50 protein-coding genes (1 of these 50 only partly in view) are annotated in these 56,460 nt (G+C 62.2%); 33 read left to right on the forward strand and 17 right to left on the reverse strand.

From position 1 onward, the window contains the following. Positions 1-183 precede the first annotated feature (183 nt). Positions 184-732, forward strand: a complete 549-nt coding sequence (locus tag ACLEJQ_RS21630; protein ID WP_440798271.1) for a DUF4174 domain-containing protein — start codon at positions 184-186, stop codon at positions 730-732. A 185-nt stretch (positions 733-917) separates the two neighbouring features. Here ACLEJQ_RS21630 and ampC read toward each other — a convergent pair whose 3' ends face one another. After that, positions 918-2,066 (reverse strand): class C beta-lactamase, encoded by a 1,149-nt coding sequence (gene ampC, locus ACLEJQ_RS21635; protein WP_440798273.1) that lies wholly within the window; start codon positions 2,064-2,066, stop codon positions 918-920. Between the two features lie 251 nt (positions 2,067-2,317). Between ampC and ACLEJQ_RS21640 the strand changes: the two genes are divergently transcribed. Together ACLEJQ_RS21640 and ACLEJQ_RS21645 are read left to right on the forward strand one after the other, a co-directional pair. Continuing rightward, positions 2,318-3,196, forward strand: a complete 879-nt coding sequence (locus ACLEJQ_RS21640; protein ID WP_440798275.1) for a Dyp-type peroxidase — start codon at positions 2,318-2,320, stop codon at positions 3,194-3,196. A gap of 159 nt (positions 3,197-3,355) precedes the next feature. Further along, a complete protein-coding gene (locus tag ACLEJQ_RS21645) occupies positions 3,356-4,102 on the forward strand; it encodes an SDR family oxidoreductase (RefSeq protein WP_440798277.1) in 747 nt (248 codons plus the stop codon). A 117-nt stretch (positions 4,103-4,219) separates the two neighbouring features. Here ACLEJQ_RS21645 and mapR read toward each other — a convergent pair whose 3' ends face one another. The 3 genes from mapR to ACLEJQ_RS21660 all read right to left on the reverse strand — a co-directional run bounded on the left by mapR (position 4,220) and on the right by ACLEJQ_RS21660 (position 7,784). After that, positions 4,220-5,629, reverse strand: coding sequence for a GntR family transcriptional regulator MpaR (gene mapR, locus ACLEJQ_RS21650; RefSeq protein ID WP_440798279.1), 1,410 nt, complete (start codon positions 5,627-5,629; stop codon positions 4,220-4,222). Between the two features lie 155 nt (positions 5,630-5,784). Further along, positions 5,785-7,194 carry a cytochrome c oxidase accessory protein CcoG gene (gene ccoG, locus ACLEJQ_RS21655; RefSeq protein WP_440798281.1) on the reverse strand — a complete coding sequence of 470 codons (1,410 nt, stop codon included), beginning with the start codon at positions 7,192-7,194 and terminating at the stop codon, positions 5,785-5,787. A 353-nt stretch (positions 7,195-7,547) separates the two neighbouring features. After that, positions 7,548-7,784, reverse strand: a complete 237-nt coding sequence (locus ACLEJQ_RS21660; RefSeq protein ID WP_440798283.1) for a DUF3203 family protein — start codon at positions 7,782-7,784, stop codon at positions 7,548-7,550. A gap of 136 nt (positions 7,785-7,920) precedes the next feature. Here ACLEJQ_RS21660 and ACLEJQ_RS21665 point away from each other — a divergent pair, with 136 nt between their 5' ends. Beyond that, positions 7,921-8,421, forward strand: coding sequence for an MgtC/SapB family protein (locus ACLEJQ_RS21665; RefSeq protein ID WP_440798285.1), 501 nt, complete (start codon positions 7,921-7,923; stop codon positions 8,419-8,421). Between the two features lie 130 nt (positions 8,422-8,551). Here ACLEJQ_RS21665 and ACLEJQ_RS21670 read toward each other — a convergent pair whose 3' ends face one another. Beyond that, complete coding sequence (locus ACLEJQ_RS21670; protein ID WP_440798287.1) at positions 8,552-8,716, reverse strand: hypothetical protein; 165 nt, start codon at positions 8,714-8,716, stop codon at positions 8,552-8,554. Between the two features lie 205 nt (positions 8,717-8,921). Here ACLEJQ_RS21670 and ACLEJQ_RS21675 point away from each other — a divergent pair, with 205 nt between their 5' ends. The 3 genes from ACLEJQ_RS21675 to glgB all read left to right on the forward strand — a co-directional run bounded on the left by ACLEJQ_RS21675 (position 8,922) and on the right by glgB (position 16,721). Next, positions 8,922-10,919, forward strand: coding sequence for an alpha-1,4-glucan--maltose-1-phosphate maltosyltransferase (locus ACLEJQ_RS21675; RefSeq protein WP_440798289.1), 1,998 nt, complete (start codon positions 8,922-8,924; stop codon positions 10,917-10,919). A 211-nt stretch (positions 10,920-11,130) separates the two neighbouring features. Beyond that, complete coding sequence (gene treS / locus ACLEJQ_RS21680; RefSeq protein WP_440798291.1) at positions 11,131-14,475, forward strand: maltose alpha-D-glucosyltransferase; 3,345 nt, start codon at positions 11,131-11,133, stop codon at positions 14,473-14,475. Between the two features lie 11 nt (positions 14,476-14,486). Beyond that, a complete protein-coding gene (gene glgB, locus ACLEJQ_RS21685; protein ID WP_440798292.1) occupies positions 14,487-16,721 on the forward strand; it encodes a 1,4-alpha-glucan branching protein GlgB in 2,235 nt (744 codons plus the stop codon). A gap of 857 nt (positions 16,722-17,578) precedes the next feature. On the opposite strand, the gene gudD is transcribed toward glgB, so the two are convergent. Continuing rightward, positions 17,579-18,922 carry a glucarate dehydratase gene (gene gudD / locus ACLEJQ_RS21690; protein WP_440798294.1) on the reverse strand — a complete coding sequence of 448 codons (1,344 nt, stop codon included), beginning with the start codon at positions 18,920-18,922 and terminating at the stop codon, positions 17,579-17,581. A gap of 28 nt (positions 18,923-18,950) precedes the next feature. Next, on the reverse strand, positions 18,951-20,297 hold the full coding sequence (locus ACLEJQ_RS21695; protein ID WP_440798295.1) for an MFS transporter: 1,347 nt from the start codon (positions 20,295-20,297) through the stop codon (positions 18,951-18,953). Between the two features lie 325 nt (positions 20,298-20,622). Between ACLEJQ_RS21695 and ACLEJQ_RS21700 the strand changes: the two genes are divergently transcribed. After that, positions 20,623-21,333, forward strand: coding sequence for a FadR/GntR family transcriptional regulator (locus tag ACLEJQ_RS21700; RefSeq protein WP_440798297.1), 711 nt, complete (start codon positions 20,623-20,625; stop codon positions 21,331-21,333). A gap of 173 nt (positions 21,334-21,506) precedes the next feature. Here ACLEJQ_RS21700 and ACLEJQ_RS21705 read toward each other — a convergent pair whose 3' ends face one another. The 3 genes from ACLEJQ_RS21705 to ACLEJQ_RS21715 are packed head-to-tail and all read right to left on the reverse strand — an operon-like array spanning position 21,507 to position 24,099. Then, positions 21,507-22,688 (reverse strand): acetyl-CoA C-acetyltransferase, encoded by a 1,182-nt coding sequence (locus tag ACLEJQ_RS21705; RefSeq protein ID WP_440798299.1) that lies wholly within the window; start codon positions 22,686-22,688, stop codon positions 21,507-21,509. 11 nt (positions 22,689-22,699) lie between these two features. Next, positions 22,700-23,365 (reverse strand): CoA transferase subunit B, encoded by a 666-nt coding sequence (locus ACLEJQ_RS21710; protein WP_092327245.1) that lies wholly within the window; start codon positions 23,363-23,365, stop codon positions 22,700-22,702. 35 nt (positions 23,366-23,400) lie between these two features. Next, positions 23,401-24,099 carry a CoA transferase subunit A gene (locus tag ACLEJQ_RS21715; protein ID WP_440798301.1) on the reverse strand — a complete coding sequence of 233 codons (699 nt, stop codon included), beginning with the start codon at positions 24,097-24,099 and terminating at the stop codon, positions 23,401-23,403. Between the two features lie 168 nt (positions 24,100-24,267). Between ACLEJQ_RS21715 and ACLEJQ_RS21720 the strand changes: the two genes are divergently transcribed. Then, positions 24,268-25,170, forward strand: a complete 903-nt coding sequence (locus tag ACLEJQ_RS21720) for a LysR family transcriptional regulator (protein WP_440798303.1) — start codon at positions 24,268-24,270, stop codon at positions 25,168-25,170. 115 nt (positions 25,171-25,285) lie between these two features. Here ACLEJQ_RS21720 and ACLEJQ_RS21725 read toward each other — a convergent pair whose 3' ends face one another. Then, positions 25,286-26,128, reverse strand: a complete 843-nt coding sequence (locus ACLEJQ_RS21725) for an NAD-dependent protein deacetylase (protein ID WP_440798305.1) — start codon at positions 26,126-26,128, stop codon at positions 25,286-25,288. Positions 26,129-26,320: 192 nt separating this feature from the next. Here ACLEJQ_RS21725 and ACLEJQ_RS21730 point away from each other — a divergent pair, with 192 nt between their 5' ends. The 10 genes from ACLEJQ_RS21730 (at position 26,321) to ACLEJQ_RS21775 (ending at position 33,989) form a co-directional block, all read left to right on the forward strand. Further along, positions 26,321-26,830, forward strand: a complete 510-nt coding sequence (locus ACLEJQ_RS21730; RefSeq protein WP_440798306.1) for a ferritin-like domain-containing protein — start codon at positions 26,321-26,323, stop codon at positions 26,828-26,830. Between the two features lie 8 nt (positions 26,831-26,838). After that, entirely contained in the window at positions 26,839-27,108 is a 270-nt protein-coding gene (locus ACLEJQ_RS21735; RefSeq protein ID WP_440798308.1) for a hypothetical protein, read from the forward strand. A 27-nt stretch (positions 27,109-27,135) separates the two neighbouring features. Then, on the forward strand, positions 27,136-27,384 hold the full coding sequence (locus ACLEJQ_RS21740; protein ID WP_440798310.1) for a metallothionein: 249 nt from the start codon (positions 27,136-27,138) through the stop codon (positions 27,382-27,384). Positions 27,385-27,880: 496 nt separating this feature from the next. Further along, a complete protein-coding gene (locus tag ACLEJQ_RS21745) occupies positions 27,881-28,258 on the forward strand; it encodes a general stress protein (protein WP_440798403.1) in 378 nt (125 codons plus the stop codon). A 266-nt stretch (positions 28,259-28,524) separates the two neighbouring features. Continuing rightward, positions 28,525-29,406, forward strand: coding sequence for a manganese catalase family protein (locus ACLEJQ_RS21750; protein ID WP_440798312.1), 882 nt, complete (start codon positions 28,525-28,527; stop codon positions 29,404-29,406). A 112-nt stretch (positions 29,407-29,518) separates the two neighbouring features. Then, the gene (locus ACLEJQ_RS21755) at positions 29,519-30,448 is read left to right on the forward strand and encodes a ZIP family metal transporter (protein ID WP_440798314.1); all 930 of its coding nucleotides are present in this window, start codon (positions 29,519-29,521) and stop codon (positions 30,446-30,448) included. Positions 30,449-30,862: 414 nt separating this feature from the next. Further along, on the forward strand, positions 30,863-31,516 hold the full coding sequence (locus ACLEJQ_RS21760) for a hypothetical protein (protein ID WP_440798315.1): 654 nt from the start codon (positions 30,863-30,865) through the stop codon (positions 31,514-31,516). After that, positions 31,516-31,947 carry a phage holin family protein gene (locus tag ACLEJQ_RS21765; protein ID WP_440798317.1) on the forward strand — a complete coding sequence of 144 codons (432 nt, stop codon included), beginning with the start codon at positions 31,516-31,518 and terminating at the stop codon, positions 31,945-31,947. The genes ACLEJQ_RS21760 and ACLEJQ_RS21765 overlap by 1 nt, the downstream gene beginning before the upstream one ends. After that, entirely contained in the window at positions 31,944-32,744 is an 801-nt protein-coding gene (locus ACLEJQ_RS21770; protein ID WP_440798319.1) for a DUF3618 domain-containing protein, read from the forward strand. Before ACLEJQ_RS21765 ends, ACLEJQ_RS21770 begins: the two co-directional genes overlap by 4 nt. Positions 32,745-32,969: 225 nt before the next feature. Next, entirely contained in the window at positions 32,970-33,989 is a 1,020-nt protein-coding gene (locus ACLEJQ_RS21775) for a hypothetical protein (protein WP_440798320.1), read from the forward strand. A 9-nt stretch (positions 33,990-33,998) separates the two neighbouring features. Here ACLEJQ_RS21775 and ACLEJQ_RS21780 read toward each other — a convergent pair whose 3' ends face one another. Further along, positions 33,999-34,193, reverse strand: a complete 195-nt coding sequence (locus ACLEJQ_RS21780) for a hypothetical protein (protein ID WP_440798322.1) — start codon at positions 34,191-34,193, stop codon at positions 33,999-34,001. A 290-nt stretch (positions 34,194-34,483) separates the two neighbouring features. Here ACLEJQ_RS21780 and glsB point away from each other — a divergent pair, with 290 nt between their 5' ends. After that, on the forward strand, positions 34,484-35,392 hold the full coding sequence (gene glsB / locus ACLEJQ_RS21785; RefSeq protein WP_440798324.1) for a glutaminase B: 909 nt from the start codon (positions 34,484-34,486) through the stop codon (positions 35,390-35,392). Between the two features lie 69 nt (positions 35,393-35,461). On the opposite strand, the gene ACLEJQ_RS21790 is transcribed toward glsB, so the two are convergent. Then, on the reverse strand, positions 35,462-35,791 hold the full coding sequence (locus ACLEJQ_RS21790) for a hypothetical protein (RefSeq protein ID WP_440798325.1): 330 nt from the start codon (positions 35,789-35,791) through the stop codon (positions 35,462-35,464). A 677-nt stretch (positions 35,792-36,468) separates the two neighbouring features. After that, positions 36,469-38,415, reverse strand: coding sequence for a DNA topoisomerase III (locus ACLEJQ_RS21795; RefSeq protein WP_440798327.1), 1,947 nt, complete (start codon positions 38,413-38,415; stop codon positions 36,469-36,471). A 224-nt stretch (positions 38,416-38,639) separates the two neighbouring features. On the opposite strand from ACLEJQ_RS21795, the gene ACLEJQ_RS21800 reads away from it, so the two are divergent. Beyond that, on the forward strand, positions 38,640-39,047 hold the full coding sequence (locus tag ACLEJQ_RS21800) for a response regulator (protein ID WP_440798329.1): 408 nt from the start codon (positions 38,640-38,642) through the stop codon (positions 39,045-39,047). A gap of 170 nt (positions 39,048-39,217) precedes the next feature. Here the strand turns inward: ACLEJQ_RS21800 and ACLEJQ_RS21805 are convergent, their stop codons facing one another. Both ACLEJQ_RS21805 and ACLEJQ_RS21810 read right to left on the reverse strand, forming a co-directional pair. After that, positions 39,218-40,840 (reverse strand): MFS transporter, encoded by a 1,623-nt coding sequence (locus ACLEJQ_RS21805; protein WP_440798331.1) that lies wholly within the window; start codon positions 40,838-40,840, stop codon positions 39,218-39,220. A 206-nt stretch (positions 40,841-41,046) separates the two neighbouring features. After that, on the reverse strand, positions 41,047-42,690 hold the full coding sequence (locus ACLEJQ_RS21810) for a GMC family oxidoreductase (RefSeq protein WP_440798333.1): 1,644 nt from the start codon (positions 42,688-42,690) through the stop codon (positions 41,047-41,049). Positions 42,691-42,807: 117 nt separating this feature from the next. Here ACLEJQ_RS21810 and ACLEJQ_RS21815 point away from each other — a divergent pair, with 117 nt between their 5' ends. From ACLEJQ_RS21815 to ACLEJQ_RS21830, 4 genes are all read left to right on the forward strand, one after another. Continuing rightward, positions 42,808-43,692: a LysR family transcriptional regulator gene (locus tag ACLEJQ_RS21815; RefSeq protein WP_440798335.1), complete on the forward strand. Its 885-nt coding sequence runs from the start codon at positions 42,808-42,810 to the stop codon at positions 43,690-43,692. A 289-nt stretch (positions 43,693-43,981) separates the two neighbouring features. Further along, positions 43,982-44,353, forward strand: a complete 372-nt coding sequence (locus ACLEJQ_RS21820; RefSeq protein WP_440798337.1) for a c-type cytochrome — start codon at positions 43,982-43,984, stop codon at positions 44,351-44,353. Between the two features lie 115 nt (positions 44,354-44,468). Further along, the gene (locus ACLEJQ_RS21825; protein ID WP_440798405.1) at positions 44,469-45,767 is read left to right on the forward strand and encodes a D-arabinono-1,4-lactone oxidase; all 1,299 of its coding nucleotides are present in this window, start codon (positions 44,469-44,471) and stop codon (positions 45,765-45,767) included. After that, positions 45,767-47,050: a DSD1 family PLP-dependent enzyme gene (locus ACLEJQ_RS21830; RefSeq protein WP_440798339.1), complete on the forward strand. Its 1,284-nt coding sequence runs from the start codon at positions 45,767-45,769 to the stop codon at positions 47,048-47,050. The genes ACLEJQ_RS21825 and ACLEJQ_RS21830 overlap by 1 nt, the downstream gene beginning before the upstream one ends. 188 nt (positions 47,051-47,238) lie before the next feature. On the opposite strand, the gene ACLEJQ_RS21835 is transcribed toward ACLEJQ_RS21830, so the two are convergent. Beyond that, positions 47,239-48,183: a SphA family protein gene (locus ACLEJQ_RS21835; RefSeq protein WP_440798341.1), complete on the reverse strand. Its 945-nt coding sequence runs from the start codon at positions 48,181-48,183 to the stop codon at positions 47,239-47,241. 204 nt (positions 48,184-48,387) lie between these two features. Between ACLEJQ_RS21835 and ACLEJQ_RS21840 the strand changes: the two genes are divergently transcribed. The 8 genes from ACLEJQ_RS21840 to ACLEJQ_RS21875 form a co-directional block, all read left to right on the forward strand. After that, entirely contained in the window at positions 48,388-49,431 is a 1,044-nt protein-coding gene (locus ACLEJQ_RS21840; RefSeq protein ID WP_440798343.1) for an AraC family transcriptional regulator, read from the forward strand. An 85-nt stretch (positions 49,432-49,516) separates the two neighbouring features. Further along, entirely contained in the window at positions 49,517-50,269 is a 753-nt protein-coding gene (locus ACLEJQ_RS21845) for a GntR family transcriptional regulator (protein ID WP_440798345.1), read from the forward strand. Next, positions 50,266-51,996, forward strand: a complete 1,731-nt coding sequence (locus ACLEJQ_RS21850; RefSeq protein ID WP_440798347.1) for a fumarate reductase/succinate dehydrogenase flavoprotein subunit — start codon at positions 50,266-50,268, stop codon at positions 51,994-51,996. The genes ACLEJQ_RS21845 and ACLEJQ_RS21850 overlap by 4 nt, the downstream gene beginning before the upstream one ends. 24 nt (positions 51,997-52,020) lie before the next feature. Further along, positions 52,021-52,266: a 4Fe-4S dicluster domain-containing protein gene (locus ACLEJQ_RS21855; RefSeq protein WP_110950700.1), complete on the forward strand. Its 246-nt coding sequence runs from the start codon at positions 52,021-52,023 to the stop codon at positions 52,264-52,266. 236 nt (positions 52,267-52,502) lie between these two features. Then, positions 52,503-53,909: an ABC transporter substrate-binding protein gene (locus tag ACLEJQ_RS21860; RefSeq protein WP_440798349.1), complete on the forward strand. Its 1,407-nt coding sequence runs from the start codon at positions 52,503-52,505 to the stop codon at positions 53,907-53,909. Between the two features lie 137 nt (positions 53,910-54,046). Beyond that, positions 54,047-54,829 carry an ABC transporter permease gene (locus tag ACLEJQ_RS21865; RefSeq protein WP_440798351.1) on the forward strand — a complete coding sequence of 261 codons (783 nt, stop codon included), beginning with the start codon at positions 54,047-54,049 and terminating at the stop codon, positions 54,827-54,829. After that, a complete protein-coding gene (locus ACLEJQ_RS21870; protein WP_440798353.1) occupies positions 54,829-55,674 on the forward strand; it encodes an ABC transporter ATP-binding protein in 846 nt (281 codons plus the stop codon). The genes ACLEJQ_RS21865 and ACLEJQ_RS21870 overlap by 1 nt, the downstream gene beginning before the upstream one ends. Beyond that, positions 55,671-56,460: the 5' portion of a HEAT repeat domain-containing protein gene (locus ACLEJQ_RS21875; protein ID WP_440798355.1), read on the forward strand. 173 nt of this gene lie beyond the right edge of the window; 790 of the gene's 963 nt are visible here — the first part of the coding sequence; the start codon lies at positions 55,671-55,673; its stop codon lies beyond the right edge, outside the window. Before ACLEJQ_RS21870 ends, ACLEJQ_RS21875 begins: the two co-directional genes overlap by 4 nt.

A 56,460-nucleotide genomic window follows, 5' to 3' on the forward strand; every position in this document is an offset into this window, starting at 1 on the left:
ACAAGGGGTCTGCTCTGGATGACATGCCTGTGTTGCAGCGCTTTCGGTACTGTGTGCCTACGGTTGCGCAATGAATCCACTGGCCTAAGCTTCAAGGCAGGCAAGTGCGGTATCGGGCGACTCTCGCGGAACAATTGCCGCCATGTGCAATCAGTACAGCGTGAATATCAGAAGGAGAGGCGCATGCTCATTCGGTCGTTGACCTTTGCTACCTTGCTGGCCTTTGTCGGTCCCCTGTTCGCTGCGGATGGCGACTCACCACTGGTGGCGGAGATGGGCAAGGCACGCCCCTTGATCGTCATCGCGCCCAGCACAGTCGACCCGGCCTGGGTCAGCCTGAAAAAAGCCCTGGAAGAGCCGGCCGGCAAGCAGGGCTTTTCCGAGCGCAACATGGTGCTCTATACCGTGCTCAACACCATTGGCCAGCGCGACGGCAAAGATCTCGACCCGCAGAGCACCATGGCGTTGATTCGCTCTCTCAAGCTCGGTGCCGGCGCCCAGACCAAGATCATCCTGGTGGGCAAGGACGGTGAAAAGAAACTCGAACATTCCGGCGCGATTGAATTGAAAGAGCTGTTCGACACCGTTGACAAGCTGCCTGCGACGGAAAAGGAAGCGGCGGCGCCAACTCCGCCTCCGGCACCGGAAGCGGCGCCGGCGAAGGAAGCGAAGGGCGCCAAGCCGGGTAAGCCGGGCAAGGCACCGGCGGCGCCGAAGCCGTTGGATGATTGACCTTGAATGCGGATGAATTCCGTCCGTGGCTTTGGCGCGACTTCACCGGAGGTTCTTGTGGCGAGGGAGCTTGCTCCCGCTGGGCTGCGTAGCAGCCCCCTGTGTTATCCCTGCATGCATTTTGGGGTCGCTTCGCGACCCAGCGGGAGCAAGCTCCCTCGCCACAGGGGGGATCCACTCAGCTGTCAGTTCTGATCCAGCGCTGAGAGAATCCTGTAGGCGGCCTTCACTCGCTCTTCATTCGGGTAGTTCTTGTTCGCCAACAATACGATCCCGATGTTCTTGCCGGGCACGAACGCCGCGTAGGCGCCAAAGCCGCCGGTCGAGCCGGTCTTGTTGATCCAGGCTCCGTCGGGTGCCGGGCGCGGTGGGGTGACGGGCTCCACTGGATGCGGTTCGAAGGCCATTTTTGCGCTGTTACCGGCCAGCAACGCTTCGAGGCTGACCGGGCCCGGGTAAAACTCCCAGCCCAGCCCCTGGTTCATACCGTCTACCGTGTAGAACCCGGTCTGGGTCGTAGCAATGGCCTGGCGCAGGTCGGCGTCGAGCCTTTGCGGTTGCAGGTTTGCTTCGATGAAGCGAATCAGGTCCGATGAACTGGTCTTCACCCCATACGCCTCTGAATCCAGGGCGCCAGGTCCAACCCGGACCGGTTTTCCATCCTTCGCATAACCCTGGGCATATTGGCTCAACTGCTCCTTGGGTACCCGCACATAGCTGTGCTTGAGGCCCAGTCCTGGCATCAGCGTCTGCTCCATCAGGTCATCGAAGGGGCGCTCCAGGCTGCGGGCCGCCAGATAGCCGAACAGGCCGATGCTCGGGTTTGAATACAGCCGCTGGGTGCCGGTCGGGTAGAGCGGTTTCCAGGTTTTGTAGTAACCGAACATACGATCGGCATGGTCGGCGTCCCCGGGAAACTGCAGCGGCAACCCACCGGCGCTGTAGGTGGCGAGGTTGAGCAGGCTGACGCCCTCGAAGGCGCTGCCGCGCAGTTCGGGGGCAAAGCGACTGGCCGGGTCCGCCAGGGACAGTTTGCCCAAGGCCTGGGCATAGGCGCCGAGCGTCGCAGTGAAGGTCTTGCTGATCGAGCCGATCTCGAACAGAGTCTGGTCGGTGACGGGTTTCTTCGTATCCCTGGAAGCCACTCCGTAGTTGAAGTAGTGGCGTTGCCCGTTGTAGGTGATCGCCACGGCCATTCCGGCGATGTCTTGTTGCTCCATCAACGGCTGGATGACGGCATTGACCGTGTCTTGGATGGGGGCCTGGGCGAAGCCCGGTGTCGTCCCGCAGGCCAGGATAAAGGCGCCTGCGAGTATCGATTTGGCGAGGTGCATGTCGGACCGTCTCCTTGAAGTGCGCGAATCGGGTATCCAGCTTCCGTCGCCTGGATCCACCTTGGGGCGGTCAATCTAGGAGGTTTTCGATGACTCGGCAATGATGCATCCGGCGGCTCAAATCACGTTCGGAGCGATCCGACGCGGGCGCAGTAGAAGTCCTACGCAAAGATCCAGGCTCGTCCAGGCTGGCGACCCACACAAATCCCCGGCCGCCGGGTAGACTTGCGCTTCATTCTGAAGGAGTTCCCATGAGTTACTACCAGCCCGGCATTCTCGCCACCCCTGTTCCGCCTCAGGCCCGCCACATGTTTTTCGCCCTGGAATCGGTCGAGGCGCTGCCGGCTGCGATAGACAGACTCCTGCTCCAACTGGACGGTCGAGCGGTGGTGGGCTTTGGCGAATCGCTGGTCCAGGCCCTCGGCGCCCGGATCGACGGGCTGCGGGCGTTCCCGGCGTTGACCGGCGTGGGCGTGGACAACCCCTCGACCCAGCATGCTTTGTGGTGCTGGTTGCACGGCGAGGACCGCGGCGAGTTGCTGCACCGCAGTCGCGCTATCGAAGCGGCGCTGGCCCCGGCGTTGCGCCTGGTGCAGATGAATGAAACCTTCCGCCACATGACCGGCCACGACCTGACGGGTTATGAGGACGGCACCGAAAACCCCCACGACGAAGCCGCCATCGCCGCAGCCCTGGCCCAAGGCGCCGACGGCTTGCGCGGCGGCAGTTTTGCCGCGATTCAGCAGTGGCAACATGATTTCGACGGTTTCGCCGCGATGTCCCCCCATGAGCGCGACAACATCATGGGGCGGCGCCTGAGTGACAATGAGGAAATCGACGATGCGCCGGAATCGGCCCATGTCAAACGCACGGCCCAGGAAAGCTATACACCGCAGGCGTTCCTCGTACGCCGCTCCATGCCCTGGATCGAGGGTGATCGTGCGGGGTTGATGTTCCTCGCGTTTGGTTTTTCCCTCGACGCCTTTGAAGCGCAACTGCGGCGCATGAGCGGCCTGGAGGATGGCATTACCGACGGCTTGTATCGCATGAGCCGGCCGATCACTGGCGGCTACTACTGGTGCCCGCCGCAGGTGGACGGGCGCCTGGACCTGCGTGTTCTGCTCGGTTAAAGCGGTTCAAGCCAGCGTGACGAGGAATACGGCGCCTTATTGAGAAGGGGCTGCTTTGCAGCCCAGCGGGAGCAAGCTCCCTCGCCACGGTTGTGCAAAAGCGTAACGTGAGCGCTATCCTTGGGGCCGACGTCTGTCCGTGGAACGGGAGAAGCAAAGGTGGATAAAGTCATCGTCATCACCGGTGGCGGCCGCGGAATCGGGGCGTCTACGGCGCTGTTGGCCGCCGACTTGGGGTATCGGATCTGCATCAACTACCAGACCGATGAAAGTGCCGCTCAGGAGGTGCTCGAACAGGTCCGGGCCAAGGGCGCGCAGGCGATTGCCGTGCGGGCCGACGTGAGCATCGAGGACGAAGTCGTTGGCCTGTTCGGCCGGGTGGATGCCGAGTTGGGCCGGGTCACTGCCTTGGTGAACAACGCCGGCACGGTCGCGCACAAGTCCCGGCTCGACGAAATGTCCGAGTTCCGCATTCTCAAGATCATGAAGACCAACGTGCTCGGGCCGATGCTCTGCGCCAAGCACGCCGTGTTGCGTATGTCGCCCAGGCACGGAGGGCAGGGCGGCAGTATCGTCAATGTTTCTTCGGTTGCCGCGCGCCTGGGCTCGCCGAACGAATACGTCGACTATGCCGCGTCCAAGGGCGCCCTGGACACGTTCACTGTCGGCCTGTCCAAGGAAGTGGCCGGTGAGGGCATCCGCGTCAATGCGGTTCGCCCCGGCTACATCTACACCGATTTCCATGCCCTGAGTGGTGACCCGGACCGCGTCAGCAAGCTGGAATCGGCGATTCCCATGGCCCGCGGTGGGCGTCCGGATGAAGTGGCCGAAGCGATCATCTGGTTGCTGTCGGACAAGGCTTCGTATGCCACCGGGACGTTTGTGGACCTGGGGGGCGGGCGCTGAGTTTTATGTCGTCTGTCCGGGCCTCATCGCGAGCAGGCTCGCTCCCACATTTCAGGCACGCAGCAGATCCCTGTGGGAGCGAGCCTGCTCGCGATAAGTCCGCCCAGATTACCCCTATCAGAACGACCGGATAATCCGTCCCAAGGTTTCCATGGCCTTTTCCGACACCTCGGTCCATGGGCTGCCATAGTTCAAGCGGATGCAGTTTCGAAAACGCCGGGTCGGTGAAAAGATCGGTCCCGGTGCGATGCTGATGCCCTGGGCCAGGGCCATCTGGAACAGCTTCAGCGAATCCATCTGCTCCGGCAGTTCCAGCCACAGGAAGTAACCGCCCGCAGGCTGGCTGACCCGCGTCTGGGGCGGGAAATAGCGGGCGATGGCAGCACGCATTGCGCTCTGCTGTTCTTCCAGGGCGTAGCGCAGTTTGCGCAAGTGGCGATCGTAGCCACCGTGTTGCAGGTAGTCGGCGATGGCGGCCTGGGCCGGCATCGAGGCGCACAACGAAGTCATGAGCTTGAGCCGTTCGATTTTCTGCGCGTAGCGTCCGGCGGCAACCCAGCCGATGCGATAGCCCGGTGCCAGGCTCTTGGCGAACGAACCGCAGTGCATCACCAGCCCCTCGGTGTCGAATGCCTTGGCCGGCTTGGGTGCCTGCTGACCGTAGTACAGCTCGGCGTACACATCGTCTTCGATCAGCGGCACCTGATGGCGACGCAACAGTTCGACCAAGGCTTGCTTGCGCGCCTCGGGCAGGGTCGCGCCCATAGGATTCTGGAAGCTGGTCATGCACCAGCAGGCTTTGATCGGGTGCCGTTCCAGGGTTTGCCCGAGCATGTCCAGGTCGATGCCGTCGCGCGGGTGGACGGGGATTTCCACGGCCTTTAGCTTGAGCCGCTCCAGCACCTGCAGGCTGGCGTAGAACGCCGGCGCTTCGATCGCCACCAGGTCGCCAGGCTCGGTCACGGCTTGCAGGCACAGGTTCAAGGCCTCCAGGGCGCCGTTGGTCACCAGCAACTCCTCCATGGGCAACATCAACCCGCCGACCATGTAGCGCAAGGCGATTTGCCTGCGCAGGTGTGGATTGCCCGGCGACATGTCGGTGACCACCACGCGCGGGTCCATGTCGCGAGTGGCACTGGATAACGAGCGGGACAGCCGTTGCAGCGGAAACAGCTGCGGGCTGGGAAATGCCGAACCGAAAGGCACGGTGGTGGGGTCCTTGATCGATTCCAGTACCGAGAACACCAACTCGCTGACGTCGACTTCGGTGGATTCCTGTACCTGGCTACTGATGGCCGGCTCGGAAAACGGGCTCGGCGTGAGGGCGTTGACGAAGTAGCCCGAGCGCGGCCGGGCGCGGATCAGGCCGCGGCGCTCCAGCAGGTAATAAGCCTGGAACACGGTAGACGGGCTGACACCATAGGTCTGGCTGGCATAACGCACCGACGGCACGCGCTGGCCCGGCCCCAGCATGCCGGAGCGGATCAGTTCTGCGATGTCATCGGCGAATTTTTCGTAGCGTTTCATTTCCGATCCAGTCATGAACGGTTCAGGGATATGCAGCCTTGCGCATCAACCTGTGGGAGCGAGCCTGCTCGCGATGAGGCCAGTACAGACAAGTCTGACAGTCCGCTATCGCGAGCAGGATCGCTCCCACAAAAAAGGTCCTGCATCTTAAGGCTTCAGCGATTCGTCGGCGCGACAAAACGGCTCTTGGCCACGCTGTAGATGCCAGGCTCGTCGCTGTCGGCCACTTTGAAGGCCATTTCCCGGGAGCCGCTCTGGGGCCGCTCGTTGAGCATCGCCACCGACACTGGCACATCGACGATTTCCCCAGGGGACAGGCTCAGTTGTGTCTTGCCTTGCAGGACAAAACCGGCGCCATCCATCAAAGACAGTTGGTAGTCCTGGCGCTGCTGGGTCTTGTTGATGATTTTCAGGCTGTAGATGTTCTCGATCTGGCCCAGGCTGTTCTCGCGGAACAGGCCGCGGTCCTTGCTGACGTCCAGCGACACCATGGGACGCTCCACCAACGCCACGACCAGCGCGCCGATCATCACCAGCAGCACGGCGGTATAGCCGATCAGCCGGGGGCGCAGCAGGTGGGTCTTGCCGCCTTGCAACTGATGCTCGGAGGTGTATTTGATCAGGCCGCGGGCGTAGCCCATTTTGTCCATGATCGAATCGCAGGCATCAATGCAGGCAGCGCAACCGATGCACTCCATCTGCAAGCCGTCACGGATATCGATGCCGGTAGGGCAGACCTGCACGCACATCTGGCAATCGATGCAATCGCCCAGGCCGATGTTGGACGGCTTCGCATCGCGCTTGCGCGGGCCGCGGATCTCGCCGCGGGCGGCGTCGTAGGAAATGGTCAGTGTGTCCTTGTCGAACATCACGCTCTGGAACCGCGCATAAGGGCACATGTGCATGCACACCGCCTCACGCAGCCAGCCGGCGTTGAGGTAGGTGGCGCCGGTGAAGAACAGCACCCAGAACAGACTGACACCTGCCATCTGCAAGGTCAGCAGCTCTTCGGCCAGCGGCCGGATCGGCGTGAAGTAGCCGACGAACGTCAGGCCGGTGAGCAGGCTGATGGCCAGCCACAGCGTGTGCTTGGCCGAGCGCCGGAGCAGTTTGTTCAGGCCCCACGGTGCGGCTTGCAGCTTGATCCGTTGGTTGCGTTCGCCTTCGGTGATTTTCTCGCACCACATGAAAATCCAGGTCCAGGAACTCTGTGGGCAGGCGTAGCCGCACCACACGCGACCGGCGAATACCGTGATCGCAAACAGACCGAAGGCGGCGATAATCAACAGCGCCGAGAGCAGGATGAAATCCTGGGGCCAGAAGGTTGCGCCGAAAATATGGAATTTGCTTTCGGAGAGGTCCCAGAGCACCGCCTGGCGACCACCCCAGTTGAGCCACACAGTGCCGAAGAACAGTAAGAACAGAACCCCGGCGCCGCTGATACGCAAGGTGCGGAACAGGCCGGTGAAGCTGCGGGTATGGATCAGGTTATCGGTGGTCCTGGCCCGGATTTTCGGCGCGGGTTCGAAAGTCGGGATCAGCTGGACGGGGATTCTTTCGCTCATGGTCGGTCACTCATCAGCCTGTATCTGGCGGACGAACTATGACCATGGAACTGTTTGCATAACAGACTCAGGTGACTTGATAAAAACCGGATCAGATGGCGTCAGGCGCCGTGGCTGCGGCACTTTGAAGCAGGTGCTCACAGGCGAACAGGCTTTGATGTTTTGCTTAAGGGCGAATCAGTCCTTGTGATGTACATGCTTAAGGGCGAATAAGCCCTTGTGGCGAGGGAGCTTGCTCCCGCTGGGGCGCGAAGCGGCCCCCTGTGTTTGGGTATCACATTGTAGGGGACGCTGGCGCGTCCAGCGGGAGCAAGCTCCCTCGCCACAGGAGATCGATGTCGCCTTGGGTGGGGTCAGATCACGGACCCACTGTCCGTAGCCTTGAGGTTGTGCCGCCCGTCAGTCGCCCCAGCCACGGTCAATGCATTGGCCTCAGCCTCGGTGATGTGAATCAGGTCGCCGTTCAGCTTAATGGCCGACATCGCTTTTTCGGGGTCAGTGACGACGGTCAACTCGCCGACAGGACGCTCCTGCGGGCCGTTTGGCGTTCGGATGTGGCAAGTCCCGTCCTCATCGATGCGCTCAATCATGGTCGTGCTCCTTTCTGGGGTAATAACCGTTAGGCGTCGCTGCCATGCCAGGGTTCGGTGCGTCGGATCAGCGGTCGGGGGGCACGTCTGGCTGCGCTTGTGGTCCATCGTCCATGGAACATAAAGAGGACGATTCATGGAAAACTGGTGGCATGAGGTCTGGATCACCCTGCAAGCGGAATTCGCGGACATCACCGATGCCCAGCAGATGACGCGCGTCACCATACGTTTGCTGATGGCGGCGTTGCTGGGCGGCATCCTGGGTTTCGAGCGTGAGCATAAAGGCAAGGCCGCGGGCGTGCGGACCCATATGCTCGTCGCCCTGGGTGCTGCGTTGTTCGTCCTCGTGCCACAAATGTCCGGCTCCCAGGCCGATGCCATGAGCCGGGTTATCCAAGGCGTGGTCGCGGGCATCGGCTTTCTCGGCGCCGGTACTATCCTGAAAAACAACAATGGCGACGAAGGCCACGTAAAAGGCCTGACCACGGCTGCGGGCCTGTGGATGACCGCCGCCATCGGTGTCGCCGCCGGGCTGGGGCGAGAAGCGACGGCGGTGTTGAGCACCATCTTGGCGTTGGCGATTTTCAGTGTGATGCCGGTGATTGTCCGGGCGTTGGATAAGGACGATAAACCCTGAGCCATTATCAGCACCACCCCTGTGGGAGCGAGCCTGCTCGCGATGGCGTTGGGTCAGTCAACTGAAGTGTTGGCTATTACATCGTCATCGCGAGCAGGCTCGCTCCCACAAATGATCCGCACGGTTCGGGTCAAACCCTCTCCGGCGGCGCCTCGCTCGGTGGATCTCCCAGCGGTGGCTGCGGATCGGGCGGCGGGTCTTTTTCCGGGACCGGCTCGGGATCAGGACCGGGGGGTGGCAGGTTGGGATCGTCAATGTTCGGATCAGGGGTTTCAGCCGGGATGGGGATAGTCATCGGTCGAGCCTCCGGGATGCACATGGCTTGAGTCGTGCTTATTTTTGTGACCGCCCCCGGCTGGCTTTTATCCCGCCGGGCTGGGCAAATCTCGCTGAACTTTTGGCTATCGGCTTGGTTCGGAGTTTAAGTGAGTTTTTTCACAGGACCCGTTGGGCCTTTAACCCACAAGCGCGTCCATGGGGCGTAAAAGGAGCGATGCTCGATGACTGCTGAACACCCGACTGACTTGGCCTACAACCCGAACCTGCCGTTGTCTCACGCTTTGTTGTTGCCACGTATCGCGATTGAAAACACCATGCCGGTGATTGACGGCGGGCAGTTCGGCGTCAAGGCGGTGGCGGGGCAGGACGTAACGGTGACCAGCAAAGTGTTCATGGATGGTCACGATAAACTGGCGGTGCGCATCCGCTGGCGCGCATTGGAACATGAGGTCTGGAACAGCGAGGTGATGACTGACCTCGGCAACAACAGTTGGCGCGGACACTTCAATGTGCCTACCCAAGGGCGCTATGTATTTTGCATCGAGGCCTGGCTCGATCAGTTCGCCAGTTTCCGCTACGAGCTGGAAAAAAAATATGCCGCCGGCGTGCCGATCAGCCTGGAGCTCCAGGAAGGTCGCAACCACGTGCAGCAAGCCGCCGAGCGCAGTGACGGCCAACTGAGCGAACAACTGGCGGCTTTGCATCACCAGTTGTCGGGCCTTCTGCCAGCCGAGCAGGTGGCGTTGTTCCTGGCACCGCACAGTGCCGACCTCATGTCCCTGGCCGATCACCGACCCTACCTGAGCATCAGCCCGGAATACCCCTTGGATGTAGAGCGCGAACGGGCCCAGTTCGCCAGTTGGTACGAATTGTTTCCCCGTTCGATCACCGACGATCCACGCCGCCACGGCACCTTCAATGACGTGCATTCGCGCCTGCCGATGATCCAGGACATGGGATTCGATGTGCTGTACTTCCCGCCGATCCATCCCATCGGTCGCAGTTTTCGCAAAGGTCCGAACAATTCCCTGACCGCAGGTCCCGATGATCCGGGCAGCCCTTACGCCATCGGCAGCGAGGACGGCGGGCACGAAGCGATCCATCCGCAATTGGGCACCCGTGAGGACTTCCGCCGGCTGGTGGCGGCAGCGGCGGCCCATGGCCTGGAAATCGCCCTCGACTTCGCGATCCAGTGTTCCCAGGACCACCCCTGGCTCAAGCAGCACCCGGGCTGGTTCAGCTGGCGCCCGGACGGCACGATCAAATACGCGGAAAATCCGCCGAAGAAGTACCAGGACATCGTCAACGTCGACTTCTATGCCGCCGACGCGATTCCCAGCCTGTGGCTAGAGCTGCGGGATATCGTGGTCGGCTGGGTCAACGAAGGCGTGAAGATTTTCCGCGTCGACAATCCCCACACCAAGCCGTTGCCGTTCTGGCAGTGGTTGATCGCCGATGTGCGCGCCCAGCATCCGGAAGTGATGTTCCTTGCCGAAGCCTTCACCACGCCGGCCATGATGGCGCGGCTGGGCAAGGTGGGCTATTCGCAGAGCTATACCTATTTCACCTGGCGCAATACCAAGACCGAGTTGGCGACCTATTTCACCGAGCTCAACGAGTCGCCGCTGCGCGAATGCTACCGGCCGAACTTCTTCGTCAATACCCCGGACATCAACCCGGCCTTCCTCCACGAGTCGGGGCGCGCCGGTTTCCTGATCCGTGCGGCATTGGCGACCATGGGCTCGGGCCTCTGGGGCATGTACTCGGGCTTCGAGCTGTGCGAGTCGGCGCCGGTGCCGGGCAAGGAGGAATACCTGGACTCGGAGAAGTACGAGATCCGCCCCCGGGATTTCACCGCACCGGGCAACATCATTGCCGAAATCGCCCAGCTCAACCGAATCCGCCGGCAGAACCCGGCGTTGCATACGCACCTGGGCCTGAAGATCTACAACGCCTGGAACGACAACATTCTGTTTTTCGGCAAGCGCACGCCCGACGGCAGCAATTTCATCCTGGTGGCGGTGAGCCTCGATCCGCACCACCCGCAGGAGGCCAATTTCGAGTTGCCGCTATGGGAGATGGGCCTGCCGGACGATGCCCAGACCCAGGGCGAGGACTTGATGAACGGCCACCGCTGGACCTGGTATGGCAAGTATCAGTTCATGCGGATCGATCCGGCGTACCAGCCGTTCGGGATCTGGCGGATCAGTGTGGCTTGACTCCATGGCCTTTTGTGGCGAACGAGTGTCCCAGGCCAGGGGGCTTTTTGTGGCGAGGGAGCTTGCTCCCGCTGGAGTGCGAAGCGCTCCCCATCAGCGGTTGCTGCGCAACCGAGCGGCAGCAAGCTGCCTCGCCACAAAGGCGTTCTGGCCGTCAGAGGATCTCGCACGCCCGTCCCAGCGGCTTTATTGAATTCATCAGGAGTTGCAAATGGCGAAGAAACCTCGGTCTGCCGCTTTTATCAACGACCCGCTCTGGTACAAGGACGCGGTGATTTACCAAGTCCATGTGAAGTCGTTCTTCGACTCCAACAACGACGGAATCGGCGACTTCCCGGGCCTGATCGAAAAGCTCGACTACATCGCCGACCTGGGCGTCAACACCATCTGGTTGCTGCCGTTCTACCCCTCGCCGCGCCGCGACGACGGTTATGACATCGCCGAATACCGTGGCGTGAGCCCCGACTACGGCACCATGGCCGATGCGCGGCGGTTCATCGCTGAAGCCCACAAGCGCAACCTGCGGGTCATCACCGAGCTGGTCATCAACCATACCTCGGACCAGCATCCGTGGTTCCAGCGCGCGCGCAAGGCCAAGCGCGGTTCGGCGGCTCGGGACTTCTATGTCTGGTCCGATGACGATCACAAGTATGACGGCACGCGGATCATCTTCCTCGACACCGAGAAATCCAACTGGACCTGGGACCCGGTAGCCGGCCAGTACTTCTGGCACCGCTTCTATTCCCACCAACCCGATCTCAACTTCGATAATCCGCAGGTCATCAAGGCTGTGTTGTCGGTGATGCGCTACTGGCTGGACATGGGCATCGACGGCCTGCGCCTGGATGCCATCCCGTATCTGATCGAACGTGACGGCACCAATAACGAAAACCTGCCCGAGACCCACGACGTCCTCAAGTTGATCCGCGCCGAGATCGATGCCAACTATCCCGACCGCATGTTGCTGGCCGAAGCCAACCAGTGGCCGGAAGACACCCAGCTGTACTTCGGGGACGTTGACGCGCAAGGCCTCAATGGCGACGAATGCCACATGGCATTCCACTTCCCGTTGATGCCGCGCATGTACATGGCGCTGGCCCAGGAAGACCGTTTCCCGATCACCGACATCCTGCGCCAGACTCCGGAAATCCCCGCCAATTGCCAGTGGGCGATTTTCCTGCGCAATCATGATGAGTTGACGCTGGAGATGGTCACCGACAAGGAGCGCGATTACCTGTGGAATTACTACGCCGCCGACCGTCGGGCGCGAATCAACCTGGGGATTCGCCGGCGCCTGGCGCCGCTGGTGGAGCGCGACCGACGCCGGGTGGAGCTGCTCAACAGCCTGCTGCTGTCGATGCCCGGTACGCCGACTTTGTACTACGGCGATGAAATCGGCATGGGCGACAACATTTACCTGGGCGACCGCGATGGCGTGCGCACGCCGATGCAGTGGTCCATCGACCGCAACGGCGGTTTCTCCCGGGCCGACCCGGCCAGCCTGGTGCTGCCGCCGATCATGGACCCGCTGTATGGCTACCAGTCGGTCAACGTCGAGACCCAGTCCGGCGACCCGCACTCGCTGCTCAATTGGACGCGGCGGATGCTGGCGGTGCGCAAGCAGTCCAAGGCCTTTGGCCGCGGTACGTTGAAAATGCTTTCGCCGAGCAACCGGCGGATCCTGGCCTACACCCGCGAATACACCGGTGCGGACGGCAAACACGAAATCATTCTGTGCGTGGCCAACGTATCGCGCAGCGCCCAGGCCGCCGAACTGGACCTGTCGGCTTATGCAGGCATGGTGCCGGTGGAGATGCTGGGGGGGAACGCCTTCCCGCCCATCGGCCAGCTGAACTTCCTGCTGACCCTGGCGCCGTACGGTTTCTATTGGTTCGCCCTGGCGGCGGAAAACCAGATGCCGAGCTGGCACGTGGAACCGGCCCAGAGCCTGCCGGACTTCACCACCCTAGTGCTCAAGAAACGCCTGGAAGAATTGCTCGAAGCGCCGTCGCGCACCACATTGGAGCAAACCATCCTGCCAAACTGGTTGCAGAACCGTCGCTGGTTTGCCGGCAAGGACAGCGCCATCGAGAACGTCGATATTGTCTATGGCGTGCGCTTTGGCGATCCGCAGCATCCGGTGCTGCTCAGCGAAATCGAGGTGACCAGCGGCGGCCAGACCCTGCGTTATCAATTGCCGTTCGGCCTGCTGGCCGAAGATCAGTTGGGCGCGGCCTTGCCGCAGCAACTGGCCCTGTCGCGGGTTCGGCGGGGGCGTCAGGTGGGATTCATCACCGATGCGTTCAGCCTGGAAAGCTTCATTCGCTCGGTGTTGCAGAGCATGCAGGCCGGCACGGTGCTGCCATGTGCGGACGGTGAGTTGCGTTTCGAGCCTGCCGAAGGTCTGGCGGCGTTGAATCTGGGGAATGAGCCGGAGGTGCGTTATCTGTCCGCCGAGCAGTCCAACAGTTCGGTGGTGGTGGGCGGCAATCTGGTGCTCAAGCTGATCCGCAAGGTCGCCTCCGGCGTGCATCCGGAACTGGAGATGAGCGCTTACCTGACCGCTGCCGGCTTCAGCAATATTTCACCGCTGCTGGGTTCGGTGATCCGCCGCGATGCCCAGGGCGAGGATGCGTTGCTGATGATCGCCCAAGGCTACCTGAGCAATCAGGGTGATGCGTGGGAATGGACCCAGAACAACCTCGAACGCGCCTTGCGCGACGAGTTGGCCGATGCCGTGTCCGAGCAGGAGCAGCACTACAACGCCCTGGGCGAGTTGAAGGATTTCGCCGGAATGCTCGGTCAGCGTCTGGGGGAAATGCATCAGGTGCTGGCCCAGCCCACCGACAATCCGGACTTCGAACCGCAGGTCACCCGCGCCAAGGACGCCCAAGCCATAGGCAAGGACGTGGCCGCGCAGGTGGAAAACGCCTTGCGCCTGCTCAAGCAGAACCAGGGGCAATTGAACCCTGCGGACCAGGCGATGGTCGCACGCTTGCTGGAACACAAGAAAACCGTCCTGGCCCATGTACAGGAACTGGCGGGCAAGGCTGTCGGTGGCTTGCGCATCCGTGTCCACGGCGACCTGCACCTGGGGCAGGTGCTGGTGATCAAGGGCGATGCCTACCTGATCGACTTCGAAGGCGAGCCGGCACGGCCACTGCATGAACGCCGAGGTAAGCACAGCCCTTACAAGGACGTCAGCGGCGTGTTGCGTTCCTTCGATTACGCGGCGGCGATGGCGATTCACTTGCACACCGTCGACAGCACCGCCGATGCCGATGCGGCCCGGCAACGGGTGGCCGATCGTTACCTGGCAGAGGCCCGCCAGGCATTTGTCCAGGCATATCGGCAGGCGGCAGCTGGTCTTGCCCATGAGTGGAAGGATGCTGAAGGCGAAGACGCCGCACTGGCGTTGTTCGGCCTGGAGAAGGCGGCCTATGAAGTGGCCTATGAAGCCGAGAATCGCCCCGCCTGGCTGCCCGTGCCGTTGCACGGCCTGTACGGGTTATTAAGTGGGCTGGAACCCTTTTCCGACTTAGCCGGACCGATTTAGTGGAGAGAATCATGAGTGTCTCGAACAAAGAACCACAAGGGCAGGCTAAAGCTTCACTGCTGCCGTCGCCCCGTGACATCGACGCGCTGGTGCGCGCCGAACATCACGACCCGTTTTCCATCCTGGGCCCCCATGGCGACGGTGCAGGCGGGCAATTTATCCGGGCCTATCTGCCCGGCGCGCTGAGCGTGCAGGTACTGGCCCGTGACAGCGACGAAGTACTCGGTGAGCTGCAACTGAGCGAAACCCCGGGCCTGTTCGTCGGGCATTTCGACCACACCCAGGCCTATCGGCTGCGCACCCGATGGGCCGGTGGCGAACAAGTCGCCGAAGACCCGTACAGCTTCGGGCCGCTGCTGGGGGAGATGGATCTTTACCTGTTCGCCGAGGGCAATCATCGCGATCTCAGCTCGTGCCTCGGTGCGCAACTGACGACGGTGGATGGCATCGAGGGTGTGCGTTTTGCCGTATGGGCGCCGAATGCGCGACGGGTCTCGGTGGTCGGCGACTTCAACGTCTGGGACGGACGTCGCCATCCGATGCGCATCCGTTATCCATCCGGGGTCTGGGAGTTGTTCATCCCGCGCCTCGGCGCGGGGGAGGCCTACAAGTATGAAATCCTCGGCGCCCACGGGATTCTGCCGCTCAAGGCCGACCCGGTGGCGCTGGCCAGCCAGATGCCGCCGGACACCGCGTCCAGGGTCGCCACGCCGCTGAAGATCCAATGGCAGGACGATGAATGGATGCAGCATCGGCGCGAGCGCCAACTGCCGGGAGCGCCATTGTCGATCTACGAGTTGCATGCCGGATCCTGGCAATGCGAAATCGACGAGGCGGGGGAGGTGTCACGCCAATACAACTGGCATGAACTGGCCGAACGGCTGATCCCTTACGTCAAGGAGCTGGGCTTCACTCACATCGAACTGATGCCGATCATGGAGCATCCGTTTGGCGGCTCCTGGGGCTACCAACCCCTGTCGCAGTTCGCCCCGACGGCGCGTTACGGTTCGCCGGACGATTTCGCCGCGTTCGTCAATGCCTGCCACCAGGCGAACATCGGTGTGATCCTCGACTGGGTGCCGGCGCATTTTCCCACCGACACCCACGGCCTGGCCCAGTTCGACGGCACCGCGTTATACGAGTATGGCAACCCACTGGAAGGCTTCCACCAGGATTGGGACACCCTGATCTACAACCTGGGACGCACCGAAGTCCATGGGTTCATGCTGGCGTCGGCGTTGCACTGGTTGAAGCATTTTCACATCGACGGCCTGCGTGTCGACGCGGTTGCCTCGATGTTGTACCGCGACTATTCGCGCAAGGCCGGCGAATGGGTGCCTAACCGGCACGGCGGGCGCGAGAACCTGGAAGCCATCGATTTCCTGCGGCACCTCAACGACGTGGTGGCGCTGGAAACCCCCGGCGCGCTGGTCATCGCCGAGGAGTCCACGGCATGGCCGGGCGTCAGCCAGAGCACGCAGCAGGGCGGGCTGGGCTTTGCCTACAAATGGAACATGGGCTGGATGCACGATTCGCTGCACTACATCCAGCAAGACCCGGTGTATCGCGCCCATCATCACAACGAGCTGAGTTTCGGCCTGGCGTACGCCTGGTCCGAACGGTTCGTGCTGCCGATTTCCCACGACGAAGTGGTTCACGGCAAACGCTCGCTGATCGACAAGATGCCGGGTGATCGCTGGCAGAAATTCGCCAACCTGCGAGCCTATCTCAGCTTCATGTGGGGCCATCCGGGCAAGAAGCTGCTGTTTATGGGCTGCGAGTTCGGTCAATGGCGCGAGTGGAATCACGATCAGCAGCTGGATTGGTACCTGACCCAATACGCCGAGCACCGTGGGGTGCAAAAACTGGTGAGCGACCTGAACCGGCTTTATCGCGAGGAGCCGGCGCTGCATGATCAGGATGATGCGCCGCAGGGTTTCCAGTGGTTGATTGGCGACGATGCAATGAACAGCGTCTATGCGTGGCTGCGCTGGAGCAAGGAGGGGCGGCCGGTGCTGGTGGTGGCCAACTTCACGCCGGTACCTCGTGAGGCGTATCGGGTAGGCGTGCCGTTTGCCGGGCGTTGGGTGGAGTTGCTCAACAGTGATGCCGACACTTATGCGGGATCCAACTATGGCAATGGCGGCGGAGCTTCCACCGAAGCCGTGCCCAGCCATGGGCAGGCTCTGTCGCTTGAGCTGAATCTGCCGCCGTTGGCGGTGCTGATCCTGCGGCCTGAGGGCTAAGTTGCAGGTTCTCACAGACTCTGTGGGGATTTTTCTGTGGGAGCGAGCCTGCTCGCGATGGCGGCCTTAATTAAGCCTGGGATTGTTGATTGGGGGCATATCCGTTGCTGCGGTAATGGCTGCTTAGGGTTCCGCCCTTACGGCGGGTTACTTTTGAAAGGGCGCCAAAAGTAACCAAAAGCGCCTCGCCCCACCACTGGGCACCTCGCCAAGGCTCGGTGTTCCCTCACTCCGGCATTGCTCCGTGGGCCCGCCGCGATGGGCCCTCCATGGCCCTGCGCGGCTAACCCGGCATCCATGCCGGGTTGCCCACGACGCAATGCCTGCGTTCGGCCCTTGTGGTTGATGGGGCGTCCAAGATCAAAAGCAAAGCAAAGCAAAGCAAAGCAAAGCAAAGCAAAGCAAAGCAAAGGCGAGGCCGCCTGACGGCCGGCCTTTTTCTTCCGGTTGTGTCTGGACTCATCTGTGGGAGCAAAGCTTGCCCGCGAGGTGATCTGACAGCCGACCCGGCTCTCCTGGAGTACCCCAATACAAACTGTGGGAGCGAGCTTGCTCGCGAAGACGGCCTGACGGCCGCCCTGGCTCTCCCGGTTGTACCCCAACTCAAACTGTGGGAGCGGGCTTGCTCGCGAAGACGGCCTGACGGCCGCCCTGGCTCTCCCGGTTGTACCCCAACTCAACTGTGGGAGCGAGCCTGCTCGCGATGGCGGCCTTACAGCTGGCCTGGTTCTGCGGTCGGACCTCACTCCAATTGTGCGGGCTTCTTGCTCAGGCGGACTTTCAGCTGCTCTTGGGTTGGCTGATCCGAGGCTTTAGCGAGCAAGCCCGCGGCCACACAGCGGGCATTGCCGTATCCCTCAGCGCACCAGGCAAGGCTGTTTGTTGTTAAAGGTCCAACCCGGAATCAGGTACTGCATCGCCACCGAATCGTCCCGCGCCCCCAGGCCCATACCTTTGTACAGCTCATGGGCCTTGGCCAGTTGGTCGGTGTCCAGCTCGATCCCCAACCCCGGTTTCTTAGGCACCTGCACGCAACCATTGCGGATTTGCAGCGGCGCCTTGGTCAGTCGCTGGCCGTCCTGCCAGATCCAATGGGTGTCAATCGCGGTGATGTCGCCCGGTGCGGCGGCGGCCACGTGGGTGAACATTGCCAGCGAAATGTCGAAGTGGTTGTTGGAATGAGAACCCCAGGTCAGGCCCCATTCGTTGCACATCTGCGCCACCCGCACCGAGCCCTGCATGGTCCAGAAATGCGGATCGGCCAGTGGGATGTCCACTGACTGCAAGGTGATCGCATGGCCCATCTCGCGCCAGTCGGTGGCGATCATGTTGGTGGCGGTTTTCAGGCCCGTGGCGCGGCGGAATTCAGCCATCACCTCACGCCCGGAGTAACCGTTTTCCGCGCCGCAAGGGTCCTCGGCATAGGCCAGGACCTTGTGTTGGTCGCGGCACAAGCGGATCGCTTCCTTGAGTGACCAGGCGCCGTTCGGATCCAGGGTGATGCGCGCCTGGGGGAAACGCTCGGCCAGGGCCGTGACGGCTTCGATTTCGTCGTCGCCCTTGAGCACGCCGCCCTTGAGCTTGAAGTCCTGGAAACCGTAATGCGCATGGGCAGCTTCGGCCAGGCGCACCACGGCGTCGGCGTCCAGGGCTTTTTCGTGGCGTACGCGGAACCAGTCGTTGTCGGCGTCCGGCTCGCTGCGGTAGGGCAGGTCGGTCTGTTGGCGATCGCCCACGTAGAACAGATAGCCGAGCATTTTCACTTCATCGCGCTGCTGGCCTTCACCGAGCAGGGCGGCGACCGGTACGTCCAGGTGTTGCCCGAGCAGGTCCAGCAGGGCCGCTTCCAGCCCGGTGACCGCGTGGATAGTGATGCGCAGGTCGAATGTCTGCAGGCCGCGGCCCCCGGCATCGCGGTCGGCGAACGCGTGGCGCACGCTGTTGAGGATCTTCTGGTAGGTGCCGATGGGGCTGCCGACCACCAGGGCGCGGGCATCCTCAAGCGTCTGGCGAATGCGTTCGCCACCGGGCACTTCGCCCACGCCGGTACGGCCGGCGTTGTCTTTCAGGATCACGATGTTGCGGGTGAAGAACGGGCCATGGGCGCCGCTGAGGTTCAGCAGCATGCCGTCATGACCGGCGACGGGCACGATCTGCATGCTGGTGATGATCGGGGCTTTGCTGGCTTCTTGTGGGTTCATGTGCACTTATCCTTGGACGAATCGATGATCAGACGTGGCTGGTGGCAGGGGTGGCCGGCGTCGCTGCGGATTTGGACTTGGGCGTGTTGCGTGCGGCGAAGACGATGATCGCGGCGATGATCGAGGTTGCTGCCAGGCCATAGAGCCCGCCCTGGATCGAACCGGTGTGCTGTTCCAGCAGGCCGAATGTGGTCGGCGCGACGAACCCGCCAAGGTTGCCCACGGAGTTGATCAATGCGATCACCCCGGCGGCGATCCGTGCGTCCAGGTAGGCCTGGGGAATCGGCCAGAACAGCGACGAGGCCGACTTGAAGCCCAGCGCCGCGAAGCAGATGGCGACGAAGGCGAAGACCGGGCCGCCGGTGGTGGAGATGAACATTCCGGCCGCGGCGATCAGCAGGGCAGTGGCGACCCAGGCCTGCTGGAATTTCCACTTCGCCGACAGCGAGGCGAAGGCGTACATGCCGACAATCGACAGTAGCCAGGGAATGGAGTTGAACATCCCGACCTGGAGGTCGCTGAGCTCGCCCATTTTCTTGATGATGCTCGGCAGCCAGAAGGTGGCGGCATAGATAGTCAGTTGAATGAAGAAATAGATCAGACAGAACAGGATGATCTGGCGATCCTTGAGCAATTGGCCGATGGAAAGCTTGATCGGCGTGGCGGCTTCACGAGCGCGCTGTTCATCGTCGATGGCATTGACCAGCGCGTCCTGTTCCTCGCGGTTGAGCCATTTGGCGTCGTGGGGCTTGGAGTCCAGCCAGAACCAGACGAAGACGCACAGGCACACCGAGAACATCCCTTCGATGAAGTACATCCACTGCCAGCCGTGCATGCCCAGGCCGTTGATTTGCAGCAGCAGGCCGGACAGCGGGCCGGAGATCAGCGAGGCGACGGCCGAGCCACTGAGGAAAATGGCGATGGCTTTGCCACGCTCGGCGCCGGGCAACCAACGGGTGAAGTAATAGATCACCCCGGGGAAGAAACCGGCTTCGGCCACGCCCAGTAGGAAACGCAGGATGTAGAAGTGGGTTTCGTTCTGGATGAACGCCATGCCGGCGGCCACCAGGCCCCAGGTGAGCATGATGCGGGTGAGCCAGATACGTGCGCCGATTCGTTGCAGCAGGATATTGGAGGGTACTTCGAACAGCGCATAACCGATGAAGAACAGGCCGGCACCAAAGCCGTAGGCGGCAGCGCCAATGCCCAGGTCATGCTCCATGTGTGTGCGCACGAAGCCGATGTTCACTCGGTCGATGTAGTTGACGATAAACATGATGACGAACAGCGGCAGGATGTGGCGCTTGACCTTGGCAATGGCCGACAGCAGCACCGGATCCGCGCCGGCATTCGCCTGGAGGCTGGATGTGTTCACTGGATTTTCTCCCACTCGTTATTTTTATGCGGGGCATCGTGCAGGTGCCGATGTTGATAGACATCATACAACTGGATTTTTTTAGATGACAAGAAGTTTCTGATCACGTTTGGATAGCCGTAAGGCGCTTTTTATGCCGTATTTGTTCGGTAGCACGCGGCTTTTTTAAAGCGTTCATGCAGCGTAACCGCCGTGGAGGAGTTGCTATACGCGGGTCGTATCTCTGATGAGCTGTGTGTTGTCATACAAGTTGAATGTTCATTGTTCGTTACGGGCGGGCCTACTGGTGGTAGCATCGCCAGGCCTGTTTTCGAGGAACCTTGGCATGCAAGACACCGACGCGCCTCGGCGCAAGCGTACTCCTAACCTGGCCCACGACCTGGTGGCGAAGCTGAGCCAGAGCATCTTGTTGGGGCAGCTGAAACCGGGTGAAAAATTGCCATCGGAAGGCGCTATCGTGCAGGAGCACGGCGTCAGCCGAACGGTGGTGCGCGAGGCGATTTCCAAGTTGCAGGCTTCGGGCCTGGTGGAAACCCGCCACGGCATCGGCACCTTTGTGCTGGAGCAGACCGGTGAGCCGGGGCTGCGGCTCAACGTCGATACGGCGGCGGGAGTGCGCGGGATCCTGGAGTTGCGCATGGGCCTGGAAACCCAGGCGGCCGCCCTGGCCGCCCAGCGGCGTAGCGAGCACCAGCTACAGCAGATGCGTCAGGCGCTGGACGACTACCAGCGGTTGCTGAGTAACAACGACAGCTGCGTCGAAGCCGACCGGCGTTTTCACCTGCTGATTGCCGAAGCCACGGATAACACCTGTTTTGTCGAGATCATGCAGCACCTGGGCAGTGCGATGATCCCCCGGACCCGGGTCAACGTCGCTGAGCGCGGCCAGGCGGACCTGGGCAAACTGGCGCAACTGGCCAACCTTGAACACGAGGCCATCTTCAACGCCATCAAGCGCCAGGACCCCGACGCCGCCCGCGCCGCCATGTGGCTGCACCTGACCAACAGCCGCGACCGGTTTGGCGCCAGGTCCTGACGGCCTCATTGCCTGATTCACCGCATTGCGAGCCTGCTCGCGATAGGCCCGTGAAGTTTCCCGTAAACAGACAGGCAAAAAAAACCGGCACAACCGAAGTTGTGCCGGTGATGTTGCCAGTGGCTGTGCGGCCATTCGTGGGACCGCGCGACCACCGTTGAACCCGTTGCGGGCTATGCGCGTTCCAGCGCCAGGGCCACGCCCTGGCCGCCGCCGATGCACAGGGTCGCGAGGCCTTTCTTGGCGTCGCGCTTGATCATCTCATGCAGCAGCGATACCAGCACGCGGCAGCCTGAAGCGCCAATAGGGTGGCCCAAGGCGATGGCGCCGCCGTTGACGTTGACCTTGTCCATGTCCCACTTCAGTTCCTTCGCCACTGCCAGTGACTGGGCGGCAAAGGCTTCGTTGGCTTCGATCAGGTCCAGTTGCTCCAACGACCAGCCGGCCTTGTCCAGGCAGCGGCGGGTGGCCGAGACCGGGCCGATGCCCATGATCGCCGGATCGACGCCAGCGTTGGCGTAGGCGCTGATCTTGGCCAGCACCGGCAGGCCCAGGGCCTTGGCTTTTTCCGCGCTCATCAGGATCACGGCGGCGGCGCCATCGTTGAGCGAGGACGCATTGCCTGCGGTGACGCTGCCATCCTTCTTGAAGGCAGGCTTGAGCTTGCCCAGGGATTCGGCGGTGGTCCCGGCACGCGGTTGTTCGTCGGTGGCGAAGGCCACCGGATCGCCCTTGCGCTGAGGAATCAGGATTGGCGTGATCTCATCGGCGAACCGGCCGCCTTCGATGGCGGCGACGGCTTTCTGCTGGGAAGCGGCAGCGAAGGCATCCTGCTCCTCGCGGCTGATGCTGTATTTATCCACCAGGTTCTCGGCGGTGATGCCCATGTGGTAATCGTTGAAGGCGTCCCACAGGCCATCGGTGATCATGCTGTCGATCATCTTTGCGTGGCCCATGCGCAGGCCGGTGCGCGCAGCCGGCAGCACGTAGGGAGCCAGGCTCATGTTCTCCATGCCGCCGGCGATGATCACCTCGGCGTCACCGCAGCGGATCGCCTGGGCGCCTAGGTGCAGCGCCTTGAGGCCCGAGCCGCAGACCTTGTTCAGGGTCAGTGCCGGAACGGCGTGGGGCAGGCCGGCGAGGATCGACGCCTGGCGAGCCGGGTTCTGGCCCGAGCCAGCAGTGAGCACCTGACCGAGAATCACCTCATCGACCTGCTCGCCGGCCAGGCCGGTCTGCTCCAGCAGGCGACGAATCACCGCCGCACCGAGCTCCGGTGCGGGAATGGAAGCCAGCGAACCCTGGAAACTGCCGATGGCGGTACGGGTGGCGGCGACAATCACGACTTCTTGCATCGAATCTCTCCTCACTGGGCAGCGAACTGCATTTCAGGGACGTGGTCCGGCACGATCAACTTGCCGGCGGTCTTGGCGACGATTTCCTCGACGCTGACGCCCGGGGCACGTTCTTTCAGGATGAAGGCGCCGTCCTGGATTTCCAGGTAGGCCAGGTCGGTCAGCACGCGCTTGATGCATCCGGCGCCGGTCAGCGGCAGGCTGCAACGCGGCAGCAGTTTCGACTCACCGTCCTTGGATGCGTGAGTCATGGTAACGATGATGTTTTCGGCACCGGCCACCAGGTCCATCGCGCCGCCCATGCCCTTGACCAGTTTGCCAGGGATCATCCACGACGCAATGTTGCCTTGCACATCGACTTCGAATGCGCCCAGCACGGTCAGGTCGATGTGGCCGCCACGGATCATGGCGAACGATTCGGCCGAAGAAAAGATCGAGGCGCCGATGCGCGCGGTGACGGTCTGCTTGCCGGCATTGATCATGTCGGCGTCGACCTCCGCTTCGGTGGGGAAGGCGCCCATGCCGAGCAGGCCGTTTTCCGATTGCAGCATGACTTCCATGCCTTCGGGGATGTAGTTGGCGACCAGGGTCGGGATGCCGATGCCCAGGTTCACGTAGTAGCCGTCCTGCATTTCGCGGGCGACGCGTTGAGCCATTTGTTCGCGGGAAAGTGCCATGTCGTTATTCCTTCATTCGGGCCGGGGGCTGGGGATCACTTGCGCACAGTGCGCTGTTCGATGCGCTTTTCGAACGTGCCGCAGATGATCCGGTCGACGTAGATGCCGGGGGTATGGATCTGTGTCGGGTCCAGCTCGCCGGGCTCGACGATTTCCTCGACCTCCACCACGGTGATCTTGCCCGCCGTGGCCGCCAGCGGGTTGAAGTTCTGGGCGGTGTGGCGATAGACCACGTTGCCGAAGTGGTCGGCCTTCCAGCCTTTGACGATGGCGAAGTCGCCGGTAATGGACTCTTCCATCAGGTATTGGCGGCCATGGAATTCACGCACTTCCTTGCCTTCGGCCACGGGCGTGCCGACGCCGGTGGCGGTGAAGAACGCCGGGATGCCTGCGCCGCCGGCGCGCATTTTCTCCGCGAGGGTGCCTTGGGGGGTGAGCTGGACTTCGATTTCGCCGCTGAGCAACTGCTGCTCGAAGAGTGCATTCTCGCCCACGTAGGAAGCGATCACCTTGCGGATCTGCCGGTCTTCCAGCAGCACGCCGAGGCCGAAGCCATCGACGCCGCAGTTGTTGGAGACCACGGTCAGGTCGCGGATGCCCTTGCGCTTGATCTCGGCGATCAGGTTTTCCGGAATGCCGCACAGGCCGAAGCCGCCGGCAATGACGGTCATGCCGTCCTTCAAGCCCTCGAGCGCTTCTTCATAAGAGCTCACGCGTTTGTCGAAACCTGCCATAGACACCTCTTTTATTCTTGATGGGGTCGCAATGAGATGCAGTGTTGCGCCAAGTCATATATTTGTTAAGTTGATTTTTAGGTTGGATTGATTGATAAAACTCAATAGTTTCCGCCGTTCACTTGCGGCTCGAAACCTACAGCTAGCCACTGGAGCGAAGCGACCCCCATGACCCTCAAGCAAATCCGCGCTTTCCTGGCCGTGGCCCAGAGCCTGAGTTTCGCCGTGGCCTGCGAACGATTGCATCTGTCCCAGTCGGCCTTGAGCCTGACGATCAAGGCGCTGGAAGAAGGTCTGGGTGGCCGCCTGTTCAGTCGCAACACCCGTAACGTGGCGCTGACCCCCGAAGGTGAATCTCTCTTGCCGTTGGCCCGACGGCTGATCGCCGACTGGGACAACGCCGAAGACGAGATGCGCCAGCGCTTCACCTTGCAACGAGGGCGGGTGACGCTGGCGGCGATGCCGTCGTTCGCCGGTAACCTGCTGCCGCCGATCCTCAAGACCTTCCGCGCCCGGTACCCGAATGTCAACGTCACGGTCAATGACGTGATCAACGAACAAGTATTGGAGATGGTCCGCGACCGTCACGTCGAACTGGGGGTGGCGTTCGAGCCGTTGCAGGGTTCATCCCTGGCTTTCACGCCGCTGTACCTGGACCGTTTCGTCGCAGTGGTGCCGGTGGATTCACCGCTGGCCAGGCTGGCGGACATCCAGTGGCACACATTGTTGGAACAGCCATTCATTACCTTGCAGCGACCGTCCACCGTACGGGTGATGCTGGAAGAGCACCTGCAAGCCCGCGGCATGAAGCTGCCGGTGGAATTCGAGAGCCATCAGTTGGCGACGGTCGGGCGAATGGTTGCCAGCGGGCTCGGCGTGAGCGCGGTGCCGGCGCTGTGTGTCGGGCAGATGCATGAGCTGGGCGCCCGTTGCATCACCCTGAACGATCCGGTGATCGAACGCGCCATAGGAGTACTGACCAAGCCGGGGCATGAACTGTCGGCGGCGGCGCAGGCGTTGTTCGACACGTTCAAGGATCAGCAATTGGGCGTGCAATTGGCGGCAGGTTGAACCCCATCCCTTGTAGGAGCGAGCTTGCTCGCGACAGCGGTGTATCTGTCACAGCAATATTGGCTGACCCTCCGCCATCGCGAGCAAGCTCGCTCCCACAGGGGATCTGCGGTGATCATCGGGTTTGGCCTCCGACGAGCAACGGCAACACCCGCTCGCAAGGCTCCTCGACTTTCAGATCGAGCAACTCATCGGCCCGGGTCTTGCCTTGGTTGATCGCCAGCAGCGGCTTGCCTTGGTCCTTGATCGCCCGGCACAGGCGAAACGCCGAGTACGCCATCAGCGACGAGCCCACCACCAGCAAGCCTTCGGCTTGCGCCACTGCCTGGGTGGCGCGGGCAGCGGTAGCGGCGGCGACGTTTTCACCGAAGAACACCACGTCGGGTTTCAATCGATCGCCGTTGCACTGAGGGCAGTGGGGTACTTCGAAGCGCGCTTCGAACGCCGGGTCCAGCAGTGTATCGCCGTCGGGGGCCTGGATTGCGTCGACCCCCGTCAGGTAAGGATTGTGCGCTTCCATCAATTGCTGGATCTGTTGCCGATCACTGCGCTCGGCGCAGTCCAGGCACAACACCCGATGCAGGCTGCCGTGAAGCTCGATCACAGCCTGACTGCCGGCCTGGTCATGCAACGCGTCGACGTTCTGCGTGATCAGGCCGCTGATGCGCTGGCGTGCCTGCAACTCGGCCAGGGCTTCGTGAGCCGCGTTGGGTCGGGCCTGGCGCACCCGTGGCCAGCCCAGCATGGCTCGTGCCCAATAGCGCCGGCGCGCTTCGGGGCTGGCGAGAAATTCCTGGTACATCATGGGCTGCCGTCCCCGGCGTACCCCCTCGCTGTCCCGGTAATCGGGGATGCCCGACGGTGTGCTGGTGCCTGCACCGGTGAGCACCAGGAAGCGGCGCCCGGCCATCTGTTCCAGCAGTTGATCGAGCGGACCGGGGTGAAAATCGTCGGGCATCTGCAAGTCTCCATTGGCCTGGAGTCGATGAGATTAGCATCCTGATCGCGCCGCATGGCGGTGGCGATGCCTTTCGTCGCCCTGGCCTGTGGTTGCTTCAAACTTTCCCCGGCCCTGCGCCATCCACCTCTATGTGCGGTACTTCAGAATCGTCGCTGCGCTGCAGTGACAACCAAGCGTAAGGAGATGGAAATGGCGACGCCTAAAGAGAACCTGCTGGACTGGCTCAACGATGCCCATGCCATGGAGCAACAAGCGGAAAAAATGCTCAAGGCCCAAGCCGAACGCCTGGAACATTATCCGGTCCTCAAGGCCCGGATCGAAGAGCATCTGCAGGAGACCCTCGGCCAGCAGAAGCTGGTGGAGCAATGCATTCAGCGCCTGGGCGGCAGCACCTCGATGCTCAAGGACATGGCCGGCAAGCTCATGGCTTTCGGTCAGGCGGTGGGCGGCATGACCATGAGCGACGAAGTGGTGAAGGGCGCCATGAGCGGCTATGTGTTCGAGAACCTGGAAATCGCCTCCTACACGGTGCTGATTGAAGCGGCGAAGGTGGCTGGCGATACCGAGACGCAACGGGCGTGCGAGCAGATCCTGCCGCAGGAAATCGCCATGGCCGACTGGCTGCGCGAGCACTTGCCCCAGATTACCCAGGCATTCCTTGAGCGGTCGGCCAACCCGCACACCGAAGCCAAGCGTTGAGTGAGCCTATGAAACAGACCATCGGTGAAGTACGAGCCATCAATCGCCAGAGCGCAATGGTGGGGGTGTACGTGGCCCGGGAGGACAGTCATACGGTATTCGAACTGGGTTCGGCCAATGACATCGACATCGGTGACCTCATCGAGTGGGACAGCGGTACGGCGCTGGGCACCCAGTCCTATCGCAACCGGACCAAAGGCTGGACCGCCGAGGTGTATGTGGCCAATCACGGCGTCGCGGCGGCCAATCTGGAAGTCCAGTTGCTGGTGGGGTCGTGAGGCATCTACGTCAAGCGGAGAACGAACATGAGTGAATTGAAATGTGGCTGCCCCGACTGCCATTGCGATGTCGATCCGCAGCGGGTGTTCAATCATGACGGTGAGGCGTATTGCAGCCAGGCCTGCGCTGAGCAACATCCCAATGGCGAGCCCTGTCCTGCTCCCGACTGCCACTGCGAGGCCAGTGGCAAGGTCGACGAGCGGGACATCACCAATAACCAGCTGGATGACGCCCTGGAAGAAACCTTTCCGGCCAGCGACCCGATTTCTCCCTGAATAAGCACGTCTCTTGATCCGGATATCGGTGACAGGGTATCCGGACACCGCAAGCCGGTCAGTGCGGTGGTGCAGGATAACACCGGCAGCCCGCGAGTTTTGGCTTCCTGGAACGGCGCGAGGCCGGGGTGACGAGACCGGTGCAATGGGGTGCCGGCGTCATTCGACCTTTGGCAGACAGCGTGGAAAGACACGCACTGGTTATATCGTGGAAACGGGTTTGCCCCTGGCACGGCAATCGGCTAGCCGAGGTATTGCCGTGTCTTGGGCCGACCCGTCTTCACGATACTTCCGGTTTTAATAAGTTATAGGTTAGCGCTGGTTTGATAGCTTGTTGTCATGCAAGGCGTTGGCCTTTGTCATAAATAAGCTGAACTAAAAAGTGCTGACCGTTCGTCGCCGCCTGGTGCAGTTTGTTAAAACCTTGGCGGCGCCGGGTTTTCCGAATACTACGAGCCAACTGGTTCGCGAAACAGCAACTAACGAGGTGAATGAAATGGCTAACACAGGCAATAACAACCCTGGCAATTTCGCTAACGATCGTGAGAAAGCATCGGAAGCCGGTAAGAAAGGCGGCCAGGCGTCGGGTGGCAATTTTGCCAATGACCCGCAACGCGCATCCGAGGCAGGGCGCAAGGGCGGTCAGGCTTCGGGCGGTAACTTTGCCAATGACCCGCAACGTGCCGCAGAGGCCGGCCGCAAGGGCGGGCAAGCCTCCGGTGGCAATTTTGCCAATGATCCTGAACGCGCTTCCGAAGCAGGCAAGAAGGGTGGCCAGGCCTCGGGTGGCAACTTTGCCAATGACCGGGAGAAAGCCTCCGAAGCCGGTAGGAAGGGTGGCGAGAACAGCAATGGCGGCGGGCGTAAATCCTGATCGCTGAATTACGGGTCCCAGGCATTTGGCCTGGGGCCTGTTTCGGTCTTGATAAATGAATCACTTCAACGATTTATAGTTTTCAGGCCGCTTCGTTAATCGCTTCAATATTCAATGGGCGCAGCTTTATACGCTTCTATAGAGGTGGCCGTTCGTCTCGTTTATTGAAGAAAAGATAAATTTTATTCCTATTACTTCTTCAGACCTTTATGGGCCTGCTAATAACGGCGTGCTCATGAGCCGTGTCCCGAATGAGGAGCTTGATCATGTTTCTACATAACAAACGACTGCAGTACACCGTTCGAGTCGCTGAGCCCAATCCGGGCCTTGCCAACCTGTTGCTGGAACAGTTCGGTGGTCCGCAGGGCGAACTTGCGGCGGCGTCGCGCTACTTCACCCAGGCCTTGGCCGAGGATGATCCAGGTCGCAAGGATTTGCTGATGGACATTGCTACCGAAGAGCTCAGCCACCTGGAGATCATCGGTTCGATCATCGTGATGCTGAACAAGGGTGCCAAGGGCAAGATGGCCGAAGGCGTGGACAAGGAAGGGCAGTTGTACCGGGACATCAACGGTGCCGGCAACGATTCCCACGTCACCAGCCTGCTCTATGGTGCCGGTGCGCCCCTGATCAATTCCGCCGGTGTGCCTTGGACCGCAGCCTATGTCGACACCATTGGCGAACCTACCGCTGACATGCGTTCCAATATTGCCGCCGAGGCGCGGGCCAAAATCGTCTACGAGCGGCTGATGAACCTCACCGACGACCCGGGCGTGAAGGAAGCGCTGGGCTTCTTGATGACCCGCGAAATCGCTCACCAGATGTCGTTCGAAAAAGCCCTGCACTCGATCCAGCCGAACTTCCCGCAAGGTAAGCTGCCTGGCATGCCGGAGTTCACCAACGTGTACTTCAACATGTCCCAGGGCGAGCCAACGGTACGCGGTCCATGGAACCAGGGCGACGATTGGGAGTTTGTCGAAAACCCAACGCCGGCGGTGGACGGCGGCGATGGCATGGCCAGCGTGCAGCTGAGTGAAAAAGACGAAGCGCTGCTGATGGACATGAAGGCGCGGACGATGTCCAATCCGGAAAGCGATCCCATGACCGGTGCCGACTTGGGTTCAGGGATGCAAGGTGACAAACTGTAATCGCAATATAACGGCGAGGGAGCAGGGCTTCCTCGCCTGATCATTTCGGTTGATCGTTTGCGCTGCGGCGAGGACGATCGACCCTGGCAAGGCTAGACACTAAGGACATTCGATGGACCAGCCCACTTCCCGGATCCGATCCTCCTGGCGTACCTGGCTGGACCCGGTGCAGAACAATCCGTTGCTGGGGTTGAGTTTCTGGCTTGGGTTGGCGGTGGTCGCGGTGCTGTTGCTGTACAGCGGCTACAACGCCCTGGTGGGCACCGACCGACACAACCTGGGCTACGCGGTGCTGGGTGGAACCTCCGGTTTCGCCGCCACGGCGTTGGGCGCGGTGATGGCGGTGGTGCTGCGGGACATCTCGTCGCGCACCCAGGACATCATGCTGGGGTTTGCCGCCGGCATGATGCTCGCGGCCAGTTCCTTCTCGTTGATCCTGCCGGGCATCGCCGCGGCCCAGGTCATCTGTGGCAACCAATTGCTGGCCGCGTTTGTCGTCGTGGTCGGGCTGGCACTGGGTGTTGCGCTGATGATCGGCCTCGACCGCTTCGTGCCCCACGAACATGAGCTGAGCGGGCGGCGTGGCCCACAGGCCGAGCGGATCAACCGGGTGTGGTTGTTCGTGCTGGCGATCACTTTGCACAACTTGCCGGAAGGCATGGCCATCGGTGTCAGTTTTGCCGATGGCGATTTCAAGGTCGGCCTGCCGCTGACCACGGCGATTGCCATCCAGGACATTCCCGAGGGACTCGCCATCGCCATGGCGCTGCGGGTGACCGGGATCAGCACCTTGCGCGCCGCGCTGATTGCCGTGGGTTCGGGTTTGATGGAGCCATTGGGGGCGGTGATTGGCCTGGGCATGTCCTCGGGCGTGGCCGTGGCCTATCCCATCAGCCTGGGCCTGGCGGCCGGGGCGATGATCTTCGTGGTGTCCCATGAAGTGATCCCCGAAACCCACCGCAATGGCCATGAGACTCCGGCCACCTTGGGATTGATGATGGGGTTTGCGGTGATGATGTTTCTGGATACAGCGTTGGGTTGAGCAGCGCCACGCGAGCTTCTTGACAAGGGGCATGCTGCGGCGGGGAAGCTTGCTATGGCGGGGAAGCTTCTGTGGCGAGGGAGCTTGCTCCCGCTGGGCTGCGAAGCAGACCTCCGCTTTCTTTGCGGTTGCTGCGCAACCGAGCGGGAGCAAGCTCCCTCGCCACACAAGCTTGCTCGCCACGAGTGATTCAGTTAACCCTTGATCGGGCCTGGCCAATGCGCCAGCGCCCGATCTTTTTTTTTGGTCCGCACGCGCTCAAGTGGCGATGCCAACCGCACAGCGTCCACCGGCCGAATCCGTTTGAACTCCCCTGCGCCGCGCCCCGTCACTTGTACTGAGAGGCACGTAGTCGGGCATCGCTGCGGTGATTGCCCGTGTTGGTTTTTTCCCATCACGCAGGCGTAGACAGACATGACTATCCCGGACAACAACCCCGAGCGACACAACCGCGCCTCAGGCCAGACCCGGCCCGAGGACCCCCTGAATCACATCAAAGAAGACGTCAACGAAGCCATCGGCAGTGCCCGCGAACAGGCCGACGCACACTTTGGCCAGTACCGCGACACGGCGGCGGACCAGATCGATGCGCTGGCTCGCGGCGCCAAGTCGGCGATGTCCGAATTCGAAGCCAACGATACTCTGGGCCTGTCCCATTACCTGGCGGACATGGCCGACTCGATGACGGGCCTGGCCAGCAAGCTGCGCAACATGAGCGCCGAGCAGATGCTGCACGACGGTTCCCGGCTGGCACGAGAAAACCCCGGGCTGTTTCTGGCCGGCAGCGTGGCAGTGGGCTTCGGGCTCTCGCGGTTCCTCAAGGCCGGCAGCTCGCCGGTCGCCGCTGAAGTCGAAGACCCGGCCGCCGGTCATTCCAACCCGCCTTCCGGAGGGTTCGCCGCACGTGGACCTTTCGAACCGACTCCCGATCCCATCGGCGCAGGTTCCGAGAAGTCCAGTGGCCTGGCCACCGGCGTCACGCCCACATCGCCCAGCGTCCAGGACCATCCCAGCGATGCTGCCACCGGCTCGCTGCCGGGTTCGGCCAATACTCGAGGAGAACTGTAATGAATCGACCAGACCCTGAGATCCAGCGTCCTATCGGCGCCACTGCATCCGACAACGATGCTTCGGTGATGGGACTGCTCAAGCAGCTGACCCAGGAAGTGCCCTCGCTGTTCACCAAAGAGCTGGCGCTGGCCAAGGCTGAGTTCCAGGCCAGCCTCAATACCCTCAAAGCCGGCATCGCGGCGGTGGCCGGCGGAGCCATCGTGCTGCTCGCCGGCTTCATTATCCTGCTGATGGCCGTGGTCTACGGCTTGAGCACGATCATGCAGCCTTGGCTCGCAGCGCTGATCGTTGGCGTGGTGGTCATGATCATCGGTTTCGTCATGGTCCAGTCGGGCAAGAAGCAATTCGAACCGTCCCACTTCAAGCCTGATCGCACGCTCGACGCATTGAACAAAGACCAGGAAGCCCTGCGGAGGAAAGTCTCATGAAGGATGAATTCAAAACCGAATCCGAAAAGAGCCCGGAAACCATCGAGCGCGAGATCGACGAACAGCGGGCTCACATCAGCCACATCGTCGATGCGTTGGGCAGCAAGTTCACCCCAGGGCAGATGCTCGATCAGGCGCTGACCCTGGTCAAAGGCAACGGCTCGCAGTTCTTCGGCAACCTGGGCACTACCGTGCGCAATAACCCGGTGCCCACCGTGCTGACCACCGTCGGGCTGTGCTGGCTGATGCTCGGCCAAAACCATCCGCCACGGGTCGGCTACCGCGTCGGGCCGGACCAGGATTCCACGGGCTGGGGCGAGGGGCTTGCCAGTGGCCTGGGCAGCGCCAGGGAGCACCTGCACGACACCACCGATTCCTTGCGTGACGGCTTTCATCAACTCAAGGACAAGGCTTCGCATCTGGCCGACGGCCTGGGCGCGAGTGCCAGTCACGCCCGGCACAGTGCCCGGCATACCGGTGAGCGCGTGGCCCAGACTTCCCAGGAGCTGGGCGATCAGTTCAGCCGCTTGCTCAAGGAGCAGCCGCTGATGATGGCTGCGGCCGGCATCGCCCTGGGCGCCATGCTGGGTGCGGCATTGCCCACGTCCTCCACCGAGCAGCGGGTGATGGGCCGTACCAGTGCCGACCTGGCCGACAAGGCCAAGCGCACGGCGCGGCAGGGCTATGAAACGGTGCGCGACACGGTGAGCAAGACTACCGAGCATCGCGACGACCCGACACCTAGCCCTCAAGCGCGCTCGGGCACGGACCTGTCCGGAGGGCTGGGAACCTCTTAAGCAAGCAACAACGCAAGACCCTGTGGGAGCGAGCTTGCTCGCGATTGCCATATGCCCGCCACTCTGATGTTGACTGGCGCACCGCAATCGCGAGCAGGCTCGCTCCTACATGGATTTTTCGTTGATCACAAAGCCATGGCCCGCTCCGGATCCCCTGTGGGAGGTGATGCTTTTGCAGCACCTATACTCAACCTGGTGGATGAGCTGAACCCGGGGTGGTGCAACGTGCTGCGTACGTTGGTACTGGCGGTGTTGATCGTTCTGGCGGGGTGCGCCACGACGCCGCGCGGCCAGTCGGGCGCTACGCTGGCAATTCCCCAGGAAACCTGGCGGCAGGTCGACCGGCAGATCATCGCTGCCTCGAAAAGTGCTCTCGAACAAGCCGGCGTCTACGCTCGCGGGTCGATGGAGCATTGGCGGGTATTGGTGTACGAGCGCACCGAGGCCGAATTCATTCCTTGGTTCAGCAGCTATTGGACCCAGGAATGGCTGGCGATGAAGGTCGGCTGGTATTCCGCCAGCGCCGAAGGCGAAGCGGACTCCTCGGCCAGGCGCCTGGCGGTTTATCTGCAGGAGCAATATCGCGACAAGGTCCTGGCGCCCGTGGCGCTCGAGATTGATCCCGAGGCGATCAGGGCCAGCGCGACGCAATATTACCTGCGCCTGCTCGACCAGCAGGTCCAGGTGATTGCTCAACGCCATGGGATACCGACCGAGCTGATGAGTCGCCGCCTGCATGGCATTGCTGCGATCAACCTCGGTCCGCCGGCAGCGCGCAATGCGTCCTTGTATGAAGTGGCTCACACCCAACCGCTCGATACCTTGCCGGCCTACGCCGCGTTGATCGACCACGTCAACAAAGCCGCCCCCACCGGCGCAGGCCCGTCGGAGGCGGTGATCGCCAAGGTCGCGCAAGACACCAGCGAGAAGATCCAGGCGCAGTTCGCCACGCGAGGCGCAACCGGTGCCGCGGCGGCCGTAGCCGGCAAGGTGGCAGGGGCGATGATTTCCGTGGGTGTGGCCGGGATCCGCGCGATCATCCACGAAGGCGAGCGGCCGGAAATGGAATCCCAGATCCGCAAGAGCCTGAGCGCCGCGTTCGACGAGGCCTGGTTCAAGTCTCTCAAGCATCCTCTCAGCGGGGTGATGGCACCGGTGTACTACCTGGACGACGAGATCGAAGGCAATCTGGTGGAGACGGAGCTGGCCAACCGAACGGTGGTGTTGCCGGACATCGAGCCGTGAAACGCTCGCTCAATCCGCTGCGAGGGTCACACGGCAGCCCTTGCGCTGGCGGATCTGCTCGTCCGACGGGCGTTCCTTGATGAATTCGAAGCGTGGCTCGCCTTCGCTGTAGATCACCAGCCAGCCCCATTCCAACTCGCTTTCGTCCTGCCCGGGCCGGGGTGGCGAAGCCCACCAGGGCTCTTTCTGCATGATCTGACGCATCGTGTACTCCTGCAGGCTCATCCTTTGAACTATAGACCGTTGGATTTGCGCAAGGCTCACAATGTACACAGCCCCCCTGTGGCGAGGGAGCTTGCTCCCGCTGGGCTGCGAAGCAGACCTTAAGCTTTTGCGGTTGCTGCGCAACCGAGCGGGAGCAAGCTCCCTCGCCACAACAAGCTCTTTCGCCACAAATGAGTGTCGATTCAATTCAGTGTGCTTTGACTGCGTCCTCCAGCGTCTAGCGTCTGTATCCCCGCACTCGAACGGGGAATGACTGGACCCCCGCACCTATGCAAGCACTGTTGAACGAGATTCTCGATGCGGTTCGCCCCCTGATCGGCCAGGGCAAGGTGGCCGATTACATTCCGGCCCTGGGCACCGTGTCGCCCAACCAGTTGGGCATTGCCGTGTATAGCAACGACGGCGAAATGTATTGCGCAGGTGACGCGGAAACACCGTTTTCGGTGCAGAGTATTTCCAAGGTGTTCAGCCTGGTGCAGGCCATCGAGCATTCCGGCGAAGCCATTTGGGAGCGCCTCGGCCATGAACCGTCCGGCCAGCCGTTCAACTCCCTGGTGCAACTGGAATTCGAACGCGGCCGGCCGCGCAATCCGTTCATCAATGCCGGTGCCCTGGTGATCTGCGATATCAATCAGTCGCGCTTCGCTGCGCCGGCGTTGTCCATGCGCGATTTCGTGCGGCGCCTGTCGGGTAATCCCCAGGTGATGGTCGATGGCAAGGTCGCCGAGTCGGAATACCAGCACCGCGCCCGCAACGCGGCGATGGCTTACCTGATGCAGTCGTTCGGCAACTTTCACAATGACGTCGAAGCGGTACTGCGCAGCTATTTCAGCCACTGCGCCTTGCGCATGAACTGCATCGACCTGGCCCGGGCCTTCTGCTTCCTGGCAAGCGACGGGTTCTGCAAGCACAGCGGCGAACAGATCCTCAGTGCCCGGCAAACCCAGCAGGTCAACTCCATCATGGCCACCAGCGGGCTGTACGATGAGGCGGGCAATTTCGCCTATCGGGTCGGCCTGCCGGGCAAGAGTGGTGTAGGGGGAGGGATTGTCGCGGTGGTGCCGGGGCAGTTCACGGTGTGCGTCTGGTCGCCTGAGCTCAACGCGGCGGGTAACTCCCTGGCAGGGATGGCGGCCCTGGAGCTGCTCAGCCAGCGGATCGGCTGGTCAGTGTTCTAGACCGCTTTGCTTGAATAAAAAGGGCCCGTTCCTGGTTGAGGAACGGGCCCTTTTTTCATTCATGTGCAATCAGCAGAAGCGGTCGATGACCTGCACTTGCGAAGTGCCTTGCAACGATTGCCAGGCCTGGGTCAGCGTTTGCAACACGCGCCCGATGAAATCTTTGTCGGCCGCAGCCTTCTTGCCCACGTAGCCCTGGCCGCGGCGGTACATCTTCAGCCGGGCACACAGGTCTTGAGTGTTCTTGTCGAACTCTTCTTCATGGGTGAAGGGCGACAGGCAATCCATATGAACCTGGCCGGTCTTGCTGATCCACAGGATATGGCTGTCGAGAGTGTCCTTGTGCGCTGCGAACATGCGAGCCAGTTCATCAATAGATGGTTGATTATTCAGATTCATGTGTAAGCCCCTTGACCATTTGGTTGATCTGTCTGGTGGTTCGCAAAAACTTCGCTATTGGGTAAGTACCCACCTGGTACCGAAACCAGGTCGTCAGCAGCTGTCCGTCAAACTTCGGCGGGCGCGTGCATCGGTTGTGTAGTGTTATCGAAGGGTTGCTACGCAAACGCGCGACAACGATGAGAAACAGCGAAGATTCTTTCAGCCAGCGTCAACGTCCGAGGGTCGACCACCTGCGTCATGAGGATCTTCGCCGACGTTTCTCGTCCTTGTTACCGGACGGTCAGGCCAGGTCAGCACCTTCAATCTGCCTTGTGGGCAGTCCCTTATCCAAAAAACAGCTCGGCGGTCAGACGAGCTTGCTCAAACGGTTACCTGTACTCCCGATCGGGGAGACGTCTGCATCATGCAAGGGCAAATCGGAGGCGTCAACGGTTTTGTAGTGATTATTTTTGGTCACTACATATTGTCGGACAAAACGGTTTGGGTATGAAAACCCATCTTCAGCCGATCACTGTGGCGAGGGAGCTTGCTCCCGCTGGGCCGCGGAGCGGCCCTGATAAATCTGCATGTTCGGGTCTTGATGTGGCTTGGGAGCAGGGGCTGCTGCGCAGCCCAGCGGGAGCAAGCTCCCTCGCCACGGGAGCCTGTCTGGTCCGGGCACCAGGTGAGATCGCTCAGGTTGCCTTGGCTTTTGTCGCCTTGCGCGGTGCGCCACCGGCTTTGCGCTTGGTCGGCTTGCGTTTGTTTTTCCAGGGCGTTGCGCCACGGCCCGCAGGGCTGGCGGGGCCGGTGATGGTCAGGCTCATGCCTTGGCAACGGGCGATGTGCTTGCTCATCCAGGCAGCTTGCCGGGTGACGAATTCTTCCAGGCTCATTTCGCCGCTTTGCACCATGTCCAGGGCCTGCTCCCAGATGGCCGTGGTGCCTGGGTCCGCGATGGCCCGGGGCACGGCGTCGATCAGGCTGAAGGCCGCCGCAGTGGCGGACAGCGCCTTGCCGTTTTTCACCAGGTAACCGCGATCGAGCAGGCCCTGGATGATCGACGCCCGGGTCGCTTCGGTGCCGATGCCGGTGGTCTCCTTGAGCTTTTGCTTGAGCAGTGGGTCTTCCACCAGTCTGGCAACGTTTTTCATCGCCTTGATCAAGTCACCTTCGGTGAACGGCTTGGGCGGCTGCGTCCATAGATCCTTGGGCTTCACCTCGTCGACCGTGCAGTCCAGGCCCTCGGTCAGTGCCGGGAGCGTCTGTGGTGCGGGGGCTTCACGGCCTCGGGCCGGCATCAGGGCTTCGGGCAGGGCGCGTTTCCAACCGGGCTCGACGATTTGCTTGCCCACCGCACGCAACGCCTGGCCGGCACAGTCGAAGTCGGCCTGGGTCCGGTCGTACTCGTGGTTGGGCAGGAACTGCGCCAGGTAGCGTGCGCGGATCAGCGTGTAGACAGCGCGCTGCTTGCCGGCGAGTTTGTCGAGGTTCCTGGCCGCCGCCGTGGGGATGATCCCGTGGTGGGCACTGACCTTGGCATCGTTCCAGGCTCGGGATTTGCGCTGCGGTTGTAGATGGTCGCGTAGTGGCGCGAGGCTCGGGTCGGCCTGGGTGAGGGCAGAGATAATGGCCGGCGCTTCACTGTGTTGGCTCATAGGCAGGAAGCCACAATCGCTGCGCGGGTAGGTGATCAGCTTGTAGGTTTCGTAGAGCGATTGCGCGATGTCGAGGGTCTCCTGGGCGCCGAGGCCGAGCTTTTTCGAGCAGACCTCCTGCAGAGTGCCCAGGTCGAACGGCAACGGCGCGACTTCGCGCAGGCGCTCGGTGCGTACTTTCAGGGTCCGGGCACTGGCGGCGTTGCCCATGGCTTGGGCAGCTTCCCGCGCCAAAGCCTGGTTCAGGCAACGCTCCTGGTCGTCACAGGCATCCGGGTCGGCGCGCCACTGGGCGGTGAACGCGGTGCCGTCGTGACTGAGCTGCACGTCGATGGCCCAATAGGCCACCGGCACGAAATCGGCGATGCTGCGGTCGCGATCCACCACCAGGCGCAACGTCGGTGTCTGCACGCGACCCACCGGCAGCACGCCTTGATAACCGGACTGGCGCCCGAGCAGCGTGAACAGGCGGCTCATATTCATGCCGATCAGCCAGTCGGCCCGGGAGCGGCCCAGGGCGGAGTGGTACAGGTTGAACGTTTCCGCCCCCGGCTTGAGCGCCGCCAGGGCTTTGCGGATCGACGCTTCGTCCAGGGCCGACAACCAGAGCCGCTGGATCGGTCCGCGATAGCGGCAATGCTCCACCAACTCGCGGGCGATCATCTCGCCTTCACGGTCGGCGTCGGTGGCGATCACCAGTTCCCTGGCCTCGCCCAGCAGGCGCTTGACCGCCTTGTACTGGCTGGCGGTCTTGGGCTTGACGGTCATTTTCCATTGCGCCGGGACGATGGGCAGGTCGGCCAATACCCAGCGTTTGTAACGCGCGTCGTAGGCGTCGGGCGGAGCGGTTTCCAGCAGGTGGCCGATGCACCAGGTCACTGTGACGTTCGCCCCCAGCCAGCAACCGTCGCCACGGCGCGTGGCGCCGAGCACGGCAGCGATGTCCTTGGCCTGGGACGGTTTTTCACACAGGTACAGCCGCATGACGCCTCTTCCTGAACAGATTTCATGGGGCGGTAGCATGGTCAGGGATCGTCCCGGGAGCAAGCTTTATCTGTATGGATATACAGACAAAGCGTTGCCAGACCCTGCTGGGATGACGTTCGGCGGGGTATTTTCACGCAGACTGAATTTCTTGCAGAGGCGTCGCTCATAACTTGCAGAGCGGCTGAAACCGCAAAGTTAATGAGTCAAGGAGAGTCACTTTCATGAATTTGATGCCGAAGGGCAACGGACAGGCGTCCACCCGTTTGATTCTAGTTGTGGAAGACGATCCGACCATCCTGGAGTTCCTGTGCGAGATCCTGGAGGACGAGGGGTTTGTCGTCGAACCTCGGGAAAGCGCCGACTCGGCGCTGACCTTTCTTGAGCAGAGCGCCGACTATGTCGATCTGCTGCTCACCGATATCACCATGCCGGGCAACATGGACGGCGCGGACCTGGCCAATCTGACCGGGGACCGCTGGCCGCAGATCCCCTTGCTGATCATGTCCGGCTACGAAACGCCGGAAAGCGCCGGGATCAAGCACCACGCCTCGTTTATCGCCAAGCCATGGGCGCTGGGACAGATGCTCGACCTGGTGGAGAGCACGGTGAAGAACCGGCAGGTGCATTGATGAATACCCCTGCGACGAGCGAACCTATTGTGGCGAGGGAGCTTGCTGTGGCGAGGGAGCTTGCTCCCGCTTGAGTGCGCAGCGCTCACAAAAAAAGCGGGCCGCTGCGCCCGAGGCGTCGGACCGTCCCAGCGGGAGCAAGCTCCCTCGCCACGCGATGGTGCAGGTCTTCAGTTCTTGTCCAAATCCACATTGCGGGTTTCGCGCAAGCACAGCATCCCCACCACCAGGCTCACCCCGGTAATCACCACCGGGTACCACAGCCCATAGAAAATGTCCCCGGTATAAACCACCAGGGCGAAGGACACAGTAGGCAAGAAGCCGCCAAACCAGCCGTTGCCGATGTGATAGGGCAGGGACATGGAGGTATAGCGGATCCGGGTCGGGAACAGTTCGACCATCAACGCCGCCAGCGGGCCATAGCACATCGCGGAGATGATGATCAGCGCCACGATCAAGACCACGATCATCGGCCGATTGATCTGCTGGGCATCGGCCTGTTGCGGGTAGCCTGCCAAGGTCACGGCGCCGCGCAGGGCGGCTTCGTCGTAACCGTCGATTTTCACGTCGCCGATGCTGACTTGCACATTGCTGCCGGCCGGCGCCGCGACGCTGTTGTAGGGCAGGCCTTGCTTGACCAGGAAGGTCTTGACCTTGTCGCAGGGGCTGTCGAAACGCGCTTTACCCACCGGGTCGAACTGAAAGGTGCAGGTGGCCGGGTCGGCGGTCACGGTGATCGGTGCCTGTCGGCTCGCCAGGTCGATGGCCGGGTTGGCATAGTGAGCCAGCGTCTTGAAAATCGGGAAATACAACGCAGTCGCCAACAGCAGGCCGATCATCAGCACCGGCTTGCGCCCGACCTTGTCCGACAGCCAGCCGAAGAAGATGAAGAACGGTGCGCCGATCACCACGCTGACGATCAGCAGGCTGTTGGCCAGGGCGGGGTCCATTTTCAGGAATTGGGTGAGGAAAAACAGCACGTAGAACTGCGCGGCATAGAAGGTCACGGCTTGCCCGGCATTGATGCTGAACAGCGCGATCAGCACCACCTTGAGGTTTTCCCATTGGCCGAACGATTCACGGATTGGCGCCTTGCAGCATTTGCCTTCTTCTTTCATTTTCAGGAAGGCCGGCGATTCGTGCAGGCTCAGGCGAATCCAGGTGGAGATACCCAGCAGCAGGATCGACAGCAGGAACGGAATGCGCCAACCCCAGACTTCGAACTGATCGCCGGTGAAGTAACGGCAGCCCAGGACCACCAGCAGCGAAAGCAGCAGCCCGAGGGTGGCGGTCGATTGAATCCAGCTGGTGTGGAAACCGCGCTTGCCCATCGGCGCGTGTTCGGCGACGTAGGTTGCCGCGCCGCCATACTCGCCGCCCAGGGCCAGGCCCTGGAGCATGCGCAGCACCACCAGGATGATCGGCGCCGCGATGCCGATGCTGGCGTAGTTGGGCAGCAGGCCGACGCAGAACGTCGCCAGGCCCATCAGCACGATGGTCGCGAGGAAGGTGTACTTGCGCCCGATCATGTCCCCCAACCGGCCGAACACCAGCGCGCCGAACGGTCGCACGATGAAGCCGGCGGCGAACGCCATCAGGGCGAAGATGAACGCCGTGGTGTCGTTGACACCGGCGAAGAACTGCTTGCTGATGACCGCCGCGAGGGCGCCGTAGAGGAAAAAGTCATACCACTCGAAGACCGTCCCCAGGGACGAGGCGAAGATGACTTTCTGGGTGTCCCGGCTGGTGCCGGCGCTGAGCGTGGCTTCCAGGGGCTGAACATGTTCCGACATAGCGATATCCCTCACAGTGATTGTTTTTGTTGTTCCACTGTCGACGCCGGTGTGGGCGTTTGTTGCGTGTTGCATTCCTTGAATAGGTACGCGCCCCCCTGTGGGAGCGAGCTTGCTCGCGATAGCGGTCTGTCTGTCACTCCAGGGCTGAATGTGCCTCCGTCATCGCGAGCAAGCTCGCTCCCACAGGGGGGTAATGTTGTTTTTCAGATCGTGGCGGTTTCCTTTTGGATGGCGGCGCTCCGGGTCTGTGGCTCGCGCATCATCTGCGCTGCCTTTTCGGCAATCATCAGCGTCGGCGAGCAGGTGTTGCCCGAGGTGATGTTCGGCATGATCGAGGCGTCGGCGATGCGCAGGCCCTTGATGCCGTGCACGCGCAGTTGCGCATCCACCACGGCGTCGCGATCCTGGCCCATGCGGCAGGTACCGACCGGGTGGAAGATGGTCGTGCCGATGCGGCCTGCGGCCTGGTGCAGCTCTTCCTCGGTTTGCAGGCTCGCGCCCGGCAGGTACTCCACCGGTTTGAAACGGCTCAGTGCCGGGGACGCAACGATTCGGCGCGTCAGGCGGATCGCATCGGCGGCGACCCGCAGATCCTCGGGATGGCTCAGGTAATTGGGCTGGATCACTGGCGCTGTCTGCGGGTCGGCCGAGCCGATGTCCACCCGTCCACGGCTTTGCGGGCGTAAATCGCAGACCGACGCGGTGAACGCCGGGAAGCTGTGCAACGGCTCGCCGAAACGCTCCAGGGACAACGGTTGCACGTGGTATTCGAGGTTGGCCGAAGTCTGTTCCGGACCCGAGCGGGCAAACGCGCCCAGTTGGCTGGGGGCCATGGACAGTGGGCCGCTGCGGTCGTACAGGTAGCGCAAACCCATGCCCATCTTGCCCCACAGGGTGCCGGCGATCTGGTTCAGGGTGCGGGCATTTTCCAATTGATAGATCAGCCGCAGTTGCAGGTGATCCTGCAGGTTGCCGCCCACGCCCGGCAGTTCATGCGTCACGCCTATCCCCAAGCGTTGCAGCAGACCACGGGGGCCGATCCCCGAGCGCTGGAGGATGCCGGGCGAGCCAACGGCGCCAGCGCACAGGACGATTTCCTTGCGCGCCTTGAAGGTCATGCCTTTGCCTTGCCAGCGGGCGCTGACGGCGTGGGCCCGGTCGTCGCGCAACAACACCCGGTCGACCTCGACTTCGGTCAGCACCGTGAGGTTGGCACGCTGGCGAATCGGTTTGAGAAAGGCTTTGGCGGCATTCCAGCGCACGCCGGCCCTCTGGTTGACCTGGAAGTAGCCGCAGCCCTCATTGTCACCGCCGTTGAAATCGTCGACGTTGGGGATGCCGCTCTGCTCGGCAGCGTCGCGGAACGCATCGAGAATCGGCCAGGACAGGCGTTGGCGTTCGACCCGCCATTCGCCGGCGGCACCGTGGAGTTCCGACTCCCCGGCGAAATGGTTTTCGCTCTGGCGAAACAACGGCAACACGTCCTTCCAGCTCCAGCCTGGATTGCCCTGCGCGGCCCAGCCGTCGTAATCGGCCGCCTGGCCGCGCATGTAGATCATGCCGTTGATAGAGGAGCAGCCGCCCAGCACCTTGCCGCGCGGGTAACTCAGAGCGCGCCCTTGCAGGCCGGGTTGCGCCTGGGTCTTGAAGCACCAGTCGGTGCGTGGGTTGCCGATGCAGAACAGGTAGCCGACCGGGATGTGAATCCACGGATAGTTATCGCGCCCACCGGCTTCGAGCAGCAACACCCGCTGTTGCGGGTCGGCCGAAAGCCGGTTCGCCAGCAGGCACCCGGCAGGGCCGGCGCCCACGATCACGTAATCGTATTCATCGACGACAGGTTGCATTCGCGACCTCATTTTTGTTCTTGTCGGAACATCCTAGTTGTTAGTTTTCGTTAAAAGAATGTTAGTTTTTGCGCAACGGCTGTGTGTTTATAAACAGCGCTGCTCAAGGAACGCCCGATGTTCGACTGGAATGACCTGCGTTATTTTCTCGAACTGCAACGCAGCGGCCGCCTGCTGACTGCTGCCCGGCGCTTGAACACGACACATGCCACAGTGGCCCGGCACATCGAGGCCATTGAAACGAGCCTGGGTACCGCATTGTTTGTCCAGCATGCCCAGGGCTATGAACTGACCCCAGCCGGTGAGAGGCTGCTCAAGCACGCCGAGGCCATGGAGAACGTGGCGCTGCTGGCCCAGGAAGACATCACGCAGTCCAGCGCGCCCCTGGGCAAGATCCGCCTGGGCGTCACCGAGGGGTTGGGCATCATGTTCCTCGCCAGCCGCATGGACGGGTTGTTCCAGCGTTATCCGGGACTGGAAGTGGAGTTGGTGGCAGTGCCGCGCTTTGTCAGCATCCTCAACCGCGAAGCGGAAATAAGCATCCACCTCGAACGACCGGCGGCCGATCTGCTGGTGACCCGCAAGCTCACCGACTACAGCCTGGCGCTGTACGCCAGCCAGGCCTATCTGGACCGTTCACCACCGTTGCGCAGCCGCGAGGACCTGGCCCGCCATGCCTGGATCGGCTACGTCGATGACTTGCTGTTCAGTCAGGAGCTGATGTTCCTCAACAGCTTTTGCCGCAAGCCTCGGGTGGTGTTCCACAGCACCAGCGTGATCGCCCAGCAACAGGCCGCCCGCTCGGGCCTGGGCATTGCCGTGTTGCCTTGTTTCATGGCCGGCGGCGACCCGACGCTGGTGCCCTTGCTGCCGGACGAAACCATCCGCCGCAGCTACTGGATCAGCACCCGCCGCGAACTGCACAAGTCGGTGCGGTTGCGGGTGTTGTGGGATTACGTGGTGCAGTTGTGCGAGCGGGAGCAGGGGGTATTGTTGCCCTAGCCGCGCCACCTTTTGGACCAGAGCTGATCCCCTGTGGCGAGGGAGCTCGCTCCCGCTGGGCTGCGCAGCAGCTCCAATAACCATCATCCACAGGCCGGACGGCGTCGGCTTCGCAGCCGAGCGGGAGCAAGCTCCCTCGCCACAGGATATGCGGTGTGTAGGTCCTGGCCGCCCAAGCCCCCTTTTCTGGCCCCCAATGCCCTCAGCCGCCACGCCGGCGTGCCTTAACGTGGGAACTGTCCGACCCACAACAAGAAGGCCGCGCCTTGAGTGCCGCCAAGAGGGACCCATGCCGGTATTCACCCATCCAACCTGGTTTCGCACGGTCTCCATCGTGCTGCTCGGCGTCTTGCTCAGCGGCTGTGGTGAAGAGGCCAAGCCCCCCGCGCCGACGGTGTTCACGGCCATGCCCGCCGACGCCGCGCTGGCCCAGGTCTACGACAGCAGTTGCAAGCTCTGCCATGCCAACCCGGCCGCCGGTGCGCCGCTGACCGGCGACACCAACGCCTGGGCGCCGCGGGTGGCCCAGGGCGCCGAGACCCTGCTGGACCACGCGATCAACGGCTACAACGGCATGCCGCCGATGGGCCTGTGCATGCATTGTTCCGAAGAGCAGTTCCTGGCGCTGATCGCGTTCATGTCCGGCGAGCATTTCCAATGACCATCCGGGGGACTATGGCATGACGATGGATTACTCACGCCGCCGCTTGCTCCAGCAGGCTGGCGTTGTCGCGGCCTTCGCGGCCCTGGATAGCCACAGCGCGCTGGCCGACCTCATGCGCGCGCCGCGCCTGATCCCCTGGCGCAACTGGTCCGGCGGGCAAAGCTGCCTGCCGGCGGCACGCCTGGCGCCGAAGGATCTGGATGAACTGGTGCAGGTGGTGCGCCGCGCCGAGGGGCGGATTCGGCCAGTGGGCTCCGGGCATTCCTTCAGCGCGTTGGTGCCCACTGACGGAACCCTGCTGTCGCTGAGTTTTTTCAGCGGTTTGCTGGATCACGACGTCGCCAGCCTGCAAGCCGAGTTCGGTGGCGGTACGCCAATGTCCCGCATGGGGCCGGCACTCAAGGCAATCGGCCAAGCGCTGCCGAACATGGCCGATGTCGATTACCAGACCCTGGCCGGCGCCATTGCCACGTCCACCCATGGCACCGGCAAGGCGTTCGGCTCCTACGCTTCCCAAGTGGTTGGCCTGCAGCTGGTGACGGCCAGTGGCGAGGTGCTCGATTGCGATGCCCAGCGTCATCCCGAAGTCTTAAAGGCCGCCCGGGTGTCCCTGGGTGCCCTGGGCTTGGTGACCCGGGTGCGCCTGCAGAATCGCCCGGCCTACCGCTTGCGTGAGCGGCAATGGGTGGCGAAGACCGAAGAGTTGCTGGAGGAGGTGCAAACCAACACCCGCGATAACCAACACTGGGAAATGCAGGTGGTGACCCACTCCGACTATGCGTTGTCGATTGCCCTGAACGAAACCACCGACCCGGCCACGCCCCCCATCAGCCCCGAGGAGGAGGGCGGCAACGAGTTCGTCACCCTGATCGAGAAGCTCGATAAGTACGGCAGCGACTTTCCGGCCACCCGGCGGATGTTGCTCAACAGCATGCGCCTGGTGGCTGATTTCGATGACCGGGTCGGTGACTCCTTCGACATCTATGCCAACGCCCGCACTGTGCGCTTCAACGAGATGGAGTATTCGGTGCCGGCCGAACAGGGCCCGGCGTGCCTGCGCGAAATGCTCGCGCTGATCCGCGACAAGGACCTGCGCACCTGGTTTCCCATCGAATACCGCTATGTGAAGGCCGACGACATTGCCCTGAGCATGTTCGAAGGGCGGGACAGTTGCTCGATCTCGGTGCACCAGCATTACCAGATGGATCATCACAACTTTTTTGCCGCCGTCGAGCCGATCTTCTGGAAATACCAGGGCCGTCCCCATTGGGGCAAATTGCATAGCCTCAACGCCAAGGCGCTCCAGGCCTTGTACCCGCGCTGGAACGAGTTCGCCCAGGTGCGCCAGGCGCTGGACCCCTCCGGCAAGTTCCTCAACGGGCATCTTTCATCGATTCTGGGGGTGAGCTAATGAGCTTCAATCGCCGCGGTTTTCTCAAGGGCGCGCTGGGCACCGGGGTGGTGCTGGCCGGCGTCGGTGCCTGGCTGCGACCGCAGGATCGGGGCGGGTCGTACACTGAATACTTCAGCCAGCTGAACCGCGAACTCAAGGCCAACGGGCCGATGCGTCCGGTGATGCTGGTGGACCTGGATCGCCTCGATCACAACATCGATGTGGTCAAGGCGTCGGTCCGGCGCGGCGGCAAGCAACTGCGACTGGTGGAAAAATCACTGCCGTCGCCCAGGTTGCTCGACTACATCGGCCAGCGGGCGGAGACGGGGCGACTGATGTCATTCCATCAGCCATTTCTCAGCCACGACGCGGTGCAGTTCCCCAAGGCCGATATTCTGCTCGGCAAACCGCTGCCGGTGCGTTCCGCCGAGCTGTTTTATCAGCAGCACAAGGGGCCGTTCGATCCGTCACGGCAATTGCAATGGTTGTTGGATACGCCCGAACGGCTGGAGCAATACCGCGCCCTGGCCCAGGGGCTAGGCACGCGTCTGCGAGTCAATATCGAACTGGACGTGGGCCTGCACCGCGGCGGGGTGGCCGATGAGGCGGCCCTGGACGCAATGCTCAAATTGATCCGTGCTCATCCGGCCCAGTTGGAGTTTGCCGGGTTCATGGGCTACGACCCGTTCGTGGGCATGGGCGTGCCCGAGTTGTTGGCGACACCGCAAACCTTGTTGGCGCGAGTCATGGCGATCTATAACGCCCGGGTCGACTTCCTGCGCGTGCGCTATCCCGACCTGTGGCATCCGAGCCTGACGCTCAACACCGCCGGTAGCCCCAGTTATCGCCTGCATGAACAGGAAAACCTCAGCACCGAAGTCTCGGTGGGCACGGCCATGCTCAAGCCCAGCCACTACGACCTACCGTCGCTGAGCGAACACGTGCCGGCAGCCTACATCGCCACGCCGGTGCTCAAGCGCACCGGCGCGGTGAATATCCCGGCGTTGGACGAAAAGTCACGGATCCTGTCCTGGTGGGACGTGAACCAGCGCGCCACGTTTTTCATCTATGGCGGAAACTGGATGGCCGACTTCGAATCCCCACCCGGCTTGAAGAGCAACAACCTTTATGGCCGCAGTTCCAACCAGGAAATGGTCAACGGCTCCGAAGCGGTGGGGCTGGGGCTGGAGGACCAGGTGTTCCTGCGGCCGACCCAGAGCGAGTCGGTGTTGCTGCAATTTGGTGATCTGCTGGCGGTGCGTGGGGGCAGGATCGTCGAGCGCTGGCCGGTTTATAGCTGATTCAGCCGCGCCGTACGCAAAACCCGTGGCGAGGGAGCTTGCTCCCGCTGGGCTGCGCAGCAGCCCCAAAACCACACGACACCGTGTATCTGGAATAAACGGTTGGCAGATTTCACGACGGCTGCGCCCGAGGCGTCGGACCGGCCGAGCGGGAGCAAGCTCCCTCGCCACGGGTGTTTGGTCGGGCTTTAGAACGCAAACGGAATACTGATCTTGGCCCAGAGCATCTCGCCTTCCGGGCGGTTTTCCACGTCGAACTCCTTGGCCCAGCGGATCTCGGCGCTGGCGTATTTGAGAAAGGTCAGGTGCAGTGCCGGGCCGATGGCGAAGACCTGGCCGCGTACGCCGTCGTCCACATCCTGCCCGGCGAACTGCACGGTGCGGCCGTGCTGTTTGTCGTCGGTGGTCTGCTTGAGGTAGTACCCGTTGAGCCCCAGGCGCAGGTTGTCGGTCAGTCGGTAACTGGCCGAATAATCAAAGTGGAAAATCTGCCCCGAGCGGTAATCGGTGTCCTTGTTCTCGTGGTTGAAACTGTAGGTGCTTTTCATCGACACCTCGGTCCTCTCCGAGGGCAGCCAGGTGAAGGAGAACAGCGGCTTGTAGGTGTAGAAATTGTTGCTGGTGTTGGCCAGGCGATCCGCGTCGTATTCGCCAGTCGGTACGGTGATTTCCACGGCGGCGGCCAGGGTCAGGTTCTTGCCCATGTCCCAGAGCACGATCGGCGAGATCGTGGTGTCGCCCATGCCCTCGCGGGTGTCATGCAGGCCGAACACCGAGACTTCCTGCTTGATCCAGGGCTGGGCGATGTAAATCCCTACTCGGCCACCGGCCACCCGCAACGGGCTCAGGTAGTCGATGCGCGGCACCACTGCCGTGGATTCGATTTCTACATTCGGCAGTTCCCCGCCCAGCGAGCTAATGTTGAATTTGCGCGCCTTGTAATGGTTGTAGTAGAGGTTGAAGGCGACCATGTTGTCCGGAAGGCTGTCGACCTCCAACGGCAACACGAAGAAACCGTCCGTGCCGGGGCCGATGTTGTCCACGCCGGATTCAGTGGCGAGAGCCGGTAGCGCATGGCTTAAAGCCAGGCCCAGGGTCAGTTGCAAGGCGAGTGTCGTGCGGATCGGGTTCATGTGGGGGCTCATTATTATTGTTGGCGATACACCGAAAGTCCGAGCCATAGAAATAAGCCGTTCGCCGCCACCAGGGCAGGGTATTGGCGGCCACGCAGGGGACTTGGGCGGCCAGATTTTGTGTCCCCCATTGCATTGGCGCATGCTAACGTTCATGAAACAACCGGTTACAAAAACGCCACCTAACGTGCTCCGGGACCCGCCATGCAAATGAAAGTCATCGACCCCACCTATGAACTGGCGCTGGTATCGCCATTCTTGTTGCAGACATTGGCCGAGGTGGTGAAGGACAAAGGCTTCGATGCCGCCAGCTTGTGTCGTGGCCTGGGATTCGGCCTTGAGGACCTGCAGGATCCTGCCCAGCGGATTTCCTACCGCCAGGCGGTGATCATGATTCAGCGGGCGCTCAAGCTGTTGCCCGATCGCGGGCTGGGGTTATGGGTCGGCGATCGCAACGTCCTTGGCACCCTGGGCCTGCTGGGGCATGTCTTGTCGCTCTGCGAAACCCTGCGCGATGCCTTCGCCCTCGGGGTTCGCTATCAGCACACCACCGGTGGCATCGCCGTGACCAGTGTCGAGCAAGCCACTGACCGGATCATGGTCGAGGCTACCTGCCGCCTGCCTTTTGCCGAGGTTCAGGTGTTTGCCGTGGAAGAGTTCTTCGCCAGCCTGATGGTCTATGGCCGGGCTCTGGCGGGCCCCGACTTCAAACCTCAGGCGGTGGAGTTCATGCATGCCGCGCCGTCCTATGCCCAGGAGTACCAGCGGATACTCGGGCCGGACGTGCGCTTTGGCTGCCGGCACAACCGCATGCTGATCGATGTCCGCTGGCTGGACGTGCGCCTGCCCAATCACCACCCCCTGGCCCTGCGCCAGGCCTTGGCCCTGCTGGAGCAGGAGGCGGTCGAGGTTCACCAGAAGATCGACCTGATTCAGGCTGTGGAACGGGCGATCGCCCGGGACCTGACCCGTGGCAGCCACATCGAGAAAATCGCCGCCGACCTCAACATGAGCAGTCGCACCCTGCGCCGGCGCCTGACCGAACACAACCTGACCTTCGAGGCCTTGCTGGAACAGGTGCGCCGTGGCCGGACCCTCAATCTGCTGGCCAACCCCGAGCTGTCCATCGAACGCATTACCGAAGAAGTCGGCTACAGCGATGTGCGCAGCTTTCGCCGGGCGTTCCGGCGCTGGACCGGCATGAGCCCCAGTGCGTTTCGTAATGAGGGCGTCGAGGCGCGGCTCTAAGGATATGTCCAAACGGTATTTCTCAGGCCTGGGGCGGGTTTCCTAAGATCACGTCATAACTCGTTATGACAAGTGATAAGGCGTCATGTCTGACAACATTCTTTCCCTCAGCAGCGTGCCGCTGCACACCCAACTGCGAGACGTGCTGCGGGCTCGCATTCTCGATGGCGAATACCCCCAGGGCAGCCAGATGCCTTCGGAAAGCGAGTTGGGCGCGCTGTTTCGCGTCAGCCGTATCACCGTGCGCCAGGCCCTGGGCGATCTGCAAAAGGAAGGGCTGATATTCAAGATCCACGGCAAGGGCACGTTCGTCGCCAAGCCCAAGACGTTCCAGAACGTCAGCACGCTTCAGGGCTTGGCCGAATCCATGACCGGACGTGGCTTCGAGGTGATCAACCGCCTGCACAGTTTCAAATTCATCGCCGCTGACAAGCGGGTGGCCGAACGCCTGAACGTCGCCGAAGGGGAAACCGTGGCGCAGATCAAGCGGGTGCGGCTGATCAATCGCGAGCCGATTTCCCTGGAAATCACCTACCTGCCCAAGGCCCTCGGCGAGCGACTGGAAAAAGCCGACCTGGTGACCCGGGACATTTTCCTGATCCTGGAAAACGACTGTGACTTGACCCTGGGCCACGCCGACCTGGCAATCGATGCGGTGCTGGCCGACAGCGACCTGGTCCAGGCGCTGGAGGTCGAGGCGGGCTCGCCGATCATGCGCATCGAACGCCTGACCCATGACGCCAGCGGCCAGCCGCTGGACTTCGAACACCTTTACTACCGCGGCGATGCCTTCCAGTACCGCTTGCGAATCGACCGACAGAAAGGGACGCACGCATGACCCGAACGACGCTGGAGCAGGAGTACGACATTGTGGTCATTGGCGGCGGCACCGCCGGGCCCATGGCGGCGATCAAGGCCAAGGAGCGCAACCGTGATTTGCGCGTGCTGCTGGTGGACAAGGCCAACGTCAAGCGCAGCGGCGCCATCAGCATGGGCATGGACGGCTTGAACAACGCCATCATCCCCGGCCACTCGACCGCCGAGCAGTACACCAAGGAAATCACCATCGCCAACGACGGCATCGTCAATCAGGCGGCGGTGTACGCCTACGCCACCCACAGTTTCGAAACCATTGAGCAATTGGACCGCTGGGGTGTGAAGTTCGAGAAGGACGAGACCGGCGACTACGCAGTGAAAAAAGTCCATCACATGGGCGCCTACGTGCTGCCGATGCCGGAAGGGCACGACATCAAGAAGGTCTTGTATCGCCAGTTGAAGCGAGCGCGGGTGAGCATCACCAACCGGCTGGTCTGCACCCGATTGCTGACCGACGAAGGGGGCGCGGTGAACGGGGTGATGGGCTTCGACTGCCGCACCGCCGATTTCCAGGTGATCAAGGCCAAGGCCGTGATCCTCTGCTGCGGCGCCGCGGGGCGCTTGGGTTTGCCGGCCTCCGGCTACCTGATGGGCACTTACGAGAACCCCACCAATGCCGGCGATGGCTATGCCATGGCTTACCACGCCGGCGCCGAGCTGGCGAACCTGGAGTGCTTCCAGATCAACCCGTTGATCAAGGATTACAACGGCCCGGCCTGCGCCTATGTCACCGGCCCGTTGGGCGGCTACACCGCCAACAACAAGGGCGAGCGCTTCATCGAATGCGACTACTGGAGCGGGCAGATGATGTGGGAGTTCCACCAGGAGCTCGAAGGCGGCAACGGCCCGGTGTTCCTCAAACTCGATCACCTGGCCGAGGAAACCATCCAGAACATCGAGCAAATCCTGCACAGCAACGAGCGCCCCAGTCGCGGCCAATTCCACGCCAATCGCGGTACCGACTACCGCACGCAGATGGTGGAAATGCACATCTCCGAGATCGGCTTCTGCAGCGGCCATTCGGCGTCGGGGGTGTGGGTCAACGAGCGGGCGGAAACCTCGGTCAAGGGCTTGTACTCGGCCGGCGACATGGCGGCGGTGCCGCACAACTACATGCTCGGGGCGTTCACCTATGGCTGGTTCGCTGGCAACAACGCGGCGGACTTTGTCGCCGGGAAGGATTTTTCGACGCTGGATCCCGGGCAGATCGAACGGGAACGGAACCGAGTCTTTGCGCCGCTGGAGCGTGAGCACGGCCTGCCGCCGGCCCAGGTGGAATACAAGCTGCGCCGTTTCGTCAACGATTACCTGCAGCCACCGAAGGTCACCAGGAAGATGCAGATCGGCCTGCAGCGCTTCGACGATATCCAGCGCGACCTGGATCAGATCAAGGCTCACAACGCCCATGAGTTGATGCGCGCCATGGAAGTCAGCGTGATCCGCGACTGCGCCGAAATGGCCGCCCGTGCCTCGCTGTTCCGCGCCGAAAGCCGTTGGGGGCTGTACCACTATCGGGTCGACCATCCGCAACGCAACGACAGCGAGTGGTTCTGCCATTGCCACCTGAAGAAGGGCGATGATGGCGCGATGACCTCATTCAAAAAAGCCGTCGAGCCCTACATCATCGCCCTCGATGCCGACGAACTGCAGGCCTACGACCGGCTGCGGGTCGGTGCCGACGCGGCGTGAACCGTCCATCCAGAGAGAACGCCCATGGCCTATCAACCCCAGGAAATATTCTTTCGCTCCAACGCCCCGGTCACGGTGGACGAGGACAAATGCATCGCCGACAAAGGCTGCACCGTCTGCGTCGACGTCTGCCCCATGGACCTGCTGGCAATCAACCCGGCGACCCAGAAAGCCTACATGGCGTTCGATGAATGCTGGTACTGCATGCCCTGTGAAAAGGACTGCCCGACGGGGGCGGTGAAGGTGGAGATTCCTTACTTGCTGCGTTGACCGGCGCACCGCCATCGCGAGCAAGCTCGCTCCCACAGTGGATCGAGTCGAGTCGCGGTTGTCGTTACACCCATAAACCTGTGGGAGCGAGCTTGCTCGCGATAGCGTCAGACCTGACACCCAAAAGCCATCCGGCCACCCCCGGACGCCCGATCCAGAAGACACCCCTCGTTTCCCACCACGCCCTGATCGTGGCGGAGACGAACCTCCCAATAATGATTCGAGGGGACACACCCATGTTGTTGCGTGCAGCATTCGCCGGTCTGGTACTGGCTTCATTGATCTTGTCTGCCCAGGCAGAAACCATCCGCATCGCCATCGGCACCCAGGACACCACCATCAACTGCGCCGCCGGCGGGTTGTTGATTCGTGAGTTGGGCCTGCTGGACAAATACCTGCCCCATGACGGCGCCTACAAGAACGCCCAATATGATGTGCAGTGGAAGAACTTCACCAGCGGCGCACCGCTGACCAACGAGATGGTCGCCGGCAAACTCGACTTCGGCGCCATGGCCGATTTCCCCGGCTCGTTCAACGGCGTGGCGTTTGAAGCCGCCGGCAAGCACAGCCTGTTCATCAGTGTGCTGTCGGGCAGCACCCAGGGCAGCGGCAACGGCATCGTGGTGCCCAGCGCCTCGGGTGTGCAGTCCCTGGCCGAGCTCAAGGGCAAGACCATTTCCGTGCCGTTCGCTTCCACCGCTCACGGTATGTTGCTGCGCGCCGTCGCGGCCCAGGGCTGGGACCCGCTCAAGGACGTGAACATCATCGCCCAACCGCCGGAGGTGGCCGGCTCGGCGCTGCAAGCGGGCAAGATCGACGCCCATGCCGACTTCGTGCCGTTCGCCGAGTTGTTCCCCAGCCGTGGGTTTGCCCGCAAGATCTACGACGGCGCCCAGGCCGGCGCGCCGACGTTCCATGGCGCGCTGGTGGATCAGGCCTATGCCCGCAGGTACCCGGAAATCGTCGTCGCCTACCTGCGAGCGAGCATCGAGGCCAACCAGTTGCTGGCCGCTGAGCCTGAGAAATACAGCGAGCTGATCGCCCAGGTCACCGGGGTGGATGCCGAGGTCAATTACCTGTTCCACGGCCCGTTGGGCGTGCAGACCCGCGACCTGACCTGGAAGCCGGAATACCGGCAAGCCGTCGGCACTGCCATCGACACCCTCAAGCTGCTGAAAAAAGCTGATCGCGGCCTGGATCTCAACACTTTCATTGATGACCAGTACATCCGTGCCGCGTTCAAGGCCTCGCACCTGGATTACAACGCGCAACTGGCGGATTACGCCCAGACACCGCTGAGAACTACTGATGCCGCGACGGGCCAGGCGATCACCGATTTGCGGCGCGTGGCCGAGATCTGGGTGCGAGGCGAGCCGAAAGTCCGCCATTACGCCTCGGCGCAATCGGCCTTTGCCGCGTTGGCGAGCCTCAAGCAGGAAGGCAAGGGTATCCGCGCCGTCTATGCCCAGGCCAGTGACAGCGGGATCAAGCTGCTGGCCGAGCAGGCCTGGTTTGCCAGCGATGCCAAGGGCCAGCTCAGCGCCTTTCTGTTGAAGGGCCAGGCCCAGCAATTTGCCATGGCCCAGGGCGGCAAGGTTTTGGACTTTACCGAAGCTACGGCTCAGGCGGTTGCTGCGCGCTGATCATCAGAATACTCAGTGAACTGTGGGAGCGGGCTTGCTCGCGAAAGCGGATTGACATTCAACATCAATGTCGACTGAACCACCGCATTCGCGAGCAAGCCCGCTCCCACAGGGGTCTCGGTTGAGAGGAAAAAGTTGTGTCCCGATCTTATTTTCGCTGGCTCCTGCGAGCCGCTTCCCTGGTGCTCTGCCTGCTGTTCTGGCAGCTCGCCGCCACTCATCACTGGGACCTGGGCCTGGTGACCTTTGCCAACGTCCCGACGCCTCTGGCGGTAATCCAGGCTGCGTTCGGCCTGGGGGAGTCGGGTAGCCTTGGCCGGCACCTGGGCAGCAGCCTGGGCCGGGTCTTCGCCGGTTATGGCGCGGCGTTGTTAATTGGCGTGGCGCTGGGGCTGGCCATCGGCCGCTCGAAATGGGCCGAAGACCTGCTGTTGCCGCCGCTGGAAGTGCTGCGGCCGATCCCGGCGGTGGCCTGGATTCCTTTGGCGATCCTGATGTTTCCATCGTCGGAACTGTCGATGGTGTTCATCACTTTTACCGGTGCGCTGTTTCCGATCCTGCTCAACACCGTGCACGGCGTCGAAGGGGTGGACCGGCGCTTGATCGCTTCGGCGAAAAGCCTGGGGGCCGGACGCCGGGCAATCCTGCAGGAAGTGATTTTGCCGGGCGCCGCGCCGAGCATCATCACCGGCCTGGCGATTGGCATGGGCACCTCTTGGTTCTGCCTGGTGACGGCGGAAATGATCGCCGGCCAGTACGGCATCGGCTACTACACCTGGGCGTCCTACACCGTGCAGAACTACCCCGACATCGTGGTCGGCATGTTGCTGATCGGCGTATTGGGCATGGGCAGCAGCCTGTTGATCAAACGCCTCGGCGGGCTGTTCACGCCCTGGCATCGACCACGAGGAAAAGCCTGATGAGCGTGATGCAAGCGCCAGAAGGACGGATCGATATCCGTCAGTTGTCCATTGTCCTGGGCCAGGGCGCCCAGGCGTTCGAAGCCGTGCAGGGCCTGGATTGCCAGATCGAGGCCGGTCAATTCGTCTGCGTCCTGGGGCCGTCCGGTTGCGGGAAATCCACATTGCTGGGCGCGTTGGCGGGGCATCTGCAACCGCGCACCGGCACGTTGAATGTCGACGGGACGGCGGTGTCCGGTCCGTCGCCCCAGCGCGGCATGGTGTTCCAGCAGCACACGCTTTTCCCGTGGCGCACCGTGCGCGACAACGTCGCCTTCGGCTTGAAAATGCGCGGCCTGGGCAAGGCCGAGCGGCATCGGGCCGCCGATGAAATCCTTGCCCTGGTGGGCCTGAAAGATTTTGCCGGACACTGGCCGGACCAGCTCTCAGGGGGCATGCAGCAACGGGTCGAGATCGCCCGGGTACTGGTCAACCGCCCACGGCTATTACTGATGGACGAACCGTTTGGCGCATTGGATGCCTTGACCCGCTTGCACATGCAGGAACTGTTGCTGGACGTCTGGACGCGCATTCGCACCACCGTGGTGTTCGTCACCCATGACATCGACGAAGCACTTTTCCTGGCCGATCGACTGTTGGTGATGAGCCCGCGACCCGGCCGGATCATCGAGGACCTGCGCCTGGATTTTGCTCGTCCACGGACCACCGAACTGGTGACCAGTCCCGAGTTTTCTCGCTTGAAACGTCACTGCCTCGAGTTGCTGCGCCATGAAGAAGGCCGGCAGTTGCCGCGCCTCAATCCCCTCGGGCTCCCTGAAACCTCCTTGCCGCGATTCGCCCTATGACCTCTCTATTCGAAGACACCGACAACGATGACATCCTCGCCCTGCAACCGCGCCTGACGGACGAGGACCCGGGCGTGCGCCGCATCGCCCTGATCGAACTGGCCGACCTGGAAGAGCCCGAAGGCCTGCTGTGGCTGGTGGATCGCCTGGCCCAAGATCCTGGCGCCGAGGTGCGAGCCGAAGCCGCGCGCTTGCTCGAAGCCTGGGAAGATGCACCAGTAGTCGAGGCCTTGTGTCAGGCATTGACCGATCCGTCGGCGACGGTTCAGGCCGCTGCGGCGCAGAGCCTGAGCCTGCTCAAGAGCGAAGCGGCGGGGAGGGTGATCCTGCCGTGGGCTGCCCATCAGGACGTGAACGTGCGGGTTGCAGCTTTCCGGGCCTTGCGTGAGTTGCGCCTGGCCGATGCAGCGCCGGCCGCACTCGCTGCCCTGGCTGACAGCGATGCTGGTGTACGCCGTGAAGCCGTGGGCGTGCTGGGCTGGCTCAAGCACCTCGATGCGCTGCCGGCGCTGGCGCGGCTCGCCAGCGATGATCCGGACATCGAGGTCCGGCGAGCGGCTACCGGCGCCCTTGGCCTGGCATCGGATGCGCAGGTCCTGCCGGCGCTGCGCCAGGCCCTGCGCGATCCGGCCTGGGCGGTGCGCGAAGAGGCCGCCACCACGCTGGGCAAGGTCGGTCACGCCGAGGCCGGCCCGGCCCTGATCGAAGCGTTGGCCGATGATTACTGGCAGGTGCGCCTGCGGGCCACCCGCAGTCTCGGTCGCTTGCGCTATGCCCCGGCACTGG

This window comes from Pseudomonas sp. SMV71, from assembly GCF_052042015.1.
Lineage (GTDB): Bacteria > Pseudomonadota > Gammaproteobacteria > Pseudomonadales > Pseudomonadaceae > Aquipseudomonas.

Bases quoted from the DNA above. Each gene is read 5' to 3' on its own strand.
- ACLEJQ_RS21630 (WP_440798271.1), top strand. From the start codon at position 184: ATGCTCATTCGGTCGTTGACCTTTGCTACCTTGCTGGCCTTTGTCGGT.
- ampC (WP_440798273.1), bottom strand. From the start codon at position 2,066: ATGCACCTCGCCAAATCGATACTCGCAGGCGCCTTTATCCTGGCCTGC.
- ACLEJQ_RS21640 (WP_440798275.1), top strand. From the start codon at position 2,318: ATGAGTTACTACCAGCCCGGCATTCTCGCCACCCCTGTTCCGCCTCAG.
- mapR (WP_440798279.1), bottom strand. From the start codon at position 5,629: ATGAAACGCTACGAAAAATTCGCCGATGACATCGCAGAACTGATCCGC.
- ccoG (WP_440798281.1), bottom strand. From the start codon at position 7,194: ATGAGCGAAAGAATCCCCGTCCAGCTGATCCCGACTTTCGAACCCGCG.
- ACLEJQ_RS21660 (WP_440798283.1), bottom strand. From the start codon at position 7,784: ATGATTGAGCGCATCGATGAGGACGGGACTTGCCACATCCGAACGCCA.
- ACLEJQ_RS21665 (WP_440798285.1), top strand. From the start codon at position 7,921: ATGGAAAACTGGTGGCATGAGGTCTGGATCACCCTGCAAGCGGAATTC.
- ACLEJQ_RS21670 (WP_440798287.1), bottom strand. From the start codon at position 8,716: ATGACTATCCCCATCCCGGCTGAAACCCCTGATCCGAACATTGACGAT.
- ACLEJQ_RS21675 (WP_440798289.1), top strand. From the start codon at position 8,922: ATGACTGCTGAACACCCGACTGACTTGGCCTACAACCCGAACCTGCCG.
- treS (WP_440798291.1), top strand. From the start codon at position 11,131: ATGGCGAAGAAACCTCGGTCTGCCGCTTTTATCAACGACCCGCTCTGG.
- glgB (WP_440798292.1), top strand. From the start codon at position 14,487: ATGAGTGTCTCGAACAAAGAACCACAAGGGCAGGCTAAAGCTTCACTG.
- gudD (WP_440798294.1), bottom strand. From the start codon at position 18,922: ATGAACCCACAAGAAGCCAGCAAAGCCCCGATCATCACCAGCATGCAG.
- ACLEJQ_RS21700 (WP_440798297.1), top strand. From the start codon at position 20,623: ATGCAAGACACCGACGCGCCTCGGCGCAAGCGTACTCCTAACCTGGCC.
- ACLEJQ_RS21705 (WP_440798299.1), bottom strand. From the start codon at position 22,688: ATGCAAGAAGTCGTGATTGTCGCCGCCACCCGTACCGCCATCGGCAGT.
- ACLEJQ_RS21710 (WP_092327245.1), bottom strand. From the start codon at position 23,365: ATGGCACTTTCCCGCGAACAAATGGCTCAACGCGTCGCCCGCGAAATG.
- ACLEJQ_RS21715 (WP_440798301.1), bottom strand. From the start codon at position 24,099: ATGGCAGGTTTCGACAAACGCGTGAGCTCTTATGAAGAAGCGCTCGAG.
- ACLEJQ_RS21720 (WP_440798303.1), top strand. From the start codon at position 24,268: ATGACCCTCAAGCAAATCCGCGCTTTCCTGGCCGTGGCCCAGAGCCTG.
- ACLEJQ_RS21725 (WP_440798305.1), bottom strand. From the start codon at position 26,128: ATGCCCGACGATTTTCACCCCGGTCCGCTCGATCAACTGCTGGAACAG.
- ACLEJQ_RS21730 (WP_440798306.1), top strand. From the start codon at position 26,321: ATGGCGACGCCTAAAGAGAACCTGCTGGACTGGCTCAACGATGCCCAT.
- ACLEJQ_RS21735 (WP_440798308.1), top strand. From the start codon at position 26,839: ATGAAACAGACCATCGGTGAAGTACGAGCCATCAATCGCCAGAGCGCA.
- ACLEJQ_RS21740 (WP_440798310.1), top strand. From the start codon at position 27,136: ATGAGTGAATTGAAATGTGGCTGCCCCGACTGCCATTGCGATGTCGAT.
- ACLEJQ_RS21745 (WP_440798403.1), top strand. From the start codon at position 27,881: ATGGCTAACACAGGCAATAACAACCCTGGCAATTTCGCTAACGATCGT.
- ACLEJQ_RS21750 (WP_440798312.1), top strand. From the start codon at position 28,525: ATGTTTCTACATAACAAACGACTGCAGTACACCGTTCGAGTCGCTGAG.
- ACLEJQ_RS21755 (WP_440798314.1), top strand. From the start codon at position 29,519: ATGGACCAGCCCACTTCCCGGATCCGATCCTCCTGGCGTACCTGGCTG.
- ACLEJQ_RS21760 (WP_440798315.1), top strand. From the start codon at position 30,863: ATGACTATCCCGGACAACAACCCCGAGCGACACAACCGCGCCTCAGGC.
- ACLEJQ_RS21765 (WP_440798317.1), top strand. From the start codon at position 31,516: ATGAATCGACCAGACCCTGAGATCCAGCGTCCTATCGGCGCCACTGCA.
- ACLEJQ_RS21770 (WP_440798319.1), top strand. From the start codon at position 31,944: ATGAAGGATGAATTCAAAACCGAATCCGAAAAGAGCCCGGAAACCATC.
- ACLEJQ_RS21780 (WP_440798322.1), bottom strand. From the start codon at position 34,193: ATGCGTCAGATCATGCAGAAAGAGCCCTGGTGGGCTTCGCCACCCCGG.
- glsB (WP_440798324.1), top strand. From the start codon at position 34,484: ATGCAAGCACTGTTGAACGAGATTCTCGATGCGGTTCGCCCCCTGATC.
- ACLEJQ_RS21790 (WP_440798325.1), bottom strand. From the start codon at position 35,791: ATGAATCTGAATAATCAACCATCTATTGATGAACTGGCTCGCATGTTC.
- ACLEJQ_RS21795 (WP_440798327.1), bottom strand. From the start codon at position 38,415: ATGCGGCTGTACCTGTGTGAAAAACCGTCCCAGGCCAAGGACATCGCT.
- ACLEJQ_RS21800 (WP_440798329.1), top strand. From the start codon at position 38,640: ATGAATTTGATGCCGAAGGGCAACGGACAGGCGTCCACCCGTTTGATT.
- ACLEJQ_RS21805 (WP_440798331.1), bottom strand. From the start codon at position 40,840: ATGTCGGAACATGTTCAGCCCCTGGAAGCCACGCTCAGCGCCGGCACC.
- ACLEJQ_RS21810 (WP_440798333.1), bottom strand. From the start codon at position 42,690: ATGCAACCTGTCGTCGATGAATACGATTACGTGATCGTGGGCGCCGGC.
- ACLEJQ_RS21815 (WP_440798335.1), top strand. From the start codon at position 42,808: ATGTTCGACTGGAATGACCTGCGTTATTTTCTCGAACTGCAACGCAGC.
- ACLEJQ_RS21820 (WP_440798337.1), top strand. From the start codon at position 43,982: ATGCCGGTATTCACCCATCCAACCTGGTTTCGCACGGTCTCCATCGTG.
- ACLEJQ_RS21825 (WP_440798405.1), top strand. From the start codon at position 44,469: ATGCGCGCGCCGCGCCTGATCCCCTGGCGCAACTGGTCCGGCGGGCAA.
- ACLEJQ_RS21830 (WP_440798339.1), top strand. From the start codon at position 45,767: ATGAGCTTCAATCGCCGCGGTTTTCTCAAGGGCGCGCTGGGCACCGGG.
- ACLEJQ_RS21835 (WP_440798341.1), bottom strand. From the start codon at position 48,183: ATGAACCCGATCCGCACGACACTCGCCTTGCAACTGACCCTGGGCCTG.
- ACLEJQ_RS21840 (WP_440798343.1), top strand. From the start codon at position 48,388: ATGCAAATGAAAGTCATCGACCCCACCTATGAACTGGCGCTGGTATCG.
- ACLEJQ_RS21845 (WP_440798345.1), top strand. From the start codon at position 49,517: ATGTCTGACAACATTCTTTCCCTCAGCAGCGTGCCGCTGCACACCCAA.
- ACLEJQ_RS21850 (WP_440798347.1), top strand. From the start codon at position 50,266: ATGACCCGAACGACGCTGGAGCAGGAGTACGACATTGTGGTCATTGGC.
- ACLEJQ_RS21855 (WP_110950700.1), top strand. From the start codon at position 52,021: ATGGCCTATCAACCCCAGGAAATATTCTTTCGCTCCAACGCCCCGGTC.
- ACLEJQ_RS21860 (WP_440798349.1), top strand. From the start codon at position 52,503: ATGTTGTTGCGTGCAGCATTCGCCGGTCTGGTACTGGCTTCATTGATC.
- ACLEJQ_RS21870 (WP_440798353.1), top strand. From the start codon at position 54,829: ATGAGCGTGATGCAAGCGCCAGAAGGACGGATCGATATCCGTCAGTTG.